52 protein-coding genes (2 of these 52 cut by a window edge) are annotated in these 55,941 nt (G+C 73.0%); 31 read left to right on the top strand and 21 right to left on the bottom strand.

Features of this window, described 5'->3' with window-relative positions; genetic code table 11:
* On the top strand, positions 1–1,095 hold the 3' portion of the coding sequence (locus Q5425_RS38025) for a cytochrome P450 (RefSeq protein ID WP_308677246.1). It extends 96 nt beyond the left edge of the window; only the last 1,095 of its 1,191 coding nucleotides appear in the window; the start codon falls outside the window, past its left edge; it ends in the stop codon at positions 1,093–1,095.
* Positions 1,096–1,415: 320 nt separating this feature from the next.
* The gene (kstD, locus tag Q5425_RS38020) at positions 1,416–3,143 is read left to right on the top strand and encodes a 3-oxosteroid 1-dehydrogenase (RefSeq protein ID WP_308677245.1); all 1,728 of its coding nucleotides are present in this window, start codon (positions 1,416–1,418) and stop codon (positions 3,141–3,143) included.
* Here kstD and Q5425_RS38015 read toward each other — a convergent pair.
* The 3 genes from Q5425_RS38015 to Q5425_RS38005 form a co-directional block, all read right to left on the bottom strand.
* Entirely contained in the window at positions 3,140–4,168 is a 1,029-nt protein-coding gene (locus Q5425_RS38015; RefSeq protein WP_308677244.1) for an LLM class flavin-dependent oxidoreductase, read from the bottom strand. The two genes, kstD and Q5425_RS38015, sit on opposite strands and share 4 nt — an antisense overlap.
* 278 nt (positions 4,169–4,446) lie before the next feature.
* A complete protein-coding gene (locus tag Q5425_RS38010) occupies positions 4,447–5,028 on the bottom strand; it encodes a TetR/AcrR family transcriptional regulator (RefSeq protein ID WP_308677243.1) in 582 nt (193 codons plus the stop codon).
* A 185-nt stretch (positions 5,029–5,213) separates the two neighbouring features.
* Positions 5,214–6,920, bottom strand: coding sequence for a TIGR03086 family metal-binding protein (locus Q5425_RS38005; protein WP_308677242.1), 1,707 nt, complete (start codon positions 6,918–6,920; stop codon positions 5,214–5,216).
* A 92-nt stretch (positions 6,921–7,012) separates the two neighbouring features.
* Between Q5425_RS38005 and Q5425_RS38000 the strand changes: the two genes are divergently transcribed.
* Entirely contained in the window at positions 7,013–7,654 is a 642-nt protein-coding gene (locus tag Q5425_RS38000) for a helix-turn-helix domain-containing protein (RefSeq protein WP_308677241.1), read from the top strand.
* A 175-nt stretch (positions 7,655–7,829) separates the two neighbouring features.
* Positions 7,830–8,657: a DUF11 domain-containing protein gene (locus tag Q5425_RS37995; RefSeq protein WP_308677276.1), complete on the top strand. Its 828-nt coding sequence runs from the start codon at positions 7,830–7,832 to the stop codon at positions 8,655–8,657.
* A 63-nt stretch (positions 8,658–8,720) separates the two neighbouring features.
* Here the strand turns inward: Q5425_RS37995 and Q5425_RS37990 are convergent, their stop codons facing one another.
* Positions 8,721–9,461: a serine protease gene (locus tag Q5425_RS37990; RefSeq protein ID WP_308677240.1), complete on the bottom strand. Its 741-nt coding sequence runs from the start codon at positions 9,459–9,461 to the stop codon at positions 8,721–8,723.
* An 81-nt stretch (positions 9,462–9,542) separates the two neighbouring features.
* Positions 9,543–10,199: a rhomboid family intramembrane serine protease gene (locus Q5425_RS37985; RefSeq protein WP_308677239.1), complete on the bottom strand. Its 657-nt coding sequence runs from the start codon at positions 10,197–10,199 to the stop codon at positions 9,543–9,545.
* Between the two features lie 95 nt (positions 10,200–10,294).
* On the opposite strand from Q5425_RS37985, the gene folP reads away from it, so the two are divergent.
* Positions 10,295–11,200, top strand: a complete 906-nt coding sequence (folP, locus tag Q5425_RS37980; RefSeq protein WP_308677238.1) for a dihydropteroate synthase — start codon at positions 10,295–10,297, stop codon at positions 11,198–11,200.
* A 579-nt stretch (positions 11,201–11,779) separates the two neighbouring features.
* On the opposite strand, the gene Q5425_RS37975 is transcribed toward folP, so the two are convergent.
* Positions 11,780–12,847: a methyltransferase gene (locus tag Q5425_RS37975; RefSeq protein ID WP_308677237.1), complete on the bottom strand. Its 1,068-nt coding sequence runs from the start codon at positions 12,845–12,847 to the stop codon at positions 11,780–11,782.
* Between the two features lie 180 nt (positions 12,848–13,027).
* Between Q5425_RS37975 and Q5425_RS37970 the strand changes: the two genes are divergently transcribed.
* Genes Q5425_RS37970 through Q5425_RS37960 form a run of 3 tightly spaced genes read left to right on the top strand, consistent with a single transcriptional unit; the run spans position 13,028 to position 15,902 of the window.
* A complete protein-coding gene (locus Q5425_RS37970; RefSeq protein WP_308677236.1) occupies positions 13,028–14,155 on the top strand; it encodes a hypothetical protein in 1,128 nt (375 codons plus the stop codon).
* Positions 14,152–15,063: an ABC transporter ATP-binding protein gene (locus Q5425_RS37965; protein ID WP_308677235.1), complete on the top strand. Its 912-nt coding sequence runs from the start codon at positions 14,152–14,154 to the stop codon at positions 15,061–15,063. Before Q5425_RS37970 ends, Q5425_RS37965 begins: the two co-directional genes overlap by 4 nt.
* Positions 15,060–15,902 (top strand): ABC transporter permease, encoded by an 843-nt coding sequence (locus Q5425_RS37960; RefSeq protein ID WP_308677234.1) that lies wholly within the window; start codon positions 15,060–15,062, stop codon positions 15,900–15,902. Before Q5425_RS37965 ends, Q5425_RS37960 begins: the two co-directional genes overlap by 4 nt.
* Here the strand turns inward: Q5425_RS37960 and Q5425_RS37955 are convergent.
* Together Q5425_RS37955 and Q5425_RS37950 are read right to left on the bottom strand one after the other, a co-directional pair.
* Positions 15,892–16,650 carry a lipase gene (locus Q5425_RS37955; protein ID WP_308677233.1) on the bottom strand — a complete coding sequence of 253 codons (759 nt, stop codon included), beginning with the start codon at positions 16,648–16,650 and terminating at the stop codon, positions 15,892–15,894. The two genes, Q5425_RS37960 and Q5425_RS37955, sit on opposite strands and share 11 nt — an antisense overlap.
* A 222-nt stretch (positions 16,651–16,872) precedes the next feature.
* Complete coding sequence (locus Q5425_RS37950) at positions 16,873–19,452, bottom strand: CHAT domain-containing protein (RefSeq protein ID WP_308677232.1); 2,580 nt, start codon at positions 19,450–19,452, stop codon at positions 16,873–16,875.
* A 189-nt stretch (positions 19,453–19,641) separates the two neighbouring features.
* On the opposite strand from Q5425_RS37950, the gene Q5425_RS37945 reads away from it, so the two are divergent.
* A complete protein-coding gene (locus Q5425_RS37945) occupies positions 19,642–20,757 on the top strand; it encodes a S8/S53 family peptidase (RefSeq protein ID WP_308677231.1) in 1,116 nt (371 codons plus the stop codon).
* Here Q5425_RS37945 and Q5425_RS37940 read toward each other — a convergent pair.
* From Q5425_RS37940 to Q5425_RS37925, 4 genes are all read right to left on the bottom strand, one after another.
* Positions 20,754–21,200: a hypothetical protein gene (locus Q5425_RS37940; protein ID WP_308677230.1), complete on the bottom strand. Its 447-nt coding sequence runs from the start codon at positions 21,198–21,200 to the stop codon at positions 20,754–20,756. The genes Q5425_RS37945 and Q5425_RS37940 overlap by 4 nt on opposite strands.
* Positions 21,197–21,757 carry a sigma-70 family RNA polymerase sigma factor gene (locus Q5425_RS37935; protein WP_308677229.1) on the bottom strand — a complete coding sequence of 187 codons (561 nt, stop codon included), beginning with the start codon at positions 21,755–21,757 and terminating at the stop codon, positions 21,197–21,199. The genes Q5425_RS37940 and Q5425_RS37935 overlap by 4 nt, the downstream gene beginning before the upstream one ends.
* Positions 21,758–22,123: 366 nt before the next feature.
* Positions 22,124–23,314: a glycoside hydrolase family 64 protein gene (locus tag Q5425_RS37930; RefSeq protein WP_308677228.1), complete on the bottom strand. Its 1,191-nt coding sequence runs from the start codon at positions 23,312–23,314 to the stop codon at positions 22,124–22,126.
* Between the two features lie 37 nt (positions 23,315–23,351).
* Entirely contained in the window at positions 23,352–24,275 is a 924-nt protein-coding gene (locus tag Q5425_RS37925; protein ID WP_308677227.1) for an EamA family transporter, read from the bottom strand.
* Between the two features lie 75 nt (positions 24,276–24,350).
* On the opposite strand from Q5425_RS37925, the gene Q5425_RS37920 reads away from it, so the two are divergent.
* Entirely contained in the window at positions 24,351–24,848 is a 498-nt protein-coding gene (locus Q5425_RS37920; protein ID WP_308677226.1) for a MarR family transcriptional regulator, read from the top strand.
* 107 nt (positions 24,849–24,955) lie between these two features.
* On the opposite strand, the gene Q5425_RS37915 is transcribed toward Q5425_RS37920, so the two are convergent.
* Entirely contained in the window at positions 24,956–25,900 is a 945-nt protein-coding gene (locus tag Q5425_RS37915) for an MBL fold metallo-hydrolase (RefSeq protein ID WP_308677225.1), read from the bottom strand.
* 338 nt (positions 25,901–26,238) lie between these two features.
* Here Q5425_RS37915 and Q5425_RS37910 point away from each other — a divergent pair, with 338 nt between their 5' ends.
* From Q5425_RS37910 to Q5425_RS37895, 4 genes are read left to right on the top strand one after another with little or no spacing between them, the layout of a single operon-like run.
* Positions 26,239–26,715, top strand: coding sequence for a PTS sugar transporter subunit IIB (locus Q5425_RS37910; RefSeq protein ID WP_308677224.1), 477 nt, complete (start codon positions 26,239–26,241; stop codon positions 26,713–26,715).
* A 7-nt stretch (positions 26,716–26,722) separates the two neighbouring features.
* Complete coding sequence (locus Q5425_RS37905; RefSeq protein ID WP_308677223.1) at positions 26,723–28,354, top strand: PTS system mannose/fructose/sorbose family transporter subunit IID; 1,632 nt, start codon at positions 26,723–26,725, stop codon at positions 28,352–28,354.
* A 9-nt stretch (positions 28,355–28,363) separates the two neighbouring features.
* Complete coding sequence (locus Q5425_RS37900; RefSeq protein ID WP_308677222.1) at positions 28,364–28,753, top strand: PTS mannose transporter subunit IIAB; 390 nt, start codon at positions 28,364–28,366, stop codon at positions 28,751–28,753.
* Positions 28,750–30,063, top strand: coding sequence for a hypothetical protein (locus Q5425_RS37895; RefSeq protein ID WP_308677221.1), 1,314 nt, complete (start codon positions 28,750–28,752; stop codon positions 30,061–30,063). The genes Q5425_RS37900 and Q5425_RS37895 overlap by 4 nt, the downstream gene beginning before the upstream one ends.
* 13 nt (positions 30,064–30,076) lie before the next feature.
* Here Q5425_RS37895 and Q5425_RS37890 read toward each other — a convergent pair whose 3' ends face one another.
* Both Q5425_RS37890 and Q5425_RS37885 read right to left on the bottom strand, forming a co-directional pair.
* Positions 30,077–30,847 (bottom strand): GntR family transcriptional regulator, encoded by a 771-nt coding sequence (locus Q5425_RS37890; RefSeq protein ID WP_308677220.1) that lies wholly within the window; start codon positions 30,845–30,847, stop codon positions 30,077–30,079.
* 129 nt (positions 30,848–30,976) lie between these two features.
* Complete coding sequence (locus Q5425_RS37885) at positions 30,977–34,054, bottom strand: BTAD domain-containing putative transcriptional regulator (RefSeq protein WP_308677219.1); 3,078 nt, start codon at positions 34,052–34,054, stop codon at positions 30,977–30,979.
* 86 nt (positions 34,055–34,140) lie between these two features.
* Between Q5425_RS37885 and Q5425_RS37880 the strand changes: the two genes are divergently transcribed.
* Both Q5425_RS37880 and Q5425_RS37875 read left to right on the top strand, forming a co-directional pair.
* Complete coding sequence (locus tag Q5425_RS37880; protein ID WP_308677218.1) at positions 34,141–34,767, top strand: thioesterase domain-containing protein; 627 nt, start codon at positions 34,141–34,143, stop codon at positions 34,765–34,767.
* A 62-nt stretch (positions 34,768–34,829) separates the two neighbouring features.
* Positions 34,830–36,074 carry an MFS transporter gene (locus Q5425_RS37875; protein ID WP_308677217.1) on the top strand — a complete coding sequence of 415 codons (1,245 nt, stop codon included), beginning with the start codon at positions 34,830–34,832 and terminating at the stop codon, positions 36,072–36,074.
* Between the two features lie 85 nt (positions 36,075–36,159).
* Here Q5425_RS37875 and Q5425_RS37870 read toward each other — a convergent pair whose 3' ends face one another.
* Entirely contained in the window at positions 36,160–36,879 is a 720-nt protein-coding gene (locus Q5425_RS37870; protein ID WP_308677216.1) for a TetR/AcrR family transcriptional regulator, read from the bottom strand.
* A gap of 120 nt (positions 36,880–36,999) precedes the next feature.
* On the opposite strand from Q5425_RS37870, the gene Q5425_RS37865 reads away from it, so the two are divergent.
* The 11 genes from Q5425_RS37865 (at position 37,000) to Q5425_RS37815 (ending at position 47,438) form a co-directional block, all read left to right on the top strand.
* Positions 37,000–38,376, top strand: coding sequence for a serine hydrolase domain-containing protein (locus Q5425_RS37865; RefSeq protein WP_308677214.1), 1,377 nt, complete (start codon positions 37,000–37,002; stop codon positions 38,374–38,376).
* Positions 38,377–38,722: 346 nt separating this feature from the next.
* The gene (locus Q5425_RS37860; RefSeq protein ID WP_308677213.1) at positions 38,723–39,703 is read left to right on the top strand and encodes an ABC transporter substrate-binding protein; all 981 of its coding nucleotides are present in this window, start codon (positions 38,723–38,725) and stop codon (positions 39,701–39,703) included.
* Positions 39,704–39,924: 221 nt separating this feature from the next.
* Positions 39,925–40,716: an ABC transporter ATP-binding protein gene (locus tag Q5425_RS37855; protein ID WP_308677212.1), complete on the top strand. Its 792-nt coding sequence runs from the start codon at positions 39,925–39,927 to the stop codon at positions 40,714–40,716.
* A gap of 16 nt (positions 40,717–40,732) precedes the next feature.
* The gene (locus tag Q5425_RS37850; RefSeq protein WP_308677211.1) at positions 40,733–41,119 is read left to right on the top strand and encodes a hypothetical protein; all 387 of its coding nucleotides are present in this window, start codon (positions 40,733–40,735) and stop codon (positions 41,117–41,119) included.
* Positions 41,112–41,819: an ABC transporter ATP-binding protein gene (locus Q5425_RS37845; protein ID WP_308677210.1), complete on the top strand. Its 708-nt coding sequence runs from the start codon at positions 41,112–41,114 to the stop codon at positions 41,817–41,819. The genes Q5425_RS37850 and Q5425_RS37845 overlap by 8 nt, the downstream gene beginning before the upstream one ends.
* Before the next feature lie 28 nt (positions 41,820–41,847).
* Positions 41,848–42,699 (top strand): branched-chain amino acid ABC transporter permease, encoded by an 852-nt coding sequence (locus Q5425_RS37840; RefSeq protein WP_308677209.1) that lies wholly within the window; start codon positions 41,848–41,850, stop codon positions 42,697–42,699.
* Positions 42,696–43,766: a branched-chain amino acid ABC transporter permease gene (locus tag Q5425_RS37835; RefSeq protein WP_308677208.1), complete on the top strand. Its 1,071-nt coding sequence runs from the start codon at positions 42,696–42,698 to the stop codon at positions 43,764–43,766. The genes Q5425_RS37840 and Q5425_RS37835 overlap by 4 nt, the downstream gene beginning before the upstream one ends.
* Positions 43,753–45,066, top strand: a complete 1,314-nt coding sequence (locus Q5425_RS37830; protein WP_308677207.1) for an ABC transporter substrate-binding protein — start codon at positions 43,753–43,755, stop codon at positions 45,064–45,066. Before Q5425_RS37835 ends, Q5425_RS37830 begins: the two co-directional genes overlap by 14 nt.
* 59 nt (positions 45,067–45,125) lie before the next feature.
* Positions 45,126–45,701: a TetR/AcrR family transcriptional regulator gene (locus Q5425_RS37825; protein ID WP_308677206.1), complete on the top strand. Its 576-nt coding sequence runs from the start codon at positions 45,126–45,128 to the stop codon at positions 45,699–45,701.
* Between the two features lie 58 nt (positions 45,702–45,759).
* Entirely contained in the window at positions 45,760–46,173 is a 414-nt protein-coding gene (locus Q5425_RS37820; RefSeq protein WP_308677205.1) for an HPF/RaiA family ribosome-associated protein, read from the top strand.
* A 131-nt stretch (positions 46,174–46,304) separates the two neighbouring features.
* Positions 46,305–47,438 carry an MFS transporter gene (locus Q5425_RS37815; RefSeq protein ID WP_396135346.1) on the top strand — a complete coding sequence of 378 codons (1,134 nt, stop codon included), beginning with the start codon at positions 46,305–46,307 and terminating at the stop codon, positions 47,436–47,438.
* Between the two features lie 156 nt (positions 47,439–47,594).
* On the opposite strand, the gene Q5425_RS37810 is transcribed toward Q5425_RS37815, so the two are convergent.
* Positions 47,595–48,740, bottom strand: coding sequence for an MFS transporter (locus tag Q5425_RS37810; protein WP_308677203.1), 1,146 nt, complete (start codon positions 48,738–48,740; stop codon positions 47,595–47,597).
* Positions 48,741–48,822: 82 nt separating this feature from the next.
* Between Q5425_RS37810 and Q5425_RS37805 the strand changes: the two genes are divergently transcribed.
* Positions 48,823–49,236 (top strand): MarR family transcriptional regulator, encoded by a 414-nt coding sequence (locus tag Q5425_RS37805; protein ID WP_308677202.1) that lies wholly within the window; start codon positions 48,823–48,825, stop codon positions 49,234–49,236.
* On the opposite strand, the gene Q5425_RS37800 is transcribed toward Q5425_RS37805, so the two are convergent.
* The 3 genes from Q5425_RS37800 to Q5425_RS37790 all read right to left on the bottom strand — a co-directional run bounded on the left by Q5425_RS37800 (position 49,233) and on the right by Q5425_RS37790 (position 51,342).
* Positions 49,233–49,427 carry a hypothetical protein gene (locus Q5425_RS37800; protein WP_308677201.1) on the bottom strand — a complete coding sequence of 65 codons (195 nt, stop codon included), beginning with the start codon at positions 49,425–49,427 and terminating at the stop codon, positions 49,233–49,235. The two genes, Q5425_RS37805 and Q5425_RS37800, sit on opposite strands and share 4 nt — an antisense overlap.
* A 71-nt stretch (positions 49,428–49,498) precedes the next feature.
* Positions 49,499–50,155, bottom strand: a complete 657-nt coding sequence (locus Q5425_RS37795; protein WP_308677200.1) for a response regulator transcription factor — start codon at positions 50,153–50,155, stop codon at positions 49,499–49,501.
* Positions 50,143–51,342 carry a sensor histidine kinase gene (locus tag Q5425_RS37790; RefSeq protein WP_308677199.1) on the bottom strand — a complete coding sequence of 400 codons (1,200 nt, stop codon included), beginning with the start codon at positions 51,340–51,342 and terminating at the stop codon, positions 50,143–50,145. The genes Q5425_RS37795 and Q5425_RS37790 overlap by 13 nt, the downstream gene beginning before the upstream one ends.
* 132 nt (positions 51,343–51,474) lie before the next feature.
* Between Q5425_RS37790 and Q5425_RS37785 the strand changes: the two genes are divergently transcribed.
* Both Q5425_RS37785 and Q5425_RS37780 read left to right on the top strand, forming a co-directional pair.
* A complete protein-coding gene (locus Q5425_RS37785) occupies positions 51,475–52,215 on the top strand; it encodes an ABC transporter ATP-binding protein (protein WP_308677198.1) in 741 nt (246 codons plus the stop codon).
* On the top strand, positions 52,209–54,746 hold the full coding sequence (locus tag Q5425_RS37780; RefSeq protein WP_308677197.1) for an ABC transporter permease: 2,538 nt from the start codon (positions 52,209–52,211) through the stop codon (positions 54,744–54,746). Before Q5425_RS37785 ends, Q5425_RS37780 begins: the two co-directional genes overlap by 7 nt.
* A 47-nt stretch (positions 54,747–54,793) precedes the next feature.
* Here Q5425_RS37780 and Q5425_RS37775 read toward each other — a convergent pair whose 3' ends face one another.
* Positions 54,794–55,120, bottom strand: coding sequence for a hypothetical protein (locus Q5425_RS37775; RefSeq protein ID WP_308677196.1), 327 nt, complete (start codon positions 55,118–55,120; stop codon positions 54,794–54,796).
* 205 nt (positions 55,121–55,325) lie between these two features.
* Here Q5425_RS37775 and Q5425_RS37770 point away from each other — a divergent pair, with 205 nt between their 5' ends.
* Positions 55,326–55,941, top strand: the 5' portion of a protein-coding gene (locus tag Q5425_RS37770; RefSeq protein WP_308677195.1) for a glycoside hydrolase family 11 protein. It continues 50 nt past the right edge of the window; the window shows 616 of its 666 coding nt (coding positions 1–616); the start codon lies at positions 55,326–55,328; its stop codon lies off the right edge, out of view.

Here is a 55,941-nt window from a genome sequence, read left to right as displayed (position 1 = left end):
AGCGGGCACGAGGGCTGGCTGGTGACGCGCTACGACGACGTCCGCACGGTCTTCTCCGATCCGCGGTTCAGCCGCAACCTGCTGTACCCGGGCGCGCCGTGCCTGATCGAGCCGGGTGACTTTTCGACCGGCGAGCACAGCATCCTGAACATGGACCCGCCCGACCACACGCGCCTGCGGCGGCTGTCGGCGCAGGCGTTCACCGTCCGCCGGATCGCCGCGCTGCGGCCCCGGATCCAGCAGATCGCCGACGAGCTCCTGGCGGCGATGATCGCCACCGGCCCGCCGGCGGACCTGGTCGAACAGTTCGCCTTCCCGCTGCCGACGGCCGTCATGTGCGAGCTGCTCGGCGTCCCGTTCGACGGCCGCGAGCGGTTCCGGCGGTGGTCCCGGGTGATCGTGACGCCGATGCAGCACGCGCCCGCCGACGTCGAGCAGGCGCGGCGCGACGGCGCCGAGGACATGGCCGCGCTGGTGGCGGCGAAGCGCTCGGAGCCGGCGGACGACTTCCTGAGCGCCCTCGTGCACGCCCGCGACGAGGACGGCGACCGGCTGACCGAGCCGGAGCTGATCGACCTCGCCACGCAGCTGCTGCTCGCCGGGCACGAGACGACGGTCAGCCTGATCGGGTGCGGGGTCGTCCTGCTGTGCCGGCACCCGGAGCAGCTGGCCGCGCTGCGCGCCGACCCCGGGCTGACGGCGGGCGCGGTCGAGGAGATCATGCGCTACGACGGCCCGGTGGACTCGTCGCTGCTGCGCGTGGCGCTGGAGGACGTGTCGCTGGGCGGGGTCCTGGTGCGGCGCGGCGAAGCGGTGCTGGCCCACGTCGGGGCCGCGAACCGCGACGAGAACGTGTTCCCGGCCGCGACGGAGTTCGACATCCGCCGGAAGGACGCCCCGCAGCTCGGCTTCGGCCACGGCATCCACTTCTGCCTCGGCGCGGCCCTGGCCCGGCTGGAGGGCGAGATCGCCCTGCGCGCGCTGGTGGACCGGCTGCCCGGGCTGGAGCTGGCCGTGCCGCCGGAGACGATCGCCTGGCGGCCGCCGCTGTCGGTGCGCGGACCCGAAGCGGTGCCGGTGTCCTGGGCAGGGTGACGGGCCGCGGCTGGTGCCGCGAATGACTCATTCGGACGTCCGGGGTCCCGAATGAGTCATTCGCGACGCTCGAAACCGCTGCCGTGCCCGCTGACCACGGCCACGCGGCCTGGGCTGCCGGAGGGGCGCCCGGACTGGCGGATTCTGCCGGCGCGGCCGCATTCAGCCGCGCCCGCGCACCTGCGCCGAATGCCGCTCCCGGTTGGCGCCACCGGGCGAGCGGGGCGGGACACCACTGCTCCAAGCGGGTAGAACCTGTTCCAGTTTCGGCGTGCTGCGGAAATCATGGCCCTCGCCGTTCCCACGAGCGAGGAGTCGCCATGGATGCCGACCTGACCCGCCGCCAGCTCCTCCGCGGCACCGCCGTGGGGGCCGGCCTCGCCGTGACGGCCGGGCTCGCCGCCCCGGCCGCCGATGCCGCGCCGCTGGGGGAGTACGACGTTGTCGTGGTCGGCTCCGGGGCTGCGGGCATGACCGCCGCGCTGACCGCGGCCAAACGCGGGCTCAGCGTCGTCGTGCTCGAGAAGGCGCCCACCTTCGGCGGGTCCGCCGCCCGGTCCGGCGCCGGGATCTGGATCCCGAACAACCAGGTGCTGCTCGCCGCCGGCGTGCCCGACACGCCCGCGAAGGCCGCGCAGTACCTCGCCGCCGTCGTCGGGCCGGATGTCCCGGCCGCGCGGCAGGAGGCGTTCCTGCGCCACGGCCCGGCGATGATCGCGTTCGTCCTGGCGAACAGCCCGCTGCGGTTCCGCTGGATGGCGGGCTACAGCGACTACTACCCGGAGCTCCCCGGCGGCCTGCCGAACGGCCGGTCGATCGAGCCGGACCAGTTCGACGGGAACCTGCTGGGCGCCGAACTGGCCAACCTGAACCCGCCCTACCTCGCGACGCCGCCCGGGCTCGTCGTGTTCAGCGCCGACTACAAGTGGCTGAACCTCGCCGCGGTGAACGCCAAGGGGGCCGCGGTCGCCGCCGAGTGCCTCGCCCGCGGTACCGCCGCCGCGCTGGCCGGGCAGAAGCCGCTCACCATGGGCCAGTCGCTCGCCGCCGGCCTGCGCGTGGGGCTGCTCCGGGCGAACGTCCCGGTGTGGCTGAACACCCCGCTCGTCGACCTGAACGTCGAAGGCGGCGCGGTCACCGGCGTCGTTGTGCCGCAGGGGCTGGTGCGGGCCCGGCGCGGCGTGATCGTCGGCTCGGGCGGGTTCGAGCACAACGCCGCGATGCGCGCGCAGTACCAGCGGCAGCCGATCGGCACCGACTGGACGGTCGGGGCGAAGGAGAACACCGGCGACGGCCACCGCGCCGGGCAGCGCGCCGGCGCCGCCCTCGACCTGATGGACGACGCGTGGTGGGGCCCGGCCATCCCGACCCCGGGCGACCCGTACTTCTGCCTGGCCGAACGGACCCTGCCCGGCGGGCTGATCGTGAACCAGGCCGGGCAGCGGTTCGTCAACGAAGCCGCGCCCTACAGCGACGTCGTGCACACCATGTACGACAAGAACCCGGCGGCGCCGGACATCCCGGCGTGGCTGATCGTCGACCAGAACTACCGCAACCGGTACCTCTTCCGCGACATCCCGCCGCTGCTGCCGTTCCCGGACGCCTGGTACGCCGCCGGCGCGGTCTTCAAGGCCTCGACCGTCCAGGACCTCGGTGCGCGGATCGGCGTGCCGCCCGCCGCGCTGAAGTCCACTGTGGACCGGTTCAACGGGTTCGCCCGGTCCGGCACCGACCCCGAATTCCGGCGCGGGGCGAGCGCGTACGACCACTACTACACGGATCCGTCGGTGCTGCCCAATTCCTGCCTCGCCCCGCTGTGGGCGCCGCCGTTCTACGCCTTGCGGCTCGTCCCCGGCGACCTCGGCACGAAGGGCGGCCTGCGCACGGACGCCCGGGCGCGGGTGCTCCGCCCGGACGGATCCGTGATCCGCGGCTTGTACGCGGCCGGCAACGCGAGCGCGGCGGTGATGGGCCACAGCTACGCCGGCGCGGGCTCGACCATCGGCCCGGCGATGACGTTCGGCTACATCGCCGCGAACGACGTCTAGAACGCCTTTTCCACCAGGGGAAGCACTTCGGTGCCGAGCAGTTCGATGGCCCGCATGACCTCGGCGTGCGGGACGCCGGACCAGTCCATCTGCATCGCGTAGCGGTCCGCGCCGGTGAGCTTGCCGACCTCGATCAGCCGCTCGGCGATCTCCTGGGGGCTGCCGACGAACAACGCCTGCGCGCCGCGGGTGTATTCGTCGTACTCGGCGCGGGTCGGCACCGCCCAGCCGCGGGCGCGGGCGCCGTACTTCATCGTCTCGAGCCAGTACGGGTAGAACGTTTCCTTGGCGTCCTGCGACTTCTCGGCGAGGAAGCCGATGGCGCCCATGGTGACGTGCAGGTCCGCCGCGTCGTGCTCGCCCGCTTCGCCGGCCTGCCGGTAGAGGTCGACCAGCGGCGCGAAGCGTTCGGGCTGCCCGCCGATCACGGCGTACACCACCGGCAGGCCGAGCAGCCCGGCGCGGATCGACGACTCCGGGTTGCCGCCGGTGCCGATCGAGATGCGCAGGCGCTCGCCGTACGGGCGGGGCAGGATCCGCGCCCCGTCCAGCGGCGGGCGGAACCGGCCGGACCAGGTCAGCGGGTCCTCGCGGTCGATGCGCAGGAGCAGCGCGAGCTTCTCCTCGAAGAGCTCGTCGTAGTCGCCGAGGTCGTTGCCGAAGAGCGGGAACGACTCGGTGAACGACCCGCGGCCGGCGAGCAGTTCCGCGCGGCCGTGGCTGAGCTGGTCGAGCGTGGTGAACTGCTGGTAGACGCGGACCGGGTCCTCGGTGCTCAGCACGGTGACGGCGGAGCTGAGGGTGATCCGGTTCGTGATGCTCGCGGCTGCGGCCAGGACGGTGCCCGGGTTGGAGATCGCGTACTGGTCGAGGTGGTGCTCGCCCAGCCCGTAGAAGCCGAGGCCCAGCTCGTCGGCGAGCTTGATCCGCTCCAGGGTGTTGGCCAGCGTCTGCGCGACGGTGGGCTGGTCGCCGGTGCGCGGGTCCGGCGCGCGGTCGCCGAAGCTGTAGATGCCGAGTTTCATACAACGCTCAACTACTTTGGGGGCGGATTCGTTCCCCCAGCCGCCGGCCTTCAGCCGAAGCGGGCTTGGATGGCCTCGAGGTTCTTCTCCGACAGCTGCCGGGCGGCGGCGCGGAGGCCAGGCCGCGGACCTCGAAGAGCGAGCAGCCGCGGCGCGTCCGCAAGCCCCCGCCGCGGACGAGCCGGTCGATCCTCAGGTACCCGCGGCACCCGGTGACCGGGACGGTCCACACCACTTCTAGCAAGACGCTTCCGTCATCGCCCCTCCTGATCCGCCGGTCAGCAGCCGAGCTCGTAGGCGATCGCCTGCTCGACCCACCGGGCGCAGTCGCCGGCGGTGACCGTGCCCTGCCGGGCGACGACCTGCACGGCGAGCCCGTCGAGCAGCGCGGTCAGCCGCCAGGCGGCGCCGTGCGGATCGGGGCACCGGAACGTCCCGGCCCCGACACCCTCCGCGATCAACGCGACCACGGCATCCCGCCACCGCAGGTCCAGCCGCTGCAGCACGGCCCGCAGGGCGGCGTCGCGCATCGCCGCCACCCCGGCCTCGATCCACAGCTGCCAGCCGTCCTGCTTCGCGGGCCCGTACCGGGCCAGCACCGCACGCAGGCGGGCGTCGGGCGGGCCGCCGCGCGCGAGCTCGTCGTCCAGCTTCGCGAGCTCTTTTTCCGCGGCCTGCCGGAAGGCCTCGATGACGAGCGTTTCGAGGGTTCCGAAGTGGTAGAAGATCAGCGCGGTGCTGACGTCGAGCGACCGGGCGACATCGGCGGCCCGCACCCCGGCGATCCCCCGGGCCCGGATCTGCCCGAGCGCGGCGAGCACGATCTCCTCCCGCCGGACCGCGACCGCCTTCCGCGTCATGCGGCTCACCGTACCGAGGGGGGTGGGGTGGCGGGAGGCGCCGAATGTGGGTTCCCCGGCCTGTGCGGACGGTCAGGATCGGGGGGCCGGCTGCGGTGCTGCAGCAGTGGCCTGGTCGCCGGCGCCCGCACGCGGAAGTGCCGGGAAACCGCGACCGCGGCTCCCCGGCACTTCCGGCCGTCCCCTCAAGCGGTCCACAGTGGATCGCGGCCCAGGTAGCGGAGCAGCGTCGCCACCGCGTCGTCGTCGGGCGTGCCCGCCAACGCCGCTGCGTACGCGAAGCCGCGCAGGGGTTCGGCCAGCTGCTTCGCCACCGGGAGCAGCTGCTCGGCCAGCTCCGGCGTCAGCGGGGACGCCTGGCCCGTGGCCGTCGCGATGTCCCAGGCGTGGACCGCCGCGTCCAGGGCCGCCGCGCCCACCGCCACCGGGGCCGGGAGGGCTCCCTGCGGCAGCGGGGTCGGGACCTCGCTCGTGTCGCGGCTCACCGTGGCGAACGCCGCCGCCGCGGCCGTCAGGGCCGGCTCCAGGAACGCCGCCGCCGGACCCGGCAGCTCGCCCGACGGGGAGAACGGGTCGAAGCCGGGGCCGCCCGAACCCGTGATGAACGCCGCGTAGCCCAGCTGGTCACCCGCCGCGTGCTGGAGGACCTGGGTGACGTTCCACTCCGCGCACGGCGTCGGGGCCGACCAGTCCCGCACCCCCGCGATCGCCGACCGCAGGGCTTCGTGGGCCGACGCCAGTACCGGCCACGAGGTGCCGCGGTCCAGGCTCGCGAAGAAGCGGCGGATGTCGCCCACCAGGACCTCCGGGGCCTCGTGCGCCGCGTAGTGGCCCGCCGCGTCGCGGGCGCCGCCGCTGCCCGAACCGGCGTCGTAGCTGTTCCAGCTGACGATGTTCGCGTGGTCGCGCTCGGCGAAGCGGCGGATCGACTGGAAGTCGCCGGCGAACATCGCCAGGCCCGTCGGGACCGTCGTCGGGCCCTCCGGGTGCGCCGTCGTGTGCGCGTCCTCGTAGTAGAAGCGGATCGAGGAGCCGCCCGTGCGGGTCAGCCAGTACAGCGCCACGTTGGCGAGCACGAAGTCGGCGTCGAGGTGCTCGCCGAACAGCTGGGCGTTCCACGCCAGCAGGCCCAGCGGCGAGTCCGCGAGCGCGAACGCCAGCGTGTGCGGCTGCTGGCTGTGCAGCGTGTTGAAGGAGAACATGTTCTCGTAGAACCACTGCAGGTGCGCGAGCGCGGCCTGGTCGGCTTCGCTCAGGTCCGCCATCTCGGCCGGGTCGCCGGACGGGAACGCGAACAGCTGTGTGACGTGCACGCCGACGACCTTCTCCGGCGCGAGCCTGCCGATCTCCGGCGAGATCATCGACCCCGCGTCGTTGCCCGCCGCGCCGTAGGACTCGTACCCGAGGCGGCTCATCAGCTCGGTCCACGCCGCCGCCGTGCGGTGCGTGCCCCACCCCGCCGACTTGGTCGGGCCCGAGAAGCCGAAGCCCGGCAGCGACGGGATGACCAGGTGGAACGCCGGCTCGGCCGCCGACTCCGGCTCGGTGAGCGGGCCGATCACGTCCAGGTACTCCACGATCGAGCCCGGCCAGCCGTGCGTCAGCACCAGCGGGGTGGCGTCCGCCCGCGACGACCGGACGTGCAGGAAGTGGATGGTCTCGCCGTCGATCTCGGTCAGGAACTGCGGGTACGCGTTGAGCCGCGCCTCGAACGCCCGCCAGTCGAACTTCTCCAGCCAGTACTCGGCCAGCTCGCGCACCCGCTCGTTCGTGACACCGTACTCGGCGGGCAGGTCGTCCGGCCACAGCGCGCCGCGCAGGCGGTTCTGCAGGTCGTCGAGCGCGGGCTGCGGGATCTCGGCGCGGAACGGGCGGAGGGCGGGGACCGTCATGACTGGCTCCTGTGGTTCGCAAGGCGGAACGGAATGGTTCGTTCCGAACTGTAGCAGACCGGAACGATCCGTTCCAGTGGTAATCTCGCCGCATGCCAGAGACAGCTGAGCCCGAGACCGCCCTGCCCGGCCGCCGCGGCCAGGCCGCCCGCAACAACGTCGTCATCCTCGACGCCGCGCGCCACGTCTTCCTGAACGATCCGAAGGCACCGATCGCGCAGGTCGCCGAGCGCGCCGGCGTCGGCATCAGCGCGCTCTACCGCCGGTACCCGAGCAAGGAGGCCCTGCTCTGCCGCCTCTGTCACGACGGGCTCCGCACCTACCTCGAGGAAGCCGAGGCCGCGGTCGCGGAGCCGGACGGCTGGGCGGCGCTGACCGGGTTCCTCGCCCGGGTCGTCGACGCCGACGTGCACTCCCTGACCGTCCACCTCGCGGGCACGTTCACCCCCACGGCCGAAATGGGCCAGGACGCGCGCCGCGCGGGCGAGCTGACGAAGAAGCTGGTCGAGCGGGCGCGCGAAACCGGGCGCCTGCGCCACGACGCCGTCACCGAAGACCTCGGCATGATCCTCGAGTGCTGCGCGGCGATCCGCGTCGACGACCCGGAGCGCACGGCGCAACTGCGCCGCCGGTACCTCGCGCTGCTGCTGGAAGGGCTGTCGGCGGGTGGCCCCGACCTGCCGGGCCCGCCGCCCCGCCCCGGGGAGATGAACGGCCGCTGGCGTCCCGCCTGACGGTGGTGCCGCGGCGCGTCCGGATGGCGGTAACGAATTCCGGGAGTGCGACGACTGATCAGCGTCGGCTGTCCAAAAAGACCACGCACATCTGTCAGAGCGGCATTCCCCGGACCGGAACAGCGAGATGACGACTATGCAAAAAAGCTGGCGACGGATCACGATCCTGTCTTCGGTGGCCGCACTGGCCACGGCGTTCATCGCCATCGCGCCCGCCGCTCAGGCGGCCACGCCCACCAGCGCCGTCGAAGTCAGTCCCACCACTTTGGTGCCGGGACAGACATTCACCGTCACGCAAACCATTCACAACGACCGCGATTTCACGGTGACTTTCGCGAAGGGCGCCATTTACGGCACGCCGACCGCGATCACCGACGTCGTCGACGTCGTGTCCTGCACCAACACGACGGCGGTCGGCTGCTTCCAGGCCGGCAGCAGTTACCGCGCCGCGTTCGGCGACCTCGCGGCGGGCGGCACGAAGACCACGGTGTGGACCTTGCGCGTCAAGGACACCGCGGCGCCCGGGTCGTTCACGCTGCAGCACCAGTTCGTCGGTGACAACTACGCCTTCGAAACCCTCGACGGGCCGGTGCTCACCATCGCCTCGCCGGCCACGCAGGCCGACGTCAAGGTCGCGCTGGGCGCCACCGGGCACGGCGGGCTGAACGCGCGCATCGACTACACGGTGACCGTGACGAACACCGGCCCGGCCGCGGCGACCGGAATCCGGGTCGTGGCCACGTATCCCGCGGGCCTGTCGTTCGCCAGTGGCACCGGCTGCGCCCCCGTCGGCGGCACCCGGACCGTCAACTGTGACGTCGCTTCGCTGGCCAGTGGCGCGTCGGCGACGCCGAAGTTCTCGGTTAACGGCGGCCTGCTCGCGCTCGGTTCGTACACCGCGACGGCCAAGCGGACGGCGAGTGCGCCGTCGGATCCCAACCCCGCCAACGACAGCGCGTCGAAGACGTGCTCGGCGCTCACCGGGCTCATCGTGACCTGCTGAGGGTGCGCGAGAGGTGAACCGGGCTCGTGTCCTCCGCCAGGGACGCGGGCCCGGTTCGCGTTGTCAGCCGGAGACCGACGCGTACAGCTTCGCGATGTCGTCGTCGAAATAGGGGCTGTAGGAAACGTCCGGGGTGTCGCCACCGAGCTGGTAACCGCCGATCACGCCGATGACCGCCCCCTCGGTGACCCACGGGCCGCCGCTGGTGCCGTCGGGAAAACCGGGGCAGGCGACGCGCAGCTGATAGGAGTCCGACTGCGTGGTGTTCCCGTCGCAAACCACCGGCGAATCGGCGGTGTCGGGGTAGCCCGTGAGGGTGATCCGGTGCTCGAACCCGCGATTCGTGCCGAGCACGTTGGCGCCGGTGAGGCTTTCCAGCGAGGCCGGGTTTCCCGGCTGCCGCACGGTCAGGAACGCAAAATCCAGATCCGGGTCGGCCGAGGACGTCCAGCCACCGGCGACGGCCACCGAGGTCACCGTCCACATTCCCAGCGGCGCCACGCCGTCGTGGTAGCCGGGGGCGAAGGCCATGCCGTCCTTGACGCAGTGCGCGGCGGTCAGGACGAGGTTGCCGACGGCGGAGTGCACCACACTGGCCGTGCAGAAGTGATTCCCGTCCGCGAACAACGCCCCGACCGCCGAAACGGCGGGTTTCGCCGGAGCAGCAGCCGAAGTGGTGATCGGCGCACCCGCGGCGTAGGCGTCGTCGGAGGTCGTGCCGGTGCCGAGGACCAAGCCGGCCCCCAGGACCAGCAGGGCCGCCGCGATTGCCAGTGCGGAGCGGGGGAACTTGATCGCCACCACTCCAGATCACCACAGCGCAGCCGTATCCGCAGCGTGCGGAGCCGGATGCACAGCGACTTCACAGCGCCGGGTTCGAACCGCCTAGCCGAGGTCCTTGGGGAGCAGGGTGGTCGCCGCGTCCGGGGCGGCGACCGCCTTGGGCCGCCGGTCGCGGAAGACCCAGCCGCCGATGATGCCGCCGGCGAAGCCGAACAGGTGGCCCTGCCAGCTGACCCCCTCCTCGGTCGGCAGGAGGGAGGTGAACTGGTAGGCGAAGCACAACGCCATCACGAGCCCGATCACGATGTCGATCGGGTGCCGGTCGAACAGCCCGCGCACGATGACGTAGCCGAAGTAGCCGAACAGCAGGCCGCTGGCGCCGACCGTGACCGTGTTCGACGGCGTGATGAACCAGACGCCGAGGCCACTCGCGACGATGATCAGCACGCTCACGCCGAGCCACTTCTTCACCCCGCGGTAGGCGGCGAGGAACCCGAACACGAACAGCGGCCCCGAGTTGGCTTCGATGTGCATCCAGCTGGCGTGCATGAACGGCGAGGTCAGGATGTCCGGCAGCGACCCCGGGTCCCGCGGCTCGATGCCGAACTCGCGGCTCAGGTCGTAGCCGTCGACGGCGTTGACGATCTGCACGAGCCACAGCACGGCCAGCAGGCCGACCATGGCCCACAGGGCCTTCTTGGCCTCGGCGATCATCATTTCGGCGTCGCCGCGGGCCGGGCCCTCGCTGGTCGTGCTCATCTTGTCCCCCTGCTCGGTTGCGGGCCCGAGGATAACCGGCAGGGGCCCCGGGCGCGGCTTTCCGGACACAGCCGTGACCTGGCAGGGTTGACGGCATGACGTCACACCGGCCGGAGGTGGTCTTCCGGGGCCGTCGCATGCCCGGCGACCGCGCCCTGGTCATGGCCATCGTCAACCGCACGCCCGACTCGTTCTACGACAGGGGCGCGACCTTCGCTGACACCGCGGCCGTCGAGGCGGTGGACCGCGCGGTCGCCGCGGGCGCCGACATCGTGGACATCGGCGGGGTGAAGGCGGGCGAGGGCCCCGAGGTCGGCGTCGACGAGGAGAGCAGCCGGGTGGTGCCGTTCGTCGCCGAGGTGCGCCGCCGCCACCCCGGGCTGGTCATCAGCGTCGACACCTGGCGGCACGAGGTCGGCCGCCGGGTCTGCGAAGCGGGCGCCGACCTGCTCAACGACACGTGGGCCGGCGCCGACCCGAAGCTGGTGGAGGTCGCCGCGGAGTTCGGCGCGGGGTACGTCTGCTCCCACGTCGGCGGCATGCCACTGCGCACCGACCCGTACCCCGCCCCGACGCCGGACCGGCCGTTCTGGCCCCGCTACGACGACGTGGTGGCGGACGTGGTCGCCGAGCTGACAACGGCGGCCGAGCGAACCGTCGCGGCCGGCGTACCGCGAGCGGGCGTCCTCATCGACCCGACGTTCGACTTCGGCAAGAGCACCCGCCACGGCCTGGAGTTGCTCCGCCACTTCGACCGGCTGGTGGCAACGGGCTGGCCGGTCCTCGTAGCGCTGTCGAACAAGGATCTCATCGGCGAGACGTTGGACGTCGAAGCCCCCGACCGCCTGGCGGGCACACTGGCGGCCACGGCAATCGCAGCACACGCCGGCGCAGCGATCTTCAGAGCCCACAACGTCCGCGAGACCCGCGAAGCAGTGGAAGCGGTCGCAAGCTTCGCCCCGAACCAACCCAAGGAGCGGGGTGGTCATCCCGTCGCCTGAGGCCGTGAAATCACTTTGAGCCAGGCCCGCAACCTGGAGACCAAGGCGAGACGAGGACGCAAGCTTGCGGGCCTGGCTCAAAGTGATAGGCCTCGATCAGGCGACGGGATGACCACCCAGCGGCCCCAACGAGAAGGTGAGAGGGACGCGGTTCTGGTGGTCATCCCGGAGCCTGCCCGTCCGGCGAGGACAGGCCTTTGTTTTTGCTGCGGAAGCAACACGTTCTGCCGCGGTAGGGGGTCGCGTTCTGCCGCGGCAGAGACGTTCTGCCGCGGCAAGGAGGCGGGTCCGACCTCCCCCGCCCCTCCGGTGGGAGTTTCAGCCGCCGATCGGGTTTGTCAAGGCGGGAAAGCGTGCCTTGACAAACCCGAGCGTCGACTGAAGAGCGGCTGGGATGAGGGGCGGGGGAGGTCTGGTGACGTCGTGGTCGGCTTGCGTTGCCGGGCGGCGGTCCGCGTCGACGAGGTCCGGGAGGCGGTCGCCTGCCGGTCGCGCCTGAGGTCGCGAATGACTCATTCGAGACGCCGGAGGTCCCGAATGAGTCATTCGCGACCTTGGGTGGCCCGACCGGTCCGTCCATTATGGACTTAATCTCCAGAGCGAGGTGACTTCGGCGGCCCTGGCCCGGTGCAGGGGGTCCGTGGGATCGAGGGCGCGTGGGTGCCTGGGTGCCGCTTCGGTGCGGTCCACGACCCCCAGGCCCGCCGCCGCGATCCAGCCGAGCAGCTCCTCGCGGGTGCGCAGGCCCAGGTGCTCGGCGAGGTCCGAAAGCACCAGCCACGCTTCGCCGTCCTGGGTCAGGTGCCTGCGGGCCCGGTCGAGGAAGCCGCGCAGCATGCGGCTGCCGCTGTCGTGCACCGCGTGGTCGAGCGGTCCCCGCGGGCGGCCCGGGAGCCACGGCGGGTTGGCCACCACCAGCGGGGCGCGGCCGCGTGGGAACAGGTCCGCCGGCACCACCTCGGTGCGGCCCGTGAAGCCCAGGCGGGCCAGGTTCTCGGTGGCGCACGCGACCGCCCGGGGGTCGGTGTCCGTCGCCACCACCTGCTGCACCCCGCGGCGGGCGAGGACGGCGGCGAGCACGCCGGTGCCGGTGCCGATGTCGAACGCGAGTTCCGTGCCCGGCAGCGGTGCTTCCGCCACCAGGTCGACGTACTCCTGCCGCACCGGGGCGAACACGCCGTAGTGCGGGTGGATCCGCGCTCCGAGCGCCGGGACGGCGACGCCCTTGCGGCGCCACTCCGCCGCGCCGAGGACGCCGAGCAGCTCCCGCAGTGGCACGGCCGCGGGCTCTTCCAGCGGCCCGTGAACCGCAGAACACGCGGCCCGGACGTCCGGTGCCCGGCGCAGCGGGATGACGTGCCCGGGATCCAGCGGCACGTACAGCAGGGAGAGCAGCCGCGCCCGGCGGGCCCGGTCCGCGCGGTAGCGGGGGTAGTCGTCCGGCGGGGGCGGCGGGATCCGCCGGTTCACGGCGTCGAGCAGCTGCCGGGCGGCCGGGTAGCCGCCGTGCCAGAGCAGGGCGACGCCGTCGGACATCGTGCGGAAGGCGGCGTCGGCGGACAGCCGGTCGCCGGCGGCGACCGCGTGCCGCGTGGGGGGTGAAAAGAGCCGGCGATCGGGTTCGCCGGGCAGGACGAGACGAGCCACGGTGAGGGGGTTTCCGTTCTTGCTGCGGGCACGGCGAAGCACCCGCGAGACGTGCGGGGTGTGCGGAGGACCGGAGCGGGAACTAGCTCAGGACAGCAGCATGAACGGGAGTCGTCACCCCTTCGACCCTAGCTGCGCGCCCGGGGCCATGGCGTACAAAGGACGAAGAGGTGATGCCGGATGACGCCCTCGGTGGTGCGGCACGGGAAGCGGCGCCGGTGGGCGGTGGTCGCCGCTGTGGCCGTGGTGCTGGTTTCCGCGCCGTCGGTCTTCGCCGCGCTCGCTCCGGCCGGGGCGGCGGTGGACCCGGCTCGGCTGCGCACCCTGGTGCTGGACTCGGCCGGACGGCCGTACCAGGGTTACGCCGAAAGCGCCGGTTCGCTCGCGCTGCCGGAATTGCCGAACCTCGCCGCCGTCACCGCGCTCTTCTCGATGCGGACGCCGATGCGCGTGTGGTACGCCGGGCCCGACCGCTACCGCGTGGACATCCTCGGCACCGCCGGCGAGCACGACGTCTACCGGCTGCCCGATGGCGAATACACCTGGGACTACGGCGACAACACCCTCACCGAGCTGATCGGCGACCCCGGCGTCCGGCTGCCGCGGGCCGGGGACCTGCTGCCGCCCGAGCTCGCGCGGCGGATCCTGCGGGCGGCGCAGGGCGACCCGGTGAGTGCGCTGCCGGGGCGGAACGTCGCCGGGGTCGCCGCGGCCGGCCTGCGGCTCGTGCCCGCCGATCCGGACACGACCATCGGGCGGGTGGACGTCTGGGCGGACCCGGCGACGGGGGTGGCGGTGCGGATCGAAGTGACCGCGCGCGGGCAGGAGGCGCCGATCCTCGTGACGGAGTTCCGGCAGCTCGACCAGACGACGCCGGTCGTCGAGGCGCCGCGGCCGGTGCTCGGGTCCGGGTTCACCGTGGCGAGCGCCCCGGACGTCACCGACACGCTCGGCGCGTTCGGCCAGGTCCCGCTGCCCTCGTCGCTCGCCGGGCGCCCGGTCGTGTCGTCGGACTTCGGGGGAGTGCAGGGCGCCGCGCTCTACGGCCGCGGGCTGGCCGCCTTCGCCGTCATCGCCGTGCCGCGGACCGTGGCCAACGCGGCGGGCGACGCCGCGGGGAAGGCCGGTGCGGTGCAGGCCCGGCTGGCCGCGGGGAGCGTCGTGCAGCTGTCGATCACCCCGCTGTCGCTGGGCATCGTGCGGTCGTCGGTGTCCCGCCGCTCCTACCTGCTGGCCGGGACGGTGACGCCCGGCGTCCTGAAGTCCGTGGCCGACGAGCTGTCCCGGCTGCGCCGGAGCGGCTCGTGATCGTGACGCACGCGCTGACCAAGCGCTACGGCCGCACGGTGGCCGTCGACGGCGTCGACCTGAAAGTCCGCGAAGGCGACCGCTACGGCTTCCTCGGCCCTAACGGCTCGGGCAAGACCACCCTGGTCCGGATGCTGCTCGGCCTGGTCTACGCGACCGCCGGGGAGATCGAGGTGCTCGGGAAGCCGGTGCCGAAACGGGTCGCCGAGGTGCTGCCGGACGTCGGCGCGCTCGTCGAAGGCCCGGCCGCGTACCCGCACCTGTCCGGCCGCCGGAACCTCGCGCTGCTCGACGCCGCCGGACGCGGCGGCGGACGGCGCACGCGACGCCGTCGCATCGGCGAAGCCCTCGAACAGGTCGGGCTCGGCGGGGTCGACCAGCGGCCGGTGAAGGCGTACTCGCTCGGCATGCGGCAACGGCTCGGGCTGGCCGGCGCGCTGCTGCGCCGGCCCCGGCTGCTGATCCTCGACGAGCCGACCAACGGGCTCGACCCGCAGGGCATCAAGGAGATCCGGGAACTGCTGGTCGCCCTGAACGCGGGCGGCACCACGGTGTTCCTCTCCAGTCACCTGCTGGCCGAGGTGGAGCAGCTGTGCACGCGCGTCGGCGTCGTCGACCGGGGCCGGCTCGTGCTGGAGGAGGACCTGGCCACGCTGCGGGCGGCGACCGGCCGGGTCCTAGTCGGCACGCCGGACCCGGCCGAGGCGGCCGCGGTGCTCGACGGGCAGCTCGAAGCCCGCGACGGCGACCGGCTGGTCATCCGGCATCCCGACCCGGCGGCGCTGAACGCGCTGCTCGTCGAGGCGGGGGTGCGCGTGACGTCCATCCACGCCGAGCAGCGGACGCTGGAACAGGTCGTCCTCGACGTGACGGGCCCGGGGTCGGACCGGTTCGGGGCGGCGGGATGATCGGTGTCGAACTGCGGAAGCTCGCGCTGCGGCCGCGGGTCTGGTTCAGCGTGCTGCTGCTGTGCCTGCTGCCGGCCATCGTCGGCGTCTTCCTGGCCACGGCCGACTTCGCGCCGCCGCCCGGGCAGGGCGGGGCGTTCCTCTCGGCGGTCGTCAACGACGGCGCGCTGTACCCGGCCGCCGCGCTCGCGCTGGTGCTGCCGCTGTTCCTGCCGATCGCGGTCGCCGTCACCGCGGGCGACGCGATCGCGGGCGAGGCGGCCACCGGCACCCTGCGCTACCTGCTGGTGCGCCCGGTCGGCCGGACCCGGCTGCTGGGCGCCAAGATGGTCGCGCTCGCCGTGTACGTCACCGCGGCGATCGTCATCGTCGTGCTGACGTCGCTGGTGCTCGGGGTGATCCTCTTCGGCACCGGCGGCACGCCCGGCGTCGCGGGGCCGGGCGGGCAGCCGACCGGGGTGACGTCGTTGTCGGGGCAGTCGCTCAGCTCGTCCGCGCTCGGCCTGCGGCTGCTGGGCGCGGTCACCTACATCGTCGTGTCGATGCTCGGGTTCGCGGCGATCACGGTGTTCCTCTCGACGGTGTCCGACTCGGCGCTGGGGGCCGCGCTGGGCGGGCTGGCCGTGCTCATCACGAGCTCGGTGCTGGAGACCCTGGACGCGGCCGCGTCGGTGAAGCCCTACCTGCCGACGCACTACTGGCTGTCCTGGATCGACTTCTTCCGCGATCCGGTGCTGTGGCGCAACATCGACCACGGGCTGCTGCTGCAGGCCGGCTACATCGTGGTGTTCTTCGGGGCCGCGTGGGCGAACTTCGCGACGAAGGACGTCACGAGCTGAGGCACTCCGTGGGCGCTTCGAGCGGGGTGGTGCCGAGGGCCTGCAGGACGATCTCGGTGACGGCGGGGTCGGTGGGCAGGTCGCCGTGGCCGGCCGGGTTGCCGGGGCAGACCTGCTGGAGGGAGACGTTGACGGCGCCGTCGAGCCGGGCGGAGTCCGGCGGGGTCACCGTCTCGTCCCGTTCCGTCCAGAGCGAAAGCCACGGCAGGGCGGGCGGGATCGGGTCCTTCGCCAGCTCCTGCAGGAGGCTGCTGCCGGGCGCCAGCTGGACGCACGCGGTGGGGCACCCGTCCGGGACGAGCGCACCGCCCGCCGTCGCCAGGCCGGTGCCGTGCATCGGCGCGCCGAGCGTCACGACCCGGCGGGCCTGGTGTTCCCCGCCTTCCCGGTCGACCCACAGCCGCGCCACGACACCGCCCGCGGAGTACCCGACGACGTCGACCGAAGGCGCGCCTTGTTCGTAGGCCTTCTCCACGGCTTCGGCGAGGACGGCGGCCTGTTCGACCAGGTCGCCGGTGCCGTCGCCGGCGAGGGTGAGCACGTCGGCGGGGCGGCCGGTGGCCTGCCGGATCCGCTCGGCGAGGGTTTCCAGGGCACCGCGGCCCCCGCCGTAGCCGGGCACGAGGAGGACGGGACCGGGCTTGTTCTGGTCGGGCGTCCCGGCTTCGGGCGCGGCTTTGGCACCGGAGGTGGCGACAAGGGTGGCCACGACGACGGCCACCACGGCGACGGCAACACCGCTCAGCATCAGCCGTCGCCGAGGACTGAGTCCACCCCACCAAGCCGTGATCCGCACAGTCCCATAATGCCCCCGCCCCCAGCGCCACTTTCCCTACGAAAGTGATGCGGAGGGCCTCTCTCCACCTCACTTTCACGTGAAAGCGAGGTGGAGGGTTCCTCCGGATAGCTTTCACGTGAAAGTGAGGTGGAGGGGTCGTCTCCGGATCACTTTCGTAGGGAAAGTGCAGGGTTAGCCGGCGCCGTAGCAGACGTAGCTGGAGGTTGCGGGGGAGTTCGGGAGGTCCGCCTGGGCCTGGGCCAAAGCCGCGGCTGGGGGGAGGCCTGCGGCCAGGTGGCGGTGGTGGCGGACCATCAGGGCGCGGCCGGCGTTGTCGGGGATCGGGAGGACCGTGGCCACCAGGCTCGTGGTGCCCAGGGCCAGCAGGGCCGACGCCAGGCCCAGGAGCTCGTCGCCCGCGTGGACGGCCGAGCGGCCGGAGTCGCAGCCCGACAGGACCACCTGACGGGGCGGGCGGGCCAGCCGTTCCAGGTCGTACACCGTCAGCGGGCCGTCGGCGAGCCGGAGCGAGGAGAACAGCGGGTTGTCCGTGCGGAACACCCCGTGCGCCGCGAGGTGGCCCAGCGCGGCGCCGTCGAGGGCGGCCAGCACCGGCTCGACCCGTGCGGTGCGGCCGGTGAACCGCCGGGCACCCGGGTAGCGGCGGGCCAGCGCGGCGGCTTCCGCGGCGGCGTGCCGCAGCCCGGGACCGGCGACGACGACGTGGTCGCCGCCCGGCTCGCGGGGTGCGGTTGCCGCGCGGTGCCACAACGCCGCCGACGGCGCCAGGGACACCGGACGGCCGTGGCAGCCCGGCAGCGCCGGCCACGGCAGTTCGTGCAGCCGCCCGGTCGGCACGATCACCAGCGGGCCGTCGCCCAGCGCGAGCGGGGCCAGCAGCAGGGCGTCGAGGCGGCGGGCCGTCCGGGCGGCGAGCTCCGCGAACGAGCCGAGCCCGAACGCCGATCGCCGCAGGGCGAACCGCAGCTCGTCCAGGCGTTCGGCCGCCTCGGCCGCCGGGCCCAGTTCGCACCGCCGGAGCCGGCCGCCGCCGAGCACCAGCGCGGTCAGCCGCCCGTCCAGTTCCAGGTACTCCACCAGCGTGGCCGGACCCAGCGCCGCGGCGAGCTCCGCGCGTGACGGGATGCGACGGTCCGAAGCAGACACGCCGCCGGCGTGCCGGGCTCGGTCGCGCACCGCCTTCTCCAACCGTGCCTGCCGGCGCAGCAGAGCCGGCGCCTGCCCGGTGCCCGCGGCGAGGTCGACGGCGACCTGGCGCAACGCGGCGAGGTCGGCGGCCAGGCCCTCGTCGTCCGGCGGCCGGGCGGGCCGCAACCGCAGCGCCCCGGCGTGCCGCTGTTCCGCCCAGCGCAGCACCGCCTCGGGGTGACCCGCTTCGACGGCGAGCCGCAGCCCGAGCCCGGTCAGTTCGCTCGCGTGGCCCGACGCGTGCGCGCGCAGCTCGCTGGCCCCCAGCCCGGCCCGGAACCGGTCGACCACCCGGACGCCGGCGCGCACCGCGGCGTCCGCGCCACGGCGGTCGCCGTGGACCAGCCGCAGCAACGCCGTCGCGTGCCAGGCGCGGGCCCGCAGTTCGGCCGGGCCGCCGCGCCCGGCCCGGCCGACGGCCGTCAGTTCCGCCTCCGCGACCGCCGGACGGCCCAGCTCCAGCGCCAGCGACGCGACGATCAGCCGCGCGTCCAGGGCCGGGACCACCCAGCCCGCTTCGGTCAGCGCCACCACCGTGCGCTGTCCCGACCGGAGCATCGCCGCCGTCCGGAGGCCGCTGTCGCGACGGGCCCGCAGCGCCAGGTAGCCGCCGAGCGCGGCCCAGCCCGGCCGGCGCTGCCGGGCCGCGGACCGCCGGGCCAGCGAGGCTTCGCGCAGTGCCGTTTCCGGGTCGCCGTCGAGCAGCGCGACCTTCGCCAGCAGCAGCCGCGCCTGGACGAGGTCGACGGCGTTGCGCCGGCGTTCGTAGTCCGCGACGGCGGCCGTCGCGGCTTCCCGTGCTTCGGTGATGAGCCGGACGGAGAGCAGCGTTTCGGCGCGTTCGATCGGCAGCAGGCCCGGGTCGGTGCCCGCTTCCCGGTAACGCACGGCGGCTTCGTCGTAGGCGGTGAGCGCGGCCGGGACGTCGCCGTGGACGGTGGCGGCGAGCCCGCGGTTCTGCCACACCATCGCCGTCCGTCCGATGTGGCCGGTCGCGGCGAACCCGCTTTCGGCCCGGCGCAGGTCCTCCTCGGCGCCCCGCCAGTCGCCGAGCCGAGCGAGCACGATGCTGCGGTTGGTGCGGATCGTCGCCTCGATCAGGGCGTCCCCGCCCGCCGCCCGCAGCGTGGCGAGCGCGGCGGAGAACTCCGCGGCGGCGGCACCGAACCGGCTGATTTCGGTGAGCACGACGGCCCGCTGCATGCGCAGCCGCGCGGCCGCCGTCCCGGTCAGCTCCGGCATCGCGCGGTCCAGCTCGCGCAGCGCCTCGGCCGTGCGCCCGGTCAGCGTCAGCACGTACCCGAGCACCCCGCGCGTCTGGGCCGCGCGCTCGCGGAGCCCGGCGCCGTCGGCCAGCCGGACCGCGGTGCGCAGCCGGGTTTCGGCGTCGGCGAGGCGGCCCGTGGCCACCCCGGCGAGGCCGAGCGCGTGCTCGGCGACCGCGGCCGCCTCGGCGTGGCCGTTCGCGTCCGCGAGCGCGGCCGAGGCGAGCGCCCGCGCCTTGGCCGGCGCGGTGAACGCCAGGTCGGCCGCGGCGACGGCCTTGGCCAGTGCCCCGGTCATCGCCGCTGGTGTCCGCTCCGGCCGGGGCGGGCCGAAAACGGGCCGGCCACGCGGCACACCACCGTCGCCACGCAGCCGTCCGGCCGTGACGGTGGCCGGATCGGCACCGAAAGGCGCAGTATCAGATCGAGGGGTTCGCGGATCGGCTTGCCGACCCGTTCACCCATGATCGGCCCCGGAGGGGGACGCATGACCCGATACCGAGCCGGCCAGCTGCTGGTCCATGCCGACGATTGTGCCGCGATCCGCACCGGACTGGCAGCGTTCGGCTACCACCCGGACGGCGGTGCCGGGCCGCTGCGCCGCTTCACCGGCACCCGCCCGGTCCCGGAGGTGCTCGCCGCGCTGCGCGGCCGCGGCGCGAGCCCGAACCACCTCTTCGGCCTCGACCGCATCATCTGGGGCGACCTGCGGCCCAAACCCACCGACAACACCCTGACCCCGGTGCCCGCGGGCGACATCCGGCACTGGGCCGGGGTGATCGACACCGGGATCGTGCTGCGGGACCGCCGTCCGCACGAGTTCCTCGGCGAGCGCGTCCACTTCGAACCGGAGGACACCGTCCGGGTGGTCCGCGGCGAGGACGGGAACCCGGCCGGCGCCGCCGGGCACGGGACCTTCGTCGCGGGGGTGGTGCTGAAGCAGGTGGGGCCGGACGTGGGCGTCCGGATGAAGGGCGTGATCGACGAGCAGAGCGGCGACGCCGAGGACCTGGCGGTGGCGAACGCGATCGACGACCTCCGCGGCGACGGCGTCACCCTGATCAACCTGTCGTTCTCGGGCCAGACCTTCGAGGACCGGCCGCCGAAGGCGATCGAGGACGCGCTGCGCCGGCTGTCGCCGGACACCGTCGTGGTCGCCTCCGCCGGGAACCGGGGGATGCGGCAGCGGGTCTACCCGGCCGGGATCAAGCTCGCGCCCACGGTCCCGGGCGAGGAGGACGACAAGCACGCGCTGGTGCTGCCGGTCGGCTCGGCCGACGCCACGCGCAGCCCCCGCGTCGCGGACTTCAGCAACTTCGGGCCGTGGATCGCGGCCTACGCCGACGGGGTCGACGTGGTCGGCCCGTACTTCCACCCGGGCTACCCGGTGCAGCCGCCGGAGGAGGAACCGAAGTTCACCGGCTACGCGGTCTGGAGCGGGACGTCGTTCTCGGCCGCGATCGTCACCGGCCGGATCGCGGCGGTGATGGCGACCGGGAAGAGTGCCCGGGAGGCGGCACGCGAGGTGCTCGACGGCGCCGACTCGATCACCGTGTCCGATGTGAACGGACCCAGCGAAGTGCCGCGCGTCCAGGAGAGCTAGAGGCTGGCCCAGCCGGTGGTGACCGTCGTGCCGTCTGCGGCGGTCACCTTCACCCGGGTCGCGCCGCGCGGCAGCCCCGCCGCCGTGAACCAGCCTTCCGCGCCGATCGGGCGGACGTGCCGTTCGCCCGCCACCTCGATCACCGCGTCGCCGGTCGCGCCGGTGATCAGGCCGCGCAGCGCGACCCGGCCGCCGGCGTACTCCACCTGCAGTTCCACCGACACCCGGGCCGATTCGAACGACAGCAACCGGACGTCGTCGGCGCCCGCGCGGACTGTGCCGGCCGCGGCCGCGTCCGAATCGAAGGCGAGTTCGGCGAGCTCGGCGTCGAGGTCGCGGGTGACGAGGGCCGCCCGGGCCTGGCGCAGCACCAGGTCCGGCACCGGGTCCGCCTGGGCGGCCGCCGCGCGCAGGATCTCCATGAGTTCGTCGTCGCCGGTCACGTCCGGTCCTCCGTCCCGAGCCCGGCCTGGCCGGCCCGCTCGCGCAGCCGGCCCAGGCAGCGCTGCCGGGTCGGGCCGATGCTGCCGACCGGCATGCCGAGGGCCTCGGCCACCTCCGCGTACGACGGCGGGGGAGTGGCCATGAGCACCCGCAGCAGCCGGCGGCACTGGTCGGACAGCGTGCCCAGCGCCCGCCAAAGGGTGGCGTCGCGTTCATCGAGCAGCAGGGCCGCGTCGACGGCCGCACCGGGCGACGGCTCGCTCTGCCAGACCTGGTCGTCGGTGGGGCGTTCCCGGTCGGTGCGGCGGAGCTGGCGGAGGCATTCGTGCCGGGTGGTGGTGGCCAGCCAGCCGGGCAGCCGCTCCGGGTCCTTGATCCGGCCGAGGTTTTCGACGAGCTTCAGCCACGTCGTCTGGACGACGTCGCCCGCATCGGCGTCGGAGAGCCGGTGGGCGCGGGCGATCGACCAGAGCAGAGCGGCGTAGCGGTCGACGAGGGCGTCCCAGGCCGCCTGGTCGCCGCGCGCGGCCGCCTCGAGCAGGGTCGTGGTGTCCACTTCACCTCCGCTTGACCCACTCAGCCTAGCCAAGAGCGACCCTTCGGACCTGTACGCCATCGGGGGACTCCTTCGCGGTCTTCCCCCGCTCATCCGATCCGGTGAGAGGCCGGGAAATACCTGAACCACCCCCGCGGTGGCCGCCGTGTGCCCGGTGGGAGTGGTGGTGGAGTCGGATCGGGGTGAACCGATCGTGCGGATGCGGTTGTTCGGGGTTCTCGTACCCGTGCTCGTGGTGGAACTGGTGGTCTGCGGGCCGCCGGTGGCGGAGGTGAGAGGCCGGGCGGTGCCCGTTCCGGCGAGCACCGGCGCACCCCCGTGCGCGTGGCTCGGGGATACGCCGGTGGCGCCGGTGGTTGTGCAGCTCTAGTTGAACGGGTCCAGCGTCAGGTAGGCCGTCGCCGGGTTGCCGTCGTTGACCAGGGATTCGTAGTGGCCGACGTCGTCGAACGCGAAGGCGTACGCCTTGCCGTCCGCCATCTGCGCGTGGATCTTGCGCGCGTAGTGGTTGGTCACCGCGTCCTGGTAGAAGCCGGCCGGATTCGTGTCGGGCTGGTTCGCGTTCGTCAGCAGCGTCGAGCGGTTGAAGCCCGCGCAGAGCGTGCGCGAGATCTGGCCGCGGACGTCGTTGGGGGCGTCGAGGTTCTTGTAGCAGCCGAAAACGCTGTCGGAATCCGGTTTCTGGAACGCCGTCACGAACCCGCCCGCGGTGTTGGTGAAGTTCATGGTGTTGCCCGAAACCCGGCCGTAGTACTTCACGCCCGGCTGGTCGGCGACCGGGGTCACGGTCAGCGTCGAGGAGCTGTACTTCGTCCAGACGCGGTTGATGTAGTCCTGCAGCACGGTCGCGGGCAGCGCGCCCGCTTCGATGCCGTGGCTCGGGGCCAGCGCGCGCAGGACCGTGCCGTCGGACCGGGTCCGGATCAGGTTGGCCCAGCCGCCCGGCTGGCCGCGCAGCGCCGTGTAGAAACCGTTGTAGCCGCCCGGTTTCAGGTGTCCGGTGCTCCTCGTGGTGCCGCCCACGGGCTGCACGCCGACCGCGTACGGCGCCGAGAACATGTCCACCTGGGTGCTGTTGATCCAGAGGCCGCCGTCGTTGAGCGTGTACTCCGACCAGTTGAACAGGATGCCGGCGTTCGGGTCCGACGGGTTCTGGACCGCCGGCTGCACGAGCCCGCCGGTGGCCAGCTTGAACACCAGCTTCTGCCCGTAGGAGAAGTAGATCCGGCCGGAGAACTTCGGGATCCGGATGGTGATCGACTGGCCGTTGGCGGGTCCCGGGATGGACGCGTCGGGGGCGGGGATCGGCGGTACCGCGCCGCCGGGCCAGGCGTGGAACGCGCCGTTCGCGTCGGCCCAGCCCTGCTGCCCGGTCGCCAGGTTCGTGCCGAGGTCGTAGACGTAGACGGGATCGCTGCGGCCGGAATTGTTGGTGATCTTCAGGGGGATCGTGGCCGGGACCGCGGCGGTGGCCGGGGCGGTCGCGAGCCCGGTGGCCACCGCGATGGCCGCTCCCAGCACCGCAAGCCGTTGTCGGACGGACGTTCTCGTGCGCACGGGCGCCTCCTCGTCGAGGCCGATGATCGCAAGTTGTTCAGACCATTTCAGCGTCGGTGTCCCGGTGAGCGGTTGTCAAAGGCTGATAATTATCAGCCCCCGTCCGGACCAACGGCCGCCACTGCGCGGCCACGACGGCGGCCAGCACGATCGCCGCGCCCAGCAGCTGCCACGGCGTCAGCCGCTGGCCGAGCGCGAGCCAGCCGAGCAGGGTCGCGACGACCGGGCTCAGCAGCCCGAGGAACGTCACGTGCGTGGCCGGCAGCGCGCGGATCCCGCGGAACCACAAGGCGTACGCGAACGCGGCGCCGACCAGCGCGAGGTAGCCGTAGCCCGCGAGGTTCGCCCCGGACAGCGACGCGGGCGGCGGACCTTCGACGGCCAGTGCGACCGGCACGAGCACCAGCCCGCCCGCGACGAGCTGCCAGCCGGTCGTGGCCAGCAGCGGCGCGGGGGACGTCCAGCGTTTGCTCAGCACGACGCCGGTGGCCATCACGACCGCGCCACCGGCCGCGGCGGCGACGCCGATCGCGTCGAGGCGCGCGGTGGACTGCAGGACCAGCAGGCTGACGCCGGCGATCCCGGCGACGCCGGCGAGCAGGGTGCGCCGGGTCAGGCGTTCGCCGAGCAGGCCGGTGGACAGGCCGGCGACCAGCAGCGGCTGCACGGCGCCGAGGGTGGCAGCGACCCCGCCGGGCAGCCGGTAGGCGGCGACGAACAGCAGGGCGAGGAAGGCGCCGATGTTCAGCGTGCCGAGCACGAGCGACCGCCACCACCAGTCGCCCTTCGGCAGGCGGCGGGTGAGCGCGACCAGCAGCAGCCCGGCGGGCAGCGCGCGGATGACGGCGGCCAGCAGCGGGCGGCCGGGCGGCAGGAACTCGGTGGTGACGAGGTAGGTGGTGCCCCAGATGGCCGGGGCCAGCGCGGTGACGAGGATCAGGGCGAGCCGGTTGTTTAGCACTAAGACAGATTACCTTACTGCTAAGGTAAATGGCTACCGATCACTCACCGCTAAGGCATCCGTTACGCTGTGCCGATGGGCGACCACGTGGACCGGGTGCTGGCGCAGTGGCACGCCGAGCGGCCCGACCTGGACGTTTCCCCGATGGCGGTGATCGGCCGGCTGTCCCGGCTCAGTGCGCTGGTCGACGCGGAACTGCGCCGCACGTTCGCCCGCCACGGCCTGGACCGCGCGACCTTCGACGTCCTCGCGACCCTGCGCCGCAGCGGGCCGCCCTACCGGCTGACCCCGACGGAGCTGATGCGGTCGGCGATGGTCACGTCCGGGGCGATCACCCAGCGCCTCGACAAGATGGAGGCGCGCGGCCTGGTCGAGCGCACCCCGAACGAGGCGGACGGCCGCGGGGTCCGCGTGCAGCTGACCGAGGCCGGGGGCGAGCTGATCGACCGGGTGCTGCCGGAGCACGTCGAGACCGAGCACCGGATCCTGTCCGCGCTGGGCGTCGACGAGCGTGCGGAACTGGCCGCGACGCTGCGGACCCTCCTGGAAAGCCTCGGCGGCGCCGGCTCCTGACCCAAACGCCCCAATGTGGCGTTGGTTGCGTCCAACGCACCGAACGCCACATTGGGTGCGCTGGACGCACCGAACGCCACATTGGGGCGCTTGGGCGGCGGCGGGGCTCAGGAGATCTGGCGGACCGGTTCGCTGCCCAGCAGGGAGTCGAGGTCGATGCGGCCGCCCGCGGCGGCCAGCACCGCGTCGATCGCCAGGTCGACGTCGAGCTTGCGGCCGTGCTGGTCGGCGTACGCGCGCATCAGGTTTCCGATGTGGCGCTCCGGGTTGCGCCACGTCGGCCAGCGCAGGGACGCCTGCTTCGCCAGCTTCGTGAAGCTGGACTGGCGCGTCGTCGCCTCCAGCAGCCACTCCAGGTAGCCGCGCATCGCGTGGAACGCCGTGTGCGCGGGGGTGGCCACCGGGCCGTGGCCGGGGACCAGGGTGCGCGGCCGGAACGTGTCCTGCAGCCAGTCGAGCGCGTCGAGCCAGCCCAGGATCGACCCGTGCACCGCCATCGGGGTGTCGCCGATGACCACCAGGTCGCCGGTGAACAGCGTGCCCGAACGCGGTTCGTGCACCACCAGGTCACCCGCCGTGTGGGCGACGCCGGGCACGGCCACGACGTCGACGGCCGCGCCGCCGAGGTCCAGCTCGTACCAGCCCGGCACCGGGCGGACCGCGTGCGGCTCCGGCGGCTCCAGCACGCCCCAGCGGGTGTAGGTGAAGACGTTGCCGTACGTCTGCGGTCCGGCCTTGACCAGATCGAGGCTGCCGGGCGCGGCCAGCGCCGTCCCGCCGTCGCGCAGGGCGACGCCGAGCCCGTTGTGGTGCTCGCCGTGCGCGTGCGTGATGACGACCGTGAGTTCCTGCTCGCCCGCGTACTTGCGGACGTCGCGCAGCAGCTCCAGCGTCGCCTGCTCGGTGCCGCAGGTGTCGATGAGCGCGACGCCCTCGCTGCCCTGGATCCAGCCGCTGTTCGCGACGAACCACTCGGCCGGGCTCTTCACGTACGCCACCACTCCGGGCCGCGCGTGCCGGAGCGGGACGATGTTCGTTCTGACGGCCGGCATGCTCTTCCTCCCCTGAACGGACGATGCGGTTAACGACGGCGGCCGGGACAGGTTGCGCGGATTCTCCGGAATGTTCCCCACCAATTTCGGTCGGCTGACCGGTCGAGAATTTCCCGGATTGTTCCTGGCCCAGGGTCTTGACAGTCGATCACGACCGTCCATACTGGTATATACCTTTATGGGAGGGTCCGGGTAGAAAACCAGGGGGACTTCGCGCTCGTCGGCCGACGGAAGGTCTGAGGGGTCCTTCCGTCGGCCGCGCGAAGGCCGGTCACCGGCAGTGTTGACACACATACTGGTACGAACCAGTATGTCTCCTGCCGTCCGGGAGGAGAAACATGACGGGGGCACACGTCCGGATCGACAACCGGCTGATCCACGGTCAGGTCACCGTCGCGTGGACCCGCCGCCTCGGCGTGCGCCGGCTGATCGTCTGCAACGACGAAGTCGCCGCCGACGACCTCCAGCTCATGCTGCTCCCGCAGGCCGCCCGCGGGCTGCCCACCGACGTGCTCTCGGTCGAGGCCACGCTGGCCGCCGAGGCCGGCGCGGACGCCATGATCATCGCCAAGCACCCCGAAGACGTCTTCCGCCTCGTCGAGGGCGGGCTGCGGCCCGAGGTCGTCAACGTCGGCAACGTCGCCCCCCGGCCGGGTGATTCCTACACCATGGTCACCCGCTCGGTCGCGGTCACCGCGGACGAGGCCGACGCCTACCGCAAGGTCGCCGCCGCGGGCGTCGCGCTGGTCACCCAGCTGCTGCCGCAGGACAAGGCCGCCGATTTTGTCCCTCTGCTCGACCGGAAAGGGCTGTAACCGGAGCATGCTCGTCGCGCTGGCCCTGACCCTCTGGGCGATCTACTGCACCTACGACGGGCTCGGCCCGTTCCTCATCTACGCCCAGCGCCCGCTCATCGCCGGCTCGGTGGCCGGGCTGATCACCGGCCACCCCCTGCTCGGCCTGCTGATCGGCGCGACGCTGGAGCTGGCGGCGCTGGGTGTCTACACCTACGGCGGCGCGACGATCCCGGACTACCAGACCGGCGCGATCGTCGGCACCGCGCTGGCCGCGGGGGCGGCGGGCGCCCCGGCGGCGCAGGCCGCGATCGGCATCGGCGTCGGGCTGCCGGCGGCGATCCTGCTCTCGGCCCTGGACCCGGTCGGCAAGATGGTCACCACCGGGCTGGTCCACCGCGCCGACGGCTACGCCGCCGACGGCAACGCGCGCGGCCTGGCCGTCATTCACTGGGTGAGCCTGGTCCCGTGGGTCGCGGTGCGCGCGATCCCGACGTTCCTCGCCGCGCTCGCCGCGTCCGGCGGGCTGGTCAAGGACATCACCGCGAGCATCCCGGCCGGGTTCGTGCAGGGCATGACGCTGGCCGGGTCGCTGCTGCCGGCGGTCGGCTTCGCGCTGCTGCTCGGCATGATGGAGCTGTCGCGCTACTGGTACCTGCTGCTCATCGGGTTCGTCGGGTTCGCCTACCTGCACCTGCCGGTGCTGGGGATCGCGCTGATCGGCGTCGCGGTCGCGATGCTGTTCGTGACGCTCAAGCGGGACGAGCCCGCCCTCGTCGTCCCCGAAGCGGCCCCAGAGTCGTTCACCGCGGAGTCCACAATGGATTCCAGGCTGACGAAACAGGACCTCCGGCGGGTGTTCCGCCGGTACTTCTGGTCGAGCCAGATCTCCTGGAACTACGAGCGGATGCAGGCGCTCGGGTTCGCGTACTCGATGGAGCCCGTGCTGCGCCGGCTGTACCCGGAGAAGGCCGACTACGTCGCCGGTCTGCAGCGGCACCTGCAGTTCTTCAACACCTCGGTGCTCGTCGGCGGCCCGCTGATCCTCGGCTCCAGCGTCGCGCTGGAGGAGGCGGGGACGCCGAAGTCGGCGGCGAGCACCAAGGTCGCGCTGATGGGGCCGCTGGCCGGCATCGGCGACACCGTCGTCTTCGCGCTGTACAACAGCATCGTCTTCACCATGGGTGCGTCGTGGGCGCTGCAGGGCAACTGGCTCGGCCCCGCGTTCGCCGCGGTGATGGTGCTCGTGCCGTACGCGCTGGTGCGGCGCTGGCAGTTCGGGTTCGCCTACCGCGAAGGGAAGCGGCTGGCCGGGCACCTCGCCGCCGGGGCGCTCGCGCGCGTGGCGCAGGGGGCGACCGTGCTCGGGTTCGTCGTGCTCGGCGGGTTCATCCCGTCGATCGTCAAGGTCGTCACCACGCTGACCTACCGGCAGACCACCACGGTCCAGGGGCAGCCGGTGACGCAGTCCGTGGCGATCCAGGACCGGCTCGACGAGCTCCTGCCGTTCCTGCTGCCGGTGCTGGTCACCGCCGGGGTTTACCTGCTGACGGCCAAGGCCCGGCTGCGGCCGGTCTGGGTCATCGGCATCGTCGTCGTCGCCGGGGTCGTCCTGGGGTGGCTCGGCTGGTTCGCGCCATCGGCCCCGGTGAAGAGTTAGGAGTCCGCCATGCCCGTCCCGATCATCCTCGCCGGCCACGGCCGGCTGCCCTCCGGCGTCGGCGAGGCCGCCGAGATGATCCTCGGCCCGCAGTCGCGGCTGAAGGTCTGCGAGCTGAGCCCGCGCGACAGCCCGGAGGAGTTCGGCGCCCGGCTGCTCGCGCTGACCGGCGACGCCGGCGGCGTGCTCGTGCTCGCCGATCTGCACGGCGGCTCGCCGTTCAACGCCGTCCGCACGCTCGCGGCCGCGCACCCGCACCTCCAGCTGGTCTCCGGCCTGAACCTGCCGATGCTGCTGGAAGTCCTGCTGCACACGACCGACGACGTCACCGAGCTCGCCGGGGTGGCCCGCGCCGCCGGCCGCGACGGTGTCGTCGACGTCCTGGAATCGACCTGGTGACCGCCGCGCTCCTGCTCGCCGCGCAAGACGTCCGGATCACGCCGGGGCCCGGGCACCCGCTCGGCGGCTACCTGGCCCGGCACGGCGTCGCGACCGGCACGCACGACGACCTCGAGGCGTCGCTGATCTGGCTGTCCACCGAGGACGACCCCGGCGTGGTGTGGGTGGCGCTGGACGCGCTCGCGGTCGACGCCGGGCTGACCCGCACCCTGGCCGACGCGGTCGCCGCGGCGGTGGGCATCGACCCGGACCGGGTGCTCGTCTGCGCGTCGCACACGCATTCCGGGCCCGAGGGCTGGACCGGCCCGCTGCACCCCGGGCTGCCGGGGCGGCGCGACGCCGGGCTGGTCGGCGGCATGGCGGAGAAGGTCACCGGCGCGGCGCTGCGGCTGCGCGCCTGCCGCAGCCGGGTCCGGGCCCGCTGGCACGCGGGTTCGACGGAAGCCGTCGGCGGCAACCGCTACCGGCCCGACGGGCCGCACGACACGTCGTTCGGCGTCCTCGAGCTGCGCCGCGACGACGGCACCCCGGCCGCGCTGCTGTTCGACTACGCCAGCCACCCCACGGTGCTCGGCCCGGACAACCTGTCCTGGTCGGCGGACTGGCCGGGCGCGACCCGCCGCGAGCTGGCCACGCTGACCGGCCGGCCGGTCGCGGCGTTCCTGCAGGGCGCGGCGGGCGACGCGAGCTCCCGGTTCGTCCGCCGCGGCCGCGACCACGCCGAGGTCCGCACGCTCGGCGGCCACCTGGCGACGTCGATCGCGCGCACGTTGGCGGCGGTGTCTTCGCCGCCCGCGGCGGCCGGCCCGGTCCACCTGACGCGCTCGACGCTGCACCTGCCCTACCGCGACGTGCCTTCGCTCGAGGACAGCCTCAGCCTGCGGCAGACGGCGGAGGCGGAGTGGCAGCGCGAGCTGGCCCACCACGGCGAGGACCACCCGGCGGTCCGGATCGCGCAGACCCGCTACGAGGGCTGCGCGATGCTGGCGACGATGGCGGCGGGCGGCCGGCCGACCGGCTGCGCCGAGGTGCCGGTCAGCGTGGTGTCGCTCGGGGACATCGCCTGGCTGCACACGCCGTTCGAGCTGTTCGCGTCCCTGGGGCTGCGCATCCGGCGGGGCAGCCCGTTCCGCCACACCCGCGTGATCGGCTACACGGACGGGTACCTGGGGTACCTGCCGGACGCGGCCGGCCACCGCGACGGGATCTACGAGTCGTACGTGACGCTGTTCGACCCGGAGGCGGGGGACGAGCTGGTGGAGCACTGCCTGAAGGTGCTGCGGGCGCATGAGGTCAGCCGCTGCCGCTAGGCCCGTTGCCCGCTCAGGAGGATGGGCTGCGCCGCGCCTGGGTGAACACCGTGTAGCGGTCCGCGCGGTACAGCGAGCGGCCCGCTTCGATGACGCCGCCGCTCTGGTCGTGCAGCGTGCCCTCGATGATCAGGCACGGCTGGGTGGCTTCGATGCCGAGCAGGGCCGCGTCGTGGCTGTTCGGCAGCACCGCGGAGATCGCCGTGTCGTTCCACTCCGGGCGCACGCCCCAGCGTTCCTCGATCGTGCGGTGGAGGGACTGGGTTTCCCAGTCGAACAGCTCGATGTCCGGGAACCGGTCGACGGACAGGTTGGTGCGCTCGACCGCGAACGGCTCGTCTTCGACGTAGCGGAGCCGTTCGAGCCGGAACACCCGGGCGCCCGGCGGCACGTTCAGCCGTCCGGCGATGCGCGGGCCCGCGCTCTCCACCTCCGCGTGCAGCACCTTCGTCTTCGGCACCACCCCGCGGGCCTGCATGTCCTCGGTGAACGAGGTCAGCATGTCGATGTGCGCCGCCTGCCGTTCCGCGGTGAACGTCGCGGTGCCGTGCTGGCGGTACAGGACGCCGTCCGCGACCAGGCGGTTGATCTCCTGCCGCACGGTGCCGCGGGCCACCTGGAAGTGCTCGGCGAGGAACCGCTCCGACGGCATCAGCCTGCCCGGACCGGCTTCCGTCGCGACGCTTTCGAGGATTTCGCGCAGCTGGTCGCCCTTCGGCCGCCCCGGCTGCAGCGCGTCCGGGAGGCGCAGATCGGCCGCGGGGACGTGTTTCGGACGGGGCATGGCTTCAGTATGTCGCGCCACGGGCACGGAGGTAATACCCACCGCGGCTCAGCCGGTGGCGCTCCGGTCGTGAGTGGTAACGCGGGTTAGAACCCGCTTTACCACTCACGACCGGCCGCGGCAGACCGGTCATCCCGTGGCCCGGTCGCCGAGGCGGGCCAGGAAATCCGCGGCGAGAGCTTCCCCCGTGACGTGCCCGACGGCGCGGTAGAGCGCCTGGGATTCCCGGGCCGTTCCGTCGGCCAGCCTCGACCGCCCGGCCGCCGCTTCGACGGCCGCCAAGCCCAGCAACGCCTCCGCTTCCACCACGCGGAACCCGCCCGCGCGGGCCGCGTCGAGTGCCGTGCGCGCGTGCTCGCCCGCCTCGGCCGCCCGCCCGTCGGCGGCCAAGACCCGTGCCAGCGTCGCCGCCGCTTCCGCGAGCTGGCCCCGCAGGCCGGACTCCGCCGTCAGCTGCCTGGCCTCGCGCAGGACGCGTTCCGCGGCGCCGAGATCGCCCCGGCTCTCCTCCGCCCGGCCGAGCGCGATCAGCGCCGCCGCCTCCACCTGCCGGTCGCCGTCGCGGCGGACGCGCTCCAGCGCCGTCTCCGCCGTCGCCACCGCCGCCGCGTGCTCGCCGCGGGCGATCTGCAGGGCGCTCACGACGTTCAACGCCGTCGCCTCGCCGAAGCTGGACCCGAGGTCGCGGAAGGCCAGCAACGCCTGGTCGAGGATCTCCCCGGACTCCGCCAGCCGCCCGGTGGCCAGCAGCACCCAGCCGAGGTCGGCGAGGTTGGCGGCCTCCCAGAACGCGAGGTCCTCCTTGCGGGCCAGCGCGATCGCCTCGACCAGGCAGTCCTCGGCCTGCTCCAGCCGGCCCAGCTGCCGGTAGTGGCAGCTCAGCGAGTTCAGCGCGAGGGCTTCGCCCGACCGGTTGGCCAGCTCGCGGAACAGCTGGATCGCACGGCGGCTGTGCTCGACGGCCTCCGACAGCCTGCCGGTCCACTCCAGCATCGCCCCGAGGTTCGCGACGGCCGTGGCCTCGCACTGCCGCCAGCCGCACGCCCGGCTGGCCAGCACCGCCTTCTCCGAGTGCCGGATGCCCGCTTCGTGCTGGCCTTCGCGGAAGTACGCGCCGCCGATGGACAGGTGCACCAGCGCCTCGGCCGGCTGCGCGCCGTGGTCCTGCGCCGCGCGCAGCACGATCGGGGCCAGCTCGAGCCACTCCGCGCGGCGGCCGTGGTCGTGGAAGAACCGCCGCAACGCGTCGGCGAGGTACCAGGCGCCGGGGTACGGCCCGCGCGTCGCGGCCTGCCGCAGCACCGCCGCCAGGTTCGGCACCTCGACGTCCAGCCAGGCCACGGCTTCGGCGGCGCCGGCGAAGGCGACCGGGCTCGGTGCCGACGGCGCGTCTTCGCGGGGCAGCGCCACGATCCGCGCGCCGAGCAGCGCGACGGCGGCGTCCGCGGCCGCGCAGTAGCCGGTGAACAGCCGCTCCCACGCCCGTTCTCGCGCCGGCTCGTCTTCCTCGGCGCGGACGCACCGCTCGGCGTAGCGCCGGGCGAGGTCGTGGAACCGGTAGCGGCGGGGCGCGTGCGCTTCGAGCAGGTTCGCCGCGGTCAGCCCGCGCAGCCGCCGGGTCGCGTCCTCGACGGGCACCTCCAGCAGGGCCGCCGCGGCGATCGCCGTGAAGTCGGCTCCCGGCACCAGCGCGAGCAGCCGGAACGCCTGCCGCAGCCCGGGGGCCAGTGCCTGGTAGGACACCGAAAACGCCTTCGCGACGGCGCTTTCGCCGTCGAAGCCGAGGTGGGCGAGGGGATCGCCGCGCAGCTCGTCGACCAGCTCGCCGATGCTGGCGACCCCGGTGTTCGCCGCGGCGATCCGCAGGGCCAGTGGGTGGTGGCCGCAGAGGCGGGCCAGCTCGGCCGCCGCTTCCGGCTCCGCGGCGGTCCGGTCGCCGAGCAGCGCGGTCAGCAGCGCCCGGGAGTCGTCCTCGCGCAGCTGCGTGAGGCTCAGCGACCGCGCGCCGACGCGGGCGACCAGCTCGTCGAGCCGGTGGCGGCTGGTCACCAGCACCCGGCCCGACGACGGCAGCAGCGGCAGCACCTGGGCGGTGTCGCGGGCGTTGTCCAGCACCACCAGGGCCTGCCGGTCGGCCAGCAGCGAGCGGTAGAGCTTGCTCTGGTCGTCGACGCCCGGCGGCACGTCCCGCAGGTCGACACCGAGGGTCCGCAGCAGCTGCGCGAGCGCGGCGGCGGGGGTGAGGGGCTCGTCTTCGGCGTCGAAGCCGCGCAGGTTCACGTACAGCTGGCCGTCGGGGTAGCGCGCCCGCGCGGTGTGGGCCCAGTGCACGGCCAGCGCGGTCTTGCCGACGCCGGCGGTGCCGGTGATCACCCAGACGTCGCCGGGTTCGCCGAGCGTGGCCAGCTCCGCCGCCCGGCCGGCGAACCCGCGGACGTCCAGCGGCAGCTCGGCGGGCCGCGGGGTGACCGGGGCGGCGGGCGGCGCCGGTTCGCCTTCGCCGCGCAGGATCCGCAGCCGCAGGTCCTGCAGGGCCTGGCCGGGTTCGATGCCCAGTTCGTCGACCAGCAGGTCGTGCGCCCGCGTGTACGTCTCGAGCGCTTCCGGGGTGCGGCCGCAGCGGTGCAGCGCGAGCATCAGCGCGGCCCGCAGCCGTTCGCGGAACGGGTGTTCGTCGACGAGCCGCCGCAGCTCCCCGACCACCTCGCCGTGCCGTCCCGCCGCGAGCTCCTGCTCGTACAGCTCCTCCAGCACGACGAGCCGGCGTTCGGCCAGCGCCGGGCCCTCGCGCTCGGTCAGCGCCTCGCTCGCCCCGCCGAGCGGGGTGCCCTCCCAGAGCGCCAGCGCGGCCCGCAGGTGCGCGACGGCCTCGGCCCCGGCGGTGGCCCTGGCCTTGGCGACCTCGGCTTCGAACACGTCGAGGTCCCGCTCGCCGGGTGCGACCTCGATGAGGTAGCCGGGCGCGCGCCGCACGATGACGTCGCGGCCGAGCAGCTTCCGCAGTTCCGAGATGTGCACCTGGAGCCGCCCGCGCACGCTCGGCGGCGCGTTCTCGCCCCAGGTCAGGTCGATGAGGCGGTCTTCGGTGACGACGCGGCCGGGGTTCAGCAGCAGCGCGGCCAGCACGGACGTCTGTTTCCGGCCACCGGGGCGGACCACGCCCGTTTCGCCGAGGACCGTGACCGGTCCGAGCAGGCGGTAGCGCACGTATTGCCCCCCGGAAGGCGGACCGAAGCGGAACGGAAGTGCCGTGATCGACCCTAGCGCCGGGCGAGGTGGAGGGGAGGCCACGGGTGGACAGAGACGACGCGGAGCGCCTGTTGTTCGTCTGCTTCCCGGACGCCGGGGAAGCGGCCGGTCGCTACCGGGCGTGGCGCGATCCGCGGATCGCCGTGCACGTCGTGGAGCTGCCCGGCCGGGGCGAGCGCCGGGACGAGCACCCGTACCGGGACATGTGGCTGCTGGTCGAGGCCTTGGCCGGGGAACTGGCCGGGGTCCTCGAGAGCCCGCACGTGCTGTTCGGGGCCGGGCTCGGCGCGCTGGTCGCCTACCGGCTGGCCCAGCGCCGGGTGGCCGCGGGACTGGGGGTCTCGCGGGCACTCGTCGTGGCGCACCAGGCGCCGCCGGACCGGGCCGCGCGGGTCGTGCCGGAGCAGGCGGACCGCGCCGACGTCAGCCTGCTGGGCAGCGACGCGCACCTGCCGGTGGCGCCGCCGCTGCCGTGCCCCATCCGCGGGTTCGGGGAGCCGCCGCTGATGACCGGCTGGGGGGAGCACACGAGCGCCGGGTTCGTGCTCACGCCGGCCCGGGCGCAGGACAACGCCGCCCTGCTGCGCGACGCGGTCCTGCGGTCGGCCTACCTGATTTCCGCCTTGGCCGTGCAGGGGGCCGCACCGCCGTCGAGGCTGACCGGGGCGTAACCCGGGGGTGGTCCTCGGCCAGAATTACGTAAGCGCTGTTATAATTCGCGGGTGATCCGGCCGTGCCCCTGACCCGCGCTCTCGTCGACGTCACCCCGCTTCGCACGTCACCGCCGTTCCGGCGGCTCTGGCTGGGCCGGGTCCTCTCCGGTCTCGGTTCCCAGATGACCCTCGTCGCCGTGATGTTCCAGGTCTGGGAGCAGACGCGGAGCACCGTGTGGACCGGCGCCGTCGGGCTCGCGCAGGCGCTGCCCGTCGTCGGGTTCGGGCTGTTCGCCGGCGCGCTGGTGGACCGCGTCGACCGGCGGAAGTTCGCCCTCGTCACCACGACCGGGCAAGCGGTCTGCTCGGTGTTCCTCGCCGTGCAGGGGTTCCTCGGGGACGTGCCGGTGGTCGCGGTGCTGGGGCTGGTGGCGGTCCAGTCGTGTTTCGTCGCGGGCGGCGGACCGGCGGCGCGCACGTTCGTCCCGCGGCTGCTGCCGCCGGAGCAGCTGTCCGCCGGCCTGGCGCTGGACCGCATCGCCTTCCAGGGCGCGATGCTCCTGGGCCCGGCGCTCGGCGGTCTCGTCCTCGGCCGGTTCGGCGTCGGCGGCTGCTACCTCGTGGACGCGCTCACGTTCGGCATGGCCTTCTACGGCGTGTTCGGCCTCCCGGCGATGCGCCCCGGCGGCGAACCGCCCCGGCCGGGGCTGCGCGGCGTGCTCGACGGGCTCGCGTTCCTCGTGCGGACGCCGGTGGTGCGCGGCGCGCTGCTGACCGACCTGGCCGTGACGGTGTTCTCGATGCCGATCAGCCTCTTCCCGCTGGTCAACGCGGAGCGGTTCGCGGGCAACCCGCGCACGCTGGGGTTGTTCCTGTCGGCGGTCGCGGTCGGCGGCGTCGTGGCGTCGGTGTTTTCGGGATCGTTCACGCGGAGGTCCCGGCCGGGCCGGGTGATGCTCGCGGGATCGGCGGTCTGGGGTGGCGCGCTGGTGGGGTTCGGGCTGGTCCCGGACCCGTGGCTGGGCTTGGCGTGCCTGGTGCTGGCGGGGGCGGCCGACACGGTTTCGGTCGTGTCGCGCGGCGCGCTGGTCCAGCTGGCCACCCCGGACGCATTGCTGGGCCGGGTGGCGGCGGCCGAGCAGATCGTCGGCCAGGCGGGCCCGGACATCGGGAACCTGCGGGGAGGTCTCGTGGCGGGGATGACGTCGGGGACGGTCGCGTTGGTGAGCGGGGGAGTGCTGGGAGTGGCGGCGGTGGTGTTGATCGGGGCGGCTACCCCGGGCTTGCGTCGGTTCGCGACGCCCGCCAAGGCGGTGGCGGGGTAGGCGAAGGGCATAGCTTGCGCTGGTCTGCGACACCCGCCAAGGCGGGCCGCCGCTGACCCTCGCCACGCCACCCAGGCGGCGCCGTTCACGTGAGGCGGGCAGCCAACCCGTCCAGTACGCGGTCCAAGCCGTACCGGAAGCCGTCGCCTCGGGTTGATTCCGGGTCGTTCTCCTCTTCGGCCGTGGCGAGGGCGTGCAGGCGGGGGTACTGCCTGGTGGCCTCGATCGCCGCCGGGCGGAGGCGGGCCACCCACTCCTGCTCCGATTGGCCGCTGCGGGCCAGTGTGGTCAGCCAGGCCGCCTCCGTTGTGCCCGTTCCGATCACGTACGCCATCACCGTGCCCAGCGCACGGTCCGCCTCGGGCAGGTCGAACCCGGCGGCTTCGAAGAGGCCCAGCATCCGCTCGTTCAGCCGCATCACGTTCGGGCCCAGGTACGCCAACCCGACCTGGCCGAGCACCGACGCGATCCACGCGTGCCGCACCAGCACCGCCCGGACGCTTTCGGCGCAGACGGTCACCGCCGTCCGCCAGTCCCGGCCCCAGATGTCCGGGACCTCGATCTGGCCGTAGACCTCGTCGACGACCAGCTCCAGCAGCTCGTCCTTGTTCGCCACGTGCCGGTACAGCGAAGTCGCGCCGGCGTCCAGGCGCGCGCCCAGCTTGCGCATGCTCAGCGCTTCGACGCCTTCGGTGTCCAGCAGCTCGAGCGCCCCGGCCACGATCTGCGCCCGGCTCAGCGCCGGCTGCTCCCGTCGCCGCTGCGGCCGTGTCCACACCGACGCCACGGGCTGTTCCTCGGCCATCGTCCGGCCTCCTCTCGTCCGTTCCACTCTAGCGCACGCCGTACGCCGATTGCGTACGTCGTTCGGGTATGCGTACAGTGTGCGCAAAGATGGAACACTGTACGCATGGAGGGAACACCGATGACTTTCGACTCCGCCCGCTGGCAGCGCCGGTTCGACGAGCTGCGTGCCGTGCACCACGTCCCGGGCGCCGCCCTCGCCGTGCTCGCCGGCGGCGAGATCCACGAACTCGCCACCGGCGTGCTGCACCGCGGCACCGGCGTGGCCGCGACGACCGATTCGCTGTTCCAGGCCGGCTCGATCACCAAGATCCACACCGCGACGCTCGTCATGCAGCTCGCCGAGGAGGGCAGGCTGGACCTCGACGCGCCGGTCCGCGCCGTGCTGCCGGGCTTCACGGTCGCCGATCCCGCCGCCTCGGCGACGATCACCGCCCGGCAGCTGCTGTCCCACACGAGCGGGCTCACCTGCGACTTCACCCACGACACCGGACGCGGCGACGACTGCCTCGCCGCCTACGTCGAGGCGGCAGGCGACGTCCCCCTCGACTGTCCACCCGGGACGGCCATCTCCTACAGCAGCGTCGGCTACAACGTCCTCGGCCGGATCGTCGAGGTCCTCACCGGGCAAACCTGGGACGCCGCCCTCCGGGACCGGCTCTGCACCCCGCTCGGCCTCACGCACACGGTGACGCTCCCCGAAGACGTCCTGCGCTTCCGGGCCGCCATGGGGCACCTCGGCGGCCCGGGCGCCGACCCCGACCCGGCGCCGGTGTGGAACCCGCTGCCGCGTTCGGCGGGGCCGTACGGCGGGGTCCTCTGCGCCACCGCGGCCGATGTCCTGCGGCTCGCCCGGATGCACCTCGACGGCGGCGCCGCACCGGACGGAACCCGGTTGCTGCGCCCGGAAACCGTCGCCGCGATGCAGCGGCGCGAGACCGACTGTCCCGACAAGTGGACGGTCGACTCCGACGGCTGGGGCCTCGGCTGGACGCTCTACGACTGGGACGGCACCCCCGGCTTCGGCCACGACGGCGCGACGATCGGCCAGTACGGTTTCCTGCGCGTGGCACCGGAAAGCGGAGTGGCGGCCGTGCTGCTGACCAACGGCGGGGGCGCCCGGCGGCTGTATTCGGACCTCTTCCGGGAGCTGCTCGGCGAACTGGCCGGGGTCCGCATGCCGGCACCGTTCGGCCCGCCCGCGGAGCCGGTGCCGGCCGGCCTCGGCGACCGCGTGGGCACCTACCGGCGGGAGGGCGTCGAGATCACCGTGTCGGAGCGCGACGGTGTCCCGCACCTGCGGTACGCGTTCGTCGACGGCATGGCCGGCCTGGCGCCGGCGATCGAGTCGGACCTCGTCGCCGTCTCGGAGACGGTGTTCGCCGGGCGGGCCGACGGTGCCTTCAGCGACGCCTGGATGCCGGTCGTGTTCTCGGAGCTGACGGACGGCACCGGCTGCGTGTACGTCGGCATGCGGGCGACGCCGAAGGTCACCTGACCGCGGAAGCAGAATTCTTTCTTCATTCGTCGAATCTGCGTGCGCAATTCGTTCACCGCTATTGGGAGGCAGGTGCGCGATTCGTTTGCGAATAGGTCGTCGAACATGGAGCGTGACGATGAAGTCACGCTCTGTTGGTAGCCATCTGCAGTGATGTGCTGGTCCGGTTGGCGGATATCGATCACGCTCTGTGCAGGTTTCTCGTGGGTTTGTTTCCTGCCGTGATCATCGGCTCGGCAGTTTCCGGCAACGATTTGCGGACGCGGAAATCGTCATCTACAGTCCGGCGAATCACGGCTCGACGAGCCGGATTCCGTGATCCGAAGATTCTTCCGCGAGGAGTGGCATGCTTCAACGCGCCTCGACACGCCGGCTCGCCGTGCTCGCCCTGATCCCCGTCCTGCTGCTGAGCGGCTGCAGCCGGCTGAAGGGCTCCAGCGGGGCCGGTGCCGTCGAAAAGCCGTCGATCAAGGTCGCGATCCTCACCACCGTGGACCTCGCCCCGCTGTGGCTGGCGCAGGAGGGCGGCTACTTCAAGGCCGAGGGGCTGGAGGTGCAGACCGACGTCGGTGCCAGCGGGCAGGAGACGCTGAGCCGGATGACGAGCGGCCAGGACGACCTCGCGCTGTCCACCTACACGCTGTTCTTCCTGGCGAAGAGCAGCGGCTCGGCGGACATCAAGCTGGTGACCGACGGGACTTCGGCGAGCCCGCGCAGCAACGAGGTCGTCACCGTGCCGAACTCGCCGGTGAAGACCGTCGACGACCTCGAGGGCAAGCGGATCGCCATCAGCTCGAAGAACGCCGCTTCGGACGTGCTGACCCGGTCGGTGATGCGGGACCACGGCGTCGACCCGGGCAAGGTGCAGTGGGTCCCGATGCCGCTGCCGGAGATGAGCGCCGCGCTGGCGCAGGGCCGGGTCGACGCGGCCTACCAGCCGGAGCCGTTCCTCACCCAGGCGGCCAGGACCGCCGGTGCGTACCCGGTCATCGACGCCGCCAGCGGCAGCACGCAGAACTTCCCCCTCACCGGCTACGCCGCCACCGCGAAGTGGGTTCAGGACCACCCGAAGACACTCGCGGCGTTCCAGCGGGCGATGCTCAACGCCACGCGCGCCGCGGTGGACCGGGCCCGGATCGAGCCGCTCGTCGTCCGCAACGCCCGCGTGGACCAGGACATCGCCAGCCTGATGGTGATGCCCGCCTTCGGGTCCACCCTGGACGCCCGCCGCATCCAGCGGGTGCCGGACCTGCTGCAGCAGCTCGGCGTGGTCCAGACGAGGATCGACGCCTCCTCGATGATCGCCCCGCAGACCGGCAGCGGCTGAGCGGCGGCCGACGGCAAAAGGGCGGGTGCGTGCACCCGCCCTTTTCTTGTGCCGTCAAGACTTTTTCGTGGTCGGCGGCTATCGCGAAATTTCCGGACCACCCGCGCCGGAGTCGGCGTTTCGGCGGTTCGCACCTTGACACGACCGCCGCCGCAGCCCACCCTCTTCATACCGACCGCGCGGTACGGCCTGGTCCACATAGTGAGAGTGGAGAGTCATCGATGACGCTTCCCGGCGAGGACTTGCTCACCGTCGACGGCCTCACCGTGCGCTTCGGCGGCCTCACGGCCCTGCACGACGTCCGCATGAGCGTCGACGCCGGCACCGTCGTCGGGGTCATCGGCCCCAACGGCGCGGGCAAGACGACGCTGTTCAACGTCGTCTGCGGGTTCGTCCGGCCACAGGCGGGCCGGGTGCTGTGGCGCGGGCAGCCGCTCGTGCGCCACCGCCCGGAACACCTCGCCCGGCTCGGGATCGTCCGGACGCTGCAGGGTCTCGGCCTGTTCCCCGGGCTGACCGTGCTGGAGAACGTGATGGCCGGCGCGGGCCGCCACGCCCGCACCGGCCTGCTGCCCGCGCTCGCCGGCGCCGGCCGGTCGGCGCGCGACGAAGCCGGCCTCGCCGACCGGGCCCGGGCGACCCTCGGGGAACTGGGGATCGGCGACCTCGCGGGCCGGCTCCCGGGCGTTCTCCCCTACGGGGTCCGGAAACGCGTGGCGCTCGCCCGGGCGCTGGTGGCCGAACCCGACCTGCTGCTGCTGGACGAACCCGCGAGCGGGCTGTCGGCGGCCGAGCTCGCCGAGCTGTCGACGTTGATCGTCTCGCTGCGGCGGCAGATGGCGGTCGTGCTGGTCGAACACCACATGGACCTGGTCATGGAGGTCTGCGACCGCGTGGTGGTGCTGAACTTCGGCGAGGTGATCGCGGCGGGCACCCCGGCCGAGATCCAGGCCGACCCCCGCGTGGCCGAGGCCTACCTCGGCGACCCCGCCGAGGAGGCGTCCGGTGCTTGAGGTCGAAGGCTGGTCCGTGGTGCGCGCGCTCGATTCCGCTTGGTGGCGCCGGGCGCTCATGGCGGCTCCGGCCGGTCCGCGTGGCGGTGGCTCGCTGGGGTCCGCCGCGGCGCCGCGGGCGGTCGGGTGGCCGGTGGGTCCGGAGTTTTCCGTTGCCGGTCCGGTTTTCGTTGCGGAGCCGGCTCGTTCCGTCGCGGAGGCTGCCGGTCCGGTTTTCGTTGTGGAGCCGGCTGATCCCGCCGTGGAGGTTGCCGGTCCGGTTTTCGTGGCGGGGCCGGCCGACCCCGCCGACCCGGTTTCCGTTGCCGAGCCGGCCGACCCCGCCGCGGAGGTTGCCGGTCGGGTTCCCGTCACCGAGCCGGCCGACCCCGCCGACCCCGCCGAGGAGGCGTCCGGTGCTTGAGATCGAAGACCTGTCCGTGGCCTACGGTGCCGTCCGCGCGCTGGACGGCGTCGGCATCACCGTCGACCGCGGGGGGATCACCGCCGTGCTCGGGGCGAACGGTGCCGGCAAGACCACGCTGCTGCGCACGATCTCCGGTCTGCACCCCGCCCGCGGCGGGCGGATCACCTGGGACGGCACGGAACTCACCGGGCTGGCGCCGGACCGCATCGCCCGGGGCGGGGTCGCGCACGTGCCCGAGGGCGGCGGGGTGATCACCGAACTGACCGTCGACGAGAACCTCCGGCTGGGTGCGCTGTGGCGGAAGGACCGCGCCGACCGCGCGGCCGCGCGCAAGGAGATGTACGAGCTCTTCCCCGCTCTCGAAGAACGTTCGGCGAAACCCGCCTCCACGCTCTCCGGCGGGGAACGGCAGATGCTCGCCATCGGCCGGGCGCTGATGAGCCGGCCCGGGCTGCTGCTGCTCGACGAACCGTCGCTGGGGCTCGCGCCGCTGATCACCGCGCGGATCATGGGCATCCTGCGCGACCTGCGGGCCTCCACCGGGCTCACCGTGGTGCTCGTCGAGCAGAACGCGCACAGCGCGCTGTCCATCGCCGACCGCGGGTACGTGCTCGCGCTCGGCCGCGTCGTGGCGGTCGACACCGCCGCGGAACTCCTGGCCGACGACGGCCTCCGCCACGCCTACCTCGGCTTCTGAAGCTCATCATGGAGGTGAACGGTCCGGTATGCAGGACTTCTTCGACCTGACCCTCGGCGGGATCTCGGCCGGCGCGGTGTACGCGGCGCTCGGGCTCGCCCTGGTCATCATCTACCGGGCCACCCGGGTGGTGAACTTCGCGCAACCCGCCCTCGCCTTGATCTCGACCTACCTCGCGTACTCGGTGACGAAGGCGACGGGCAGCTACTGGCTCGGGTTCGCCGTCGCCATCGTCGCCGGGACCTTGCTGGGCGTCGCCACCGAACGGCTGCTCATCCGGCCGCTGCGGCACCGCTCCGAACTCAGCTCGATCATCGTCACCCTCGGGCTGCTGCTGGTCCTCCAGGCGGTCGCCGGGATGATCTGGTCCAACGAGCCGCTGGCGTTCCCGTACGCCTTCGACTTCCGCGGCCGGTTCTCCGCCAACGACCTGTTCGTCGTGCTCATCGTCCTCGCCATCGCCGCGCTGGTGCTGGTGGTGTTCAAGTACACGCCGCTGGGCCTGCGGATGCGCGCGGCGGCGTTCGCGCCGGAAGTGGCGCGGACACTCGGGGTGCGGGTCGGGCTGATGCTCACCGCCGGCTGGGGACTGGCCGCGGCCGTCGGCTCGCTGGCCGGGCTGCTCGCCACCCCGCCGTTCCTCTTCCCGAACGTGCTGGACGGCGTCTTCGTCTACGCGCTCACCGCGGCGGTGCTCGGCGGCCTCGACAACCCCTTGGGCACCATCGCCGGCGGGTTCGTGCTCGGCGTCGGACTGTCCTATGTGTCCGGCTACCTGGGACCGGAGATGGTGACGATCGCCGCGCTGGCCATCCTCGTGGTCGTGCTGACGCTGCGGCCCAGCGGGCTGTTCGGCCGGGCCAAGGTGAGGCGGGTATGACCGTGCGCACCGAATCCCCGCAAGTTCGGGTGGAGACGGCGCAAAAGCGCCGCGCGCTCCCGCCGCTGCTCGTCCACGCGCTGGCCGCGCTGGGGGCCTTCGCCGTGGTCGTGGTGCTCACCCTGGTCACCGACGAGTTCACCAACCTGCGCATCGCGACGATCGGCTACTACCTGGTCGCGGTGGCCGGGCTGACCCTGCTGACCGGGCTCACCGGGCAGGTTTCCCTGGGGCACGGCGCTTTCATGTTCATCGGCGCCTACACGGTGGCGCTGCTGGTGCGGCGCGTCCCGTCGTTCCCGCTGTGGGCCGACCTGCTGCTGGCTTCGGCCGCCGGCGGGCTGGCCGGGCTGCTGGCGGGCGCCGCGGCGGCCCGGCTGCGCGGCCCGTACCTCGCCGGGGCGACCCTGGCGCTGGCCGTCGGCCTGCCCGCGCTGACCCGGCGGTTCCCCGATTTCCTGGGCGGCAGCAACGGGTTGAGCTTCACCGTCCACAGCAGACCGGCCGGGGTGGGTGTCCCGGAACTGCGCTGGCAGACCTGGATCGTCTGGCTCAGCGTGCTGCTGGCGCTGGTCCTGGTGGTGAACATCGTCCGCGGCCGGCTCGGGCGGGACTTCCGCGCGGTCCGCGACGACGAGGTCGCCGCCGCGCTGAGCGGAATCGCCGTCGGGCGCACGAAGATCCTCGCGTTCCTGGTCAGCGCGGTGTGCGGCGGGCTCGCCGGTGGCCTGCAGGCGTTCCTGCTCGGCACCGCCGCACCCGGTTCGTTCACGCCCGCGCTGTCGCTGAGCCTGCTGGCGGCCGTGGTGCTGGGCGGGCTCGGGACCCTGTGGGGCGCGCTGTGGGGGGCGGTCGCGCTCGTGTACTTCCAGGCCTGGTCCGAGGACCTCGCCGACGTCCTGCACCTGAACACCGACGTGGCCAACAACCTCCCGCTCGCGGTGTACGGCGTGATCCTCATCGTCGTCGTGCTGGCTTTCCCGCGTGGCATCCAGGGCGGTTTCCAACGACTTGGCGGCCTCCTCCGTCGATCCGCGAGTGAGAAGGAGAACCATGAGAAGCATTAAGGCCGGCGCGGGCATCGTCGCCCTCGCCCTGGCGCTGACCGCGTGCAGCGGCGCGGGGGAGAGCGACGGCGGTGGGCAGCAGGCCGCCGATTCGGCCGTCGGCGTCACCAAGGACACGGTCGTGATCGGCACGCACCAGCCGCTCACCGGGCCCGCGGCGCCGGGGTACAGCAAGATCTCCGCCGGCGCCCGCGCGGTGTACCAGGCGATCAACGACGGCGGCGGGATCAACGGCCGCAAGATCGATTACAAGGTCGAGGACGACGGTTACAACCCGACGAAGACCGTCGAGGTCGTGAAGAAGCTCGTCCTGCAGGACAAGGTGTTCGCGATCGTCGGCGGGCTCGGCACGCCGACGCACTCCAAGGTCGTCGACTACCTGAACACCGAAGGCGTGCCGGACCTGCTGGTGTCCTCCGGCGCGCTCGCCTGGGACAACCCGCAGAAGGCGCCGATGACCTTCGGGTACCAGGTGGACTACACCCGGGAAGGCAAGATCCAGGGGAAGTACATCAAGGACACCTTCGCCGGCAAGAAGATCGGCTACTTCACGCAGAACGACGACGTCGGCCGCGACACCCAGGCCGGGCTCGACCAGTTCGTCAAGGACCAGGTCGTGGTCCGGCAGGGCTACGACAGCGCCAACACCGACGTGACGCCGCAGCTGTCCGCGCTCAAGGCGGCCGGCGCCGAGGTCGTCGTCTGCGCCTGCATCCCGGCGTTCACCGCGCTGTCGATCCTGGCCGCGGCGAAGATCGGGTACAAGCCGCAGTTCGTGGTCAGCAGCATCGGCGCGGACCCGGCGACGCTGTCCGGGTTGCTGCAGGACTTCGCCAAGCGCGGCGGCGCCAGCGTCTCGAGCGGGCAGCTGCTGGCCGGCCTGATCGGCACCGGGTACCTGCCGGACGTCGCCCAGACGTCGGACCCGTGGGTCGCCTACTTCAAGGGCATCCACGACAAGTACATCGCGAAGGAGCCGTTCACCAACACCGTGCTGTTCGGCATGGTGCAGGCCTACACGTTCGGGCAGGCGCTCAAGGCGGCCGGGCCGGACCCGACGCGGCAGAAGGTCGTCGAGGCGATGAGCTCCGGCGCTCTCAAGGGGCCCGGGCTGACGCCGTTCGGCTTCTCGAAGGACTCGCACGCCGGCTACACCGGCGCGTACGTGTTCAAGATCAACCCGGACACCACGACGACGGTCATCCAGCCACCGGCCGTCACCGACCGCGGCACCGGGGCGATCACGCCGTACTCCGGTGAACGCGCCACTCCGGAGCAGGTCAACCTGGTGAGCAAGTGACGATCGGGCCGGCTCGTGGGGGCCACGGGCCGGCCCGTCCGCTCACATAGGGTGGCGATATGACGGTCAGGGAAAAGGTCGTGCGGGCGGCGGTGCGGCTGTTCGCCGAGAAGGGGTTCGAGGCGACGACGGTCCGGGAGATCGTCGAGGCGGCCGGGGTCACCAAGGGCGGCCTCTACCACTACTTCGAGTCCAAAGACGACCTGCTCTTCGAGATCTACGCCGCGATGCTGCGGATGCAGACGCGGCGGATGGTGACGATCGCCGAGTCGGACCTGCCGCTGCCGGAGCGGCTGCACGCGATCGTCGCCGACGTCGTCGTCACCAGCATCGCCGACCTCGACGCGGCGACCGTGTTCTTCCAGTCGTTCCCGCTGCTGGAAAAGTCCAAGCAGGTCCAGGTGCGGGCCGAGCGGCGCACCTACCACGAGCGGGTGCGCGACCTGGTCGCCGAAGGCCAGCGGAGCGGGCTCTTCCGCGCCGACGTCCCGGCCGACCTGGTCATCAACTACCACTTCGGCGCCATCCACCGGCTCGGCATGTGGTATCACGCCGACGGCGAGCTCTCGGGGGAGCAGGTGGGGACGCACTTCGCCGACCTGATGCTGCGCAGCCTCCGTCCTGAGCCCGTTTGACTTCGCCGCTTCCGTGGTACTGACCGAAATCAACGCTGTCCCGCTTTGGAGGGTGCTCGTGCAGATCCAGGTCAACACCGACCACAACATCCACGGTGGCGAACGACTGGCCACCTACGTGACCACCGACCTGGAGGAGGGCCTGTTCCGGTTCGGCGCGTGGTTGACCGGGGTCGAGGTGCACTTCAGCGAGGACGGCGGCAGCAAGCCGACGGACAAGAAGTGTGTGATCGAGGCGCGGCCGAGTGGCAAGCAGCCGGTGGCGGTCACCCACCACGCGACCACTGTGGACGACGCCTTCGCCGGGGCGAAGCACAAATTGGTGCGAGTTCTGGATTCCCGGTACAACCGCGCCTACGACCACAAGGGCAGTGACAGCATCCGGCACATGCCCGCTCCGGAAGACCCGGATCAGGTCGGGGTGCTCGAGGACGACGGGAAGTCCCCGGACACCACGCCGGGTGTCGGCTAACCTCTGTTTCATGTCGAGCCCCGAAGCGTCCAGGACCGGGCTGCCGGTCTTCCCGGCAGCCCGGTAGCCCCCTCTTCCCCGGCGTCCGGGTTCCCGGGTGACCACGAAATCGTCCATCGATCTCGTGCTCCCTGGAGTTTCGTGTGCCCCTGCACTTCCTCGCCCTGGCCGTGTTCGCCATGGGTACGTCCGAATTCATGCTGGCCGGGCTGGTGCCCGGCATCGCCGCCGCGCTCGGGGTCTCCCTGGCGCAGGCGGGCTACCTGACGTCGGCCTTCGCGCTCGGCATGGTCGCCGGTGCGCCGCTGATGGCCGCGCTCGCGCGGTCGTGGCGGCGCCGGACCGCACTGTTGTGCTTTCTGGCGCTCTTCGCCGCCACGCACGTCATCGGCGGACTGACGACGTCGTTCGCCGTCCTGCTCGGGACGCGGGTGCTGGCGGCCGTGGCGAACGCGGGGTTCCTCGCCGTCGCCCTGTCCGCCGCCACCGGGCTGGCTCGACCCGGCCGCGCGCTCGCCGTCCTGCTGGGCGGCACGACCGTGGCGTGCATCGCCGGGGTGCCGGGCGGGGCGCTCCTCGACGCCGCGTTCGGCTGGCGGTCGGCGTTCTGGGTGGTCGCCCTGCTGTGCCTGCCCGCCTTCGCCGGCGTGTGGCGGATCCCCGACACCCCAGCGGGCGCGAAGGTGGAGGGCCTGCGTGCGGAGCTGGCCGAGCTGCGTCCGCTGACCGGCGTGCTGGTGCTCGCCGCGCTCGTCAACGCCGCCACGTTCGGGGTCTTCACGTACCTGGCCCCGCTGGCCGCCGGCGTCGCCCCGGTGCCGGTGGTGCTCGGGGCTTTCGGTGTGGGCTGCTTCGCGGGAGTCACGGCAGCGGGGCGGTTTGCGGACCGGTGGCCCGGCCGGATCGTCGCGATCGGTGGCCCGCTGCTGCTCGCGGGCTGGATCGCGGCGGCGCTGGCGGCGCACATCCCCGCGGCGCTCCTCGGCCTCGCGTTCGTCCAGGGCGCCTTGTCGTTCGCGGTGGGCAGCACGGTGATCACGCGAATCCTGCACTTGGCAACGGGCGCACCGACGATGGCGGGCGCGTCCGCGACGGCGGCCCTCAACGGTGGCGCCACGGCCGGTCCGGTGGTCGCCGGGGCGTTGCTGGGGGTGGTGAGCCCGTTTTGGGTCGCTGCTGGGGTGGTCGCGGCCGCCCTGGTGGTGGCGTTGGTGCTGCGGAGGCAGTTGACGCGGGCGCCCGGGGTGTCGCCGCGGCGGGTGTGACGGAGTGAGGAGGGGGGCGACGGCGGGTCCGGTGCTCGTCGGCGCCCCCTTCCGGCGCCCGAGGGCGACTGTGGTGAGCTCGCGCTGCGGCTGGGCCTCGCGGCAAGGTTCCTCTGAAGCCAGGCCCGCGGCCTCGCGCGATGCCGCCCCCGGCGTTCAAACCCGTGCCCGGCGATCCTGCCGCAACGAGTACAGCGCGATCCCCAATCCGCCCAGCGTCAGGGCGGCGGCCACCGGATAGATCGGCCGCGGGCTTCCGGTGGTCTCGATGACGCCGCCGCCCAGCCAACCGGCCAATGCCGCGGCCAGCTGGTAGCCCGATGCGTTGACCGCCACCGCCAATGTCGGTGCCGCGCCCGCCGCCGTGATCACGCGGGTCTGCATCCCCGGCACGATCGCGAAGGCCAGCGCGCCCAGCAGCACCGTCGACACCGCCGTGGCGACCGGGTTGCCCGCGCCCAGCCAGGCCAGCGCGAGCACGCCCGCCAGCCCGGCCAACAGCCCGGCCAGTGACGGCAGCAGCGCCCGGTCCGCCAGCCGGCCGCCGACGGCGTTGCCGAGGACCGCGCCGGCGCCGTAGCCGAGGAGCAGCACCGGGACGGCGCTCGCCGGGAAGCCGCCGACCTCCGTCAGGAGCGGTGCCAGGTACGTGAAGACCGTCAGGACGCCCACGTTGCCCGCCGCGGTCAGGGCGATCGCCAGCTGGACCCGGCGGTCGGTGAAGACGCGCAGCTCGCCGGTCACCCGGCCGGTCGTCGGCGACGGGCGGTCCGGCACGAACCGCAGCACCGCCAGCAGCGCCAGCGCCGCCGCGGCCGAGACCGACCAGAACGTCGCCCGCCAGCCGAGGTGCTGCCCGACGTACGTGCCCAGTGGTGCGCCGAGGACGATGCCGAGGTTCAGGCCCAGCGCCACCTTCGCCACGGCGGAACCCTGCTTGCCCGGGCGGGCTTCCGCTGCCGCGGTGGCGATCGCGACGGCGAAGAAAGTGGCCACCACCAGGCCGGCCAGCACCCGCGAAACCAGCAGCAGCGGATAACTCGGGGCAATGGCGGAGGCCGCGTTCGCCAGCACCGCCGCGGTGACCAGCCCGATGACCAGAGGTTTCCGGGAGACCCGCGCCGTCAGGAGCGTGACGACCGGGCCGCCGGCGATCATGCCGATCGCGTAGGCGGTCGTCAGCAGCCCGGCTGCCGAAAGCGGGATCGCCAGCCCGCCGGCGACGTCCGGGAGGATGCCCGACACCACGAATTCGCCGGTCGTGAGGCTGAACACGACGAGCATGAGGGAAACGACGGCCACACGAACTCCCCAGTTGGTTCGAGTTAGAATGATTCGAGCTAGAACTATCACAGTTCGAACCATGGGGTCTAGAGTCCGGGGGATGCCGAGCGAGGAGATCGACCGCGACGTGTGCAAGCTGGTCCACGGACTCGCGCGCACCCTCGACGGCCACGTCCGCAAGGTCGCGGACGCCATGGGACTCACCCCGAGCCAGGTCGTGGCGCTGCGCGAGCTGTCGGAGCCGATCACCGCCCGCGAACTGGCGGCACGCATGGTGTGCGAAGCCTCGAACGCGACGTTCATCCTGGACCGCCTCGAGGAACGCGGGCTGCTCAACCGCCACCCGCACCCCACGGACCGGCGCGCCAAGCAGATCGTCCTCACCACCGAAGGCGAACGCCGCCGAGGCGAAGCCCTGAAGCTTCTCGGCGACAGCTCACCGCTGGGCCCGCTGCGCGCCGATCAGCAGGAGGCGTTGCGGGATCTGTTGCGCGCCTTGGCTTCCGAGGGCTAGGCCCGGCGCCGCCGGACGTAGTGGACGACCAGCAGCGCGATCGCCCCGATCGCGATGCCACCGGCGACCATCCGCACCGGCAAACCGAAGCCCACCAAGGGACCTGCCGCGTTGACCGCGGAGCTGACCACCAGCACCAGCCACAGGAGAACCGGGCTCGAAGGACGCGTGGAAACGTTGTTGTTGTTCATGCCGCAAACGTTAAAGAACCAGCGAGCCGGCGGAAATGCCGTCCGCACCCGGATCCGGGGTAGCGCCCGCGCTACCCCGCGTCCCGGCCGAGGTAGGCCAGCACCGCCAGCACCCGCCGGTGCCCGGCGCCTTCGTCGGACGGCAGACTGAGCTTCGCGAAGATGTTCCTGATGTGCTTGAGCACCGCGCCGTCGCTGACGACCAGGAGCTCGGCGATCGTGCTGTTGTTGTAGCCCTCGGCCATCAGGCCCAGCACTTCGCGCTCCCGGGCGGTCAGTGCGGCCAGCGGGTCCGCCGTGCGGCGGCGGGCCATCAGCTGGCCGATCACCTCGGGATCCATCGCCGTGCCGCCCTTCGCGACCCGCTGGAGCGCGTCGAGGAAGCGTTCGACCTTGCCGACGCGCTCCTTGAGCAGGTAGCCGACCCCGCCGACGCCGTCGGCGAGCAGCTCGACCGCGTAGCTGGTCTCCACGTGCGCGGACAGCACCAGCACCGGCAGGGCCGGGTGGATCTCGCGGGCGCGCACGGCGGCGCGCAGGCCCTCGTCGCGATGGGTCGGCGGCATGCGCACGTCCATCACGACGGCGTCGGGGCGTTCGCCCTCGATGAAGGCGAGGAAGTCCTCGGCGTTGTCGACCGCGGCGGCCACCTCGATGCCCGCCGTTTTCAGCAGCAGGGAGAGGCCTTCGCGCAGCAAAGCGTCGTCCTCGGCGATCACGACCCGCATGGCAGCTCCACTCGCAGCACGGTCGGCCCACCGGGTGGGCTGGTCAGGGTGAGGGTTCCGTCGAAGGCTTCGGCGCGGCGGCGGATGCCGGCCAGCCCGCTGCCGCGGGATTCGTCGGCCCCGCCGCGGCCGTCGTCGCGGATCTCCAGGCACAGCAGGCCCGCGGTGCCGCCGAGCGTGATGTCCACCCGGGACGCCTCGGCGTGCTTGGTGACGTTGGTCAGCACCTCGGCGACGACGAAGTACGCGGCGGCCTCGACCGCGGCCGGGCGGCCGGTCTCGTACCGGACGTCGACGGCGGCCGGCACCGGGCAGCGCTCGGCGAGCGCGCGCACGGCTCCGGCCAGCCCGCGTTCGCTCAGCAGCGGCGGGTAGATGCTGCGGACGACCGTGCGCAGCTCGGCCAGCGCGTCGGTCGCGGTGTCCTGCGCCTTGACCAGCAGGTCGCGCGCGGCCGCCGGGTCGCGGTCGTACAGCTGGCCGGCGACGCCCAGCTGCAGCACGACCGCCGCGATCCGCGCCTGCGTGCCGTCGTGCAGGTCACGCTCGATGCGGCGCAGCTCGGCGCCGTGGGCCTCCAGCGCCGCCGCCCGGGTCGCGGTCAGCTCGGCGACCCGGTCCGCCAGCACGACGCCGGCGGCGGGCCGGAGCAGCCGCTGCGCGGTGCGGGCCTGCCACCGGGCGACGCGCGGCAGCTGCAGGGTCGCCGCGACCATGGCGGCGGCCACGAGCAGGTTCAGCGCGGCCTGCGGCCAGGAGTCGACCACGATCCCGAACGAGCCTTCGATCCCGCCGGGGACCAACGGCCACGCGAAGGTCGTCACGACCTGCTGGACCGCCCCGAGCGGCAGGCCGAACGCCAGCGCGCCGATGATCGTCCCGGTCGCGGCGTGGATCGCGAGCCACGCGAGGTCGCGGCGGGTCGCCGGGTCCTTCAGCGGGGAGCCGTCGCGGTAGGGCTCGGGGATCGGCTCGCCGAGTGCGCGCGCGGCGCGGCGGCGGTCGACGCCCACCGGCCACCGCGACAGCCGGATCGCCGGGGCCAGCGACGGGATCCCGACGCCGAAGGGGCACAGCAGCAGGACGGCGAACAGCCCGGCGAGGGCGAACAGCGACAGCATCGACGTGCCGGCGCCGATCACCAGGTAGCGAACCGCCGACCAGCACTCGCGCAGGCGGGTGGTCACCCCGCCAGTGTCCCACCCCACCACCGTGGTGGTGCTGGCGCTACCCCCGATCCACCCCTCCACGGGATCGAAGTCGCCGGGCGCGCGACCTAGTTTTCCTTGAGACGCAAGACCAGTCTTAAGGGGACAGAGATGACCACAGCGAGCGCGTACGCGCTGGAGCTGACCGGGGTGCGGAAGGTGTACGGCTCCGGCGACGGCGCGGTCACCGCGCTGGACGGGGTGTCGGCGGGGGTGGCGCGGGGGACGTTCACCGCCGTGATGGGGCCGTCCGGCTCCGGCAAGAGCACCTTCCTGCACTGCGCCGCCGGTCTCGACCGGCCGACGTCGGGGCAGGTGCTGCTCGGCGGCACCGAGATCGGCAAGCTGAAGGAACGCGAGCTGACCGAGCTGCGGCGCACCCGGATCGGGTTCGTCTTCCAGGCCTACAACCTGCTGCCGTCGCTGAACGTGCTGCAGAACATCACGCTGCCGCTGCGGCTGGCCGGGCGCAAGGCGGACCCGCAGTGGCTGCGGGAGGTCGTCGACGGCGTGGGGATCGCGAACCGGCTGGAGCACCGCCCGGCGGAGCTGTCCGGCGGGCAGCAGCAGCGCGTCGCGATCGCGCGGGCGCTCGTCACCCGGCCCGAGGTGGTGCTGGCCGACGAGCCGACCGGCGCCCTCGACACCCACACCGGGCGGCAGGTGCTGGACCTGCTCCGCGCGATCGTCGAGGGGATGGGACAGACCGTGCTGATGGTCACCCACGACCCGGTCGCGGCCTCCGCCGCGCACGGCGTGCTCTTCCTGGCCGACGGCAAGCTGGCCGGCCACCTCCCGCACCCCACCCCCGAGCGGGTGGCGGAGCGGATGACGCACCTCGGGGAGTGGTGACCGTGCTGGCCATCGCCTGGCAGACGATCCGGAGCAGGCTCGGCGGGTTCGCCGGCGCCTTCATCGCGATCCTGTGCGGTACCGCCCTCGTGGCCGCCTGCGGGATCCTCATGGAGTCCGGCCTGCGCGCCGGCGTCCCAACCCAGCGGTACGCCGCCGCGGCCGTCGTCGTCGGCGGCGCCCAGACCGTGCGGCCGCCCGGTGCCGACGCCCTGTCCGCCGAGCAGGTCGGCGAGCAGCCCACGGTCCCGGCGGCGCTGGCCGGGCGGATCGCTTCGGTGCCCGGGGTGCGCGCGGCCGTGGCGGAGCAGAGCTTCCCGGCGCGGGTCGTCACTCGCGACGGGCAGGTGGTCGACGGGCCGGAGTCCCTCGGCCACAACTGGGACGCGGCCGTGCTGGCGCCGTTCACCCTCCGCGGCGGCGACGCGCCCGCGGCCGCCGACGAGGTCGTGCTCGACGCCGAGCTGGCGCGCCGGGCCGACGTCGGCGTCGGCGGCCAGGTGCGGATCGCGACCCGGTCGGTGCCGATGACGTTCAAGGTGAGCGGTGTCGTCGACGGCCCGTCACGCCAGTCGGCGATGTTCTTCACCCCGGGCCGGGCCGCGGACCTGACCGGACGGCCCGGCCAGGCGCACGCGATCGGCGTCCTCGCCGACCCCGGGGTGGCGCCGGAGACCCTCGCCGACCGGGTGCGTGCCGTCACCGGCGGCGCCGAGGTGGTCACGGGTGTCGAGCGCAGCAGCATCGAGTTCCTCGACGTCAGCCAGACGCGGACGCTGCTGCTGGCGATCGCCGGGTCGTTCGGCGGCTTCGCGCTGCTCGTCGCGGTGTTCGTGGTGGCGAGCACGCTGGCCCTGACCATCAACCAGCGCCGCCGCGAGTTCGCGCTGCTGCGCGCGGTCGCGGCGACCCCGCGGCAGATCCGCAAGCTCATCGGCACCGAGACGACGCTGATCGCGCTCGTCGCCGGGGTGCTGGGGAGCGTGCTGGGGCTGGCGGTCGCGTCCGGGCTGCGGGACGCGTTCGCCGCGATCGGCGTGATCCCGGCCGACTTCGGGCTGGCGATCAGCCCGCTCCCGCTGCTGGCCGCGCTCCTGCTCGGGCTGGGCGCGGCCCGGCTGGCCGCCTGGGCGGCGTCGCGGCGGCCGTCGTCGATCCGGCCCGTCGAGGCGCTCGGGGAGGCCGCGGTGGAGCGGCGCGAGCTCGGCCGGGGCCGCGTGCTCACCGGCTGGGGCCTGGTGCTGGCCGGCCTCGGTGGCGCCCTCGTCCCGCTGTTCCTGCGCGGCGACCTGGCCGCGGCGACCTCGTCGATGTCGACGCTGGTGATCGTCATCGGGCTGGCCGTGGTCGGGCCGCAGGTGACCGGGCTGGTGCTGCGGTACCTGGCCCCCGTGCTGGCGCGGTTCTGGCGGATCAGCGGGTACCTGGCGGGTGCCAACGCCCACGCCAACGCCCGGCGGGTCGCCGCGGCGGTGACCCCGCTGATGCTGGCGGTCGCGTTCGCGCTCGTGACGTTCTACGGGCCGACGGCCACCTCGGCGGCCGCCCAGCAGGAGACGACGAAGTCGACGACCGCCGACTACGTGCTCACCGGCGCGGGCGGCGTCTCCCCGGAGGTGGCCGCGGCGGCCGGCCGGCTGCCGGGGGTCGCGGCGGCGACGCCGGTGGTCCGCACGTCCGTGATCACCACGACGCCGATGGGTGACAGCCTGGACGTCCAGCGGACGCCCGCGCAGGGCCTGGCGGCCGAGCAGGCCGGTGCCGCCCTCGAGCTGGGGATCGACGCCGGGCGGCTCACCGACCTGACCGGCGACACCGTGGCGCTGAGCCGCGCGGAAGCGGACTGGCTGGACAAGAAGATCGGCGACGAGGTCTCGTTCTACTTCGGCGACGGCGTCCCGGCGAAGCTGCGGCTGGTCGCCACCTACACGCACGACCTGGCCTTCGGTGACTTCGTGCTGCCGGTCGCGCTGGCCCGCGAGCACATCGGCGGCCGGCTGGACGACGCGGTGCTGATCCGGCGGCAACCGGGAGCGGACGCCGACGCGGTGTCGGCGGCGTTGCGGACGTTGCCGTACCCGGGGCTGGCGGTGGCCCCGTCGGCCGCCGTCGCCCCGGAAGCCGGCGACCGGCAGGCGCAGTTCTACCTGAACCTCGTCGCGGCGGGCGTCATCGTCGGTTACCTCGCGATTTCGGTGGCCAACACGCTGGTGCTGACGACCGCGCAGCGGAGCCGCGAATTCGCGCTGCTGCGGCTGGTGGGCACGACCCGCCGTCAGGTGACCCGGATGATGCGGCTCGAAGCGCTGGCCACGGTCGGGATCGCGGTGGTCGCGGGGACACTGGTGGCGTTGCTGCCGCTGGCCCTGCTCAACGCCGGGCTGCGCGGCAACCCCGTCCCCGCCGGGCCGCTGTCCGTCTACTTCGGAATCATCGCCGGCGCCGCCCTGCTCGGCATGGTGGCGATCGGGGTGGCGACGTCGGTGGCGTTGCGGGCCAAGCCGATCGACGCGATCGGCGTGCGCGAGTAGGAAGTGCGGGGTGGGCCTGCCCGGCTCACCCCGCCCCCGCCCGCCGGTCAGCAGGCCGTGTGGGTGTCCTCGCCCGTGTAGGACGACACCAGGTACTGCGTCGTCTGGCCGAGCAGGGCCGCGGCGCCCGCGGGCACGCACTTTTCGCCGACCAGGGTCTTGAAAGCGCCGCCGTAGGTCAGGGAATAGACCTTGATCTTCGTGGCGGCGGCGCCGCAGTTGCCCCAGTAGTAGTCACGCGCGTTCGGCCCGGCTGCCCCCTGCGTCGCGTAGTTGCCGCAGGTGACCGATTCCGCCGCCGCGGCCGTGCCCGCCGCGAAGGGCAAGGCCGTCACGGCGATCCCGAGCGCGACCGCCGCCGCAATGCGTTTCATGGTGAACCCCCGTTGTCCGGTGAACAGTGCGGCGCCCACGCTAGCGCTTTCCCGGAAACGGAAATCCCCTATTATTCCTAGGGGTTGACGGGGAGTGCACGCCGCGGGAACATCGAAACTTTCCGAAAGTTATTGCCCCACCACGGCCGTAGATCGCATGCTTTCGCCATCCTGGCTCGCCTGCCAGCCTCGACGAGGAGGAAGCATGCACACCAAGAACCGTGGTCGTTTCAGGGTCTTCGTCACCGGGGCGGCCCTCGCGCTCGCCGCCACGCTCGTCCCCGGGGTCGCCAAGGCCGACACCGTCATCACGACCAACCAGACCGGGAACAACAACGGGTACTACTACTCGTTCTGGACCGCCGGCGGCGGCTCGGTCTCCATGACGCTCGGTTCCGGCGGCAACTACCGGACGAACTGGAGCAACGTCAACAACTTCGTCGCCGGAAAGGGCTGGAGCAACGGAAGCCGGCGGACGGTGAACTACTCCGGCAGCTTCAACCCCTCCGGCAACAGCTACCTGGCCCTCTACGGCTGGACGTCCAACCCGCTCGTCGAGTACTACATCGTCGACAACTGGGGCAGCTGGCGCCCGACCGGGACGTACAAGGGCACCGTGACCAGCGACGGCGGCACCTACGACGTCTACCTGACGACCCGCTACAACGCGCCGTCCGTCGAGGGGACCAGGACGTTCGACCAGTACTGGAGCGTACGGCAGCAGCGGAGGACCGGCGGCAGCATCACGACCGGCAACCACTTCGACGCCTGGAGTCGCTACGGCATGCGGCTCGGCAGCTTCAACTACTACATGATCCTGG

Source organism: Amycolatopsis sp. A133, from assembly GCF_031082405.1.
In the GTDB taxonomy this organism is placed as follows: domain Bacteria; phylum Actinomycetota; class Actinomycetes; order Mycobacteriales; family Pseudonocardiaceae; genus Amycolatopsis.
The sequence above is the reverse complement of the archived record's forward strand: the minus strand, read 5'-3'. Positions and strand labels throughout refer to the sequence as shown.

Bases quoted from the DNA above. Each gene is read 5' to 3' on its own strand.
- Q5425_RS37800 (WP_308677201.1), bottom strand. From the start codon at position 49,427: ATGAACAACAACAACGTTTCCACGCGTCCTTCGAGCCCGGTTCTCCTG.
- folP (WP_308677238.1), top strand. From the start codon at position 10,295: ATGACGTCACACCGGCCGGAGGTGGTCTTCCGGGGCCGTCGCATGCCC.
- Q5425_RS37825 (WP_308677206.1), top strand. From the start codon at position 45,126: ATGACGGTCAGGGAAAAGGTCGTGCGGGCGGCGGTGCGGCTGTTCGCC.
- Q5425_RS37950 (WP_308677232.1), bottom strand. From the start codon at position 19,452: ATGACCGGGGCACTGGCCAAGGCCGTCGCCGCGGCCGACCTGGCGTTC.
- Q5425_RS37970 (WP_308677236.1), top strand. From the start codon at position 13,028: ATGACGCCCTCGGTGGTGCGGCACGGGAAGCGGCGCCGGTGGGCGGTG.
- Q5425_RS37900 (WP_308677222.1), top strand. From the start codon at position 28,364: ATGCCCGTCCCGATCATCCTCGCCGGCCACGGCCGGCTGCCCTCCGGC.
- Q5425_RS37920 (WP_308677226.1), top strand. From the start codon at position 24,351: ATGGGCGACCACGTGGACCGGGTGCTGGCGCAGTGGCACGCCGAGCGG.
- Q5425_RS37775 (WP_308677196.1), bottom strand. From the start codon at position 55,120: ATGAAACGCATTGCGGCGGCGGTCGCGCTCGGGATCGCCGTGACGGCC.
- Q5425_RS37915 (WP_308677225.1), bottom strand. From the start codon at position 25,900: ATGCCGGCCGTCAGAACGAACATCGTCCCGCTCCGGCACGCGCGGCCC.
- Q5425_RS37870 (WP_308677216.1), bottom strand. From the start codon at position 36,879: ATGGCCGAGGAACAGCCCGTGGCGTCGGTGTGGACACGGCCGCAGCGG.
- Q5425_RS37865 (WP_308677214.1), top strand. From the start codon at position 37,000: ATGACTTTCGACTCCGCCCGCTGGCAGCGCCGGTTCGACGAGCTGCGT.
- Q5425_RS38005 (WP_308677242.1), bottom strand. From the start codon at position 6,920: ATGACGGTCCCCGCCCTCCGCCCGTTCCGCGCCGAGATCCCGCAGCCC.
- Q5425_RS37860 (WP_308677213.1), top strand. From the start codon at position 38,723: ATGCTTCAACGCGCCTCGACACGCCGGCTCGCCGTGCTCGCCCTGATC.
- Q5425_RS37955 (WP_308677233.1), bottom strand. From the start codon at position 16,650: ATGCTGAGCGGTGTTGCCGTCGCCGTGGTGGCCGTCGTCGTGGCCACC.
- Q5425_RS37795 (WP_308677200.1), bottom strand. From the start codon at position 50,155: ATGCGGGTCGTGATCGCCGAGGACGACGCTTTGCTGCGCGAAGGCCTC.
- Q5425_RS38000 (WP_308677241.1), top strand. From the start codon at position 7,013: ATGCCAGAGACAGCTGAGCCCGAGACCGCCCTGCCCGGCCGCCGCGGC.
- Q5425_RS37835 (WP_308677208.1), top strand. From the start codon at position 42,696: ATGACCGTGCGCACCGAATCCCCGCAAGTTCGGGTGGAGACGGCGCAA.
- Q5425_RS37805 (WP_308677202.1), top strand. From the start codon at position 48,823: ATGCCGAGCGAGGAGATCGACCGCGACGTGTGCAAGCTGGTCCACGGA.
- Q5425_RS37905 (WP_308677223.1), top strand. From the start codon at position 26,723: ATGCTCGTCGCGCTGGCCCTGACCCTCTGGGCGATCTACTGCACCTAC.
- Q5425_RS37945 (WP_308677231.1), top strand. From the start codon at position 19,642: ATGACCCGATACCGAGCCGGCCAGCTGCTGGTCCATGCCGACGATTGT.
- kstD (WP_308677245.1), top strand. From the start codon at position 1,416: ATGGATGCCGACCTGACCCGCCGCCAGCTCCTCCGCGGCACCGCCGTG.
- Q5425_RS37985 (WP_308677239.1), bottom strand. From the start codon at position 10,199: ATGAGCACGACCAGCGAGGGCCCGGCCCGCGGCGACGCCGAAATGATG.
- Q5425_RS37785 (WP_308677198.1), top strand. From the start codon at position 51,475: ATGACCACAGCGAGCGCGTACGCGCTGGAGCTGACCGGGGTGCGGAAG.
- Q5425_RS37840 (WP_308677209.1), top strand. From the start codon at position 41,848: ATGCAGGACTTCTTCGACCTGACCCTCGGCGGGATCTCGGCCGGCGCG.
- Q5425_RS38010 (WP_308677243.1), bottom strand. From the start codon at position 5,028: ATGACGCGGAAGGCGGTCGCGGTCCGGCGGGAGGAGATCGTGCTCGCC.
- Q5425_RS37830 (WP_308677207.1), top strand. From the start codon at position 43,753: ATGAGAAGCATTAAGGCCGGCGCGGGCATCGTCGCCCTCGCCCTGGCG.
- Q5425_RS37855 (WP_308677212.1), top strand. From the start codon at position 39,925: ATGACGCTTCCCGGCGAGGACTTGCTCACCGTCGACGGCCTCACCGTG.
- Q5425_RS37960 (WP_308677234.1), top strand. From the start codon at position 15,060: ATGATCGGTGTCGAACTGCGGAAGCTCGCGCTGCGGCCGCGGGTCTGG.
- Q5425_RS37910 (WP_308677224.1), top strand. From the start codon at position 26,239: ATGACGGGGGCACACGTCCGGATCGACAACCGGCTGATCCACGGTCAG.
- Q5425_RS37890 (WP_308677220.1), bottom strand. From the start codon at position 30,847: ATGCCCCGTCCGAAACACGTCCCCGCGGCCGATCTGCGCCTCCCGGAC.
- Q5425_RS38015 (WP_308677244.1), bottom strand. From the start codon at position 4,168: ATGAAACTCGGCATCTACAGCTTCGGCGACCGCGCGCCGGACCCGCGC.